This is a genomic window from Streptomyces sp. NPDC031426, assembly GCF_055581585.1.
Window position 1 is genome coordinate 1 of record NZ_JBVIJE010000038.1, and the last position, 57,029, is coordinate 57,029.

Consider the following 57,029-nt stretch of genomic DNA (forward strand, 5'->3'; position numbering starts at 1 on the left):
CCCGTGAGTCCCCTATTTCTCTACATCGGCATATCCTATGAATAAAAAGAAGTCAACGTGTCGCACTGGACTCTGCAGCCCCGGGCATGATGCCGTGACGGCTCAGAATGTTTCCGCAATTATCCGGTTTCCGGGACTCTTTCGCATTCCTCGTTCCGGTCCGTACGGAAGGACGGGGTGTGTTCCCTATCCGCCCAAGGCATCCGCGGCACCGCTCGAAACCGACCGTCCTCGCGTTGAGGCACAGCGCGGGACTCGGCGGCATGGGCAGGGCCGGCGAGTTCTTCACCCCTATTCTCAGGTGCCTCTGCCACGTCCCGGCCGTCGTCACCCTTTCTGCGGTTCGGACGTCCGACGGCTTCGAGGCGTCCTGGCCCGCGAAGATCCGTACCACGGTCTCGGTCCTGTGGCAGTGCACCCGGGTGCTGCTCAGGGATTCCCCCGACGCCGTCTATCTGCCGATCTCCCAGTGGGGTCTCCCGCTCCTGAGGGACGTCCTCGTCGTCGCGCTCGCCAGGGCCACCGGATCCGCTCCGGTACTGCACCTCCACGGCGCCCAGTTGCCGGCCAAGCTCTCCGGCGCCCCGCTCCTGCGGAAGGCACTGGGCGGAGCCCACTGGATCGTCCTGAGCGAGGACGTGGCCGCGGACCTGCGTGCCAGTGGCTGCCGTACGCGATCGGTGACGGTGATCCGGAACCCGGCGCCGGGGACTCACCCCGAAGCTCGCGCCCGTCCTCCGCTCACCGGCACGCCGTCATGGGCGCCGAGTGCCGCGCGCCCCCTGCGCGTCGGTTGGCTCGGTACGATGTGCACGGCCAAGGGCTTCGACATCCTGTGCGATGCGGTGGACCGGATGAAGCGTTCGGGCGCCGCCATGGAGTTCTCCACCGCCGGGATGCGTAGGGACGTGCCGCGCTCCCGGATGCACTGCGTGGACCGCGACCTCGGTGTGCTCCAGCCGGCGGACGTCCCGGCTTTCTGGTCCGCCGTCGACGTGTTCGTCCTTCCGGCCCGCTGGGCGGAAGGACTCCCCTTCGTGCTACTCGAGGCCCTGCAGGCGGGCTGCGCCGTGGCGGGGACCCGTTCCCCCGGCTGTGCCGAACTCTTCCGCCACGGGTGTGTGGACGACGTGGAACCCACGGTCGGCTCGGTCACCGGTTTCCTCGAAGCCTGCCGGACCGACCTCGACGGCGTCCGGCAGCGCCAGCAGAAGGCATGGCACCAACTGCGCGCACTCTACGCACACGACCTCGTCGAGAAGTCGTTCGCGCGGTTCTGGGAGACCGCGCCGTTCGGACAAGGTTGACGATCCGTTGGAGGCACAGGTGCACACACCGCATACGGCGGGGCAGCCCGACGAGGCCACGGCGACCGGAAAAGCGGGTCCGTGCCCGCACGTGACGGTCTGCGGACTGCCCGTCCACCCGCTCACCCTGGGGGAGTCGGTGGCGGCGGCCGAGGCACTGATCGCGGACGGCGGCCCCCACCAGCACGTCGTGCTGAACGCCGCCAAGATCGTCCAGGCGCATGACGACCCGGAACTGGCGCGGATCATCCGCTCGTGCTCGCTCGTCAACGCCGACGGGCAGTCGGTCGTGTGGGCGGGCCGTCTCCTCGGAAGTCCGCTGCCCGAACGGGTCGCGGGCATCGACTTCATGACGGCGCTGTGGCGCAGCGCCGCACGCAACGGATATCGCGTCTATCTGCTGGGCGCCGAACCCAGGGTGGTCGAGGAGACCGCCCGCATCGCCGCCGCCCAGGGTGTCCAGGTCGTCGGGCACCGGGACGGCTACTGGGACGAGACCCAGGAGCCGCAGGTGGTGGCGGCCGTCCGAGAAGCCCGTCCGGACATCCTGTTCCTCGCCGTACCGAGTCCGCGCAAGGAGTACTTTCTCGCGCGCAGGCAGCAGGAGTTGGGCTGCGCCCTGGTGGTCGGCGTCGGCGGATCCTTCGACGTGGTGGCGGGAGTGCGCAGCAGGGCACCACGGTGGATGCGGCGGGCCGGTCTCGAATGGTTCCATCGGCTGGTCCAGGAGCCGCGCCGCATGTTCCTGCGCTACGCGGTGGGCAACTGCCGGTTCCTCGCCCTCACCGCCGCCTACTGGATGCGGCGGTCGGCTCACCGCGAGGGCGGAGCGTAGGGCCGTCGGGCGAGCGCGGCGCCGGTGCCGTATGCGCGTGTGCTCTTTCCGGCAGCGCCTTCGGCAGCCTGGGCGCTTTCGCCATGCTCATCGTCACCCGCGAGGGTGACCGCCGTTGCGAGCTCGCCCCACCAGCGGCAACCGCTCGGTGTCAGGACGCGCCGACCGGCCCCTACTGTGGACCCATGGGTGCCTACGACGCCGAGACCGGCCGGCTGGCCGCCGCCGCGCGGGACGCGCTGGTGCGGGAGATCGACGCCGAGGAGGCCTGGGCCGGGGCCCCGGTGTGGCGGGAGGCGTTCGCGACGGTGCCCCGGCACCTGTTCGTGCCGTACTACTACGTCGCCGGGCCGCGCGGCTACGAGCGCCGCTGGGGCGAGAGCCCGGACCCTCAGGCGCGCGAGCGCTGGGTGCGCGGCGCCTACGAGGACGTTCCGCTGGCCACCCGGCTGCGCGACGGCGAGCTGGTCTCCTCCAGCAGCCAGCCCTCCCTGATGGCGCGGATGCTGGCCGCGCTGGAGGTCGAGGACGGCGACCGGGTCCTTGAGGTGGGGGCCGGCACCGGCTACAACGCGGCGCTGCTCGCCCACCGGCTCGGCGACGACGACCTCGTCACCACCGTCGATCTGGAACCGGAGATCACCGAGTCGGCCCGCCGGCACCTGGAGGCGGCCGGATTCCACCCGGCCGTCGTCACCGGCGACGGCGCGCGCGGCGTGCCTGAACGCGCCCCGTTCGACCGGATCATCGCCACCTGCGAGCTGTTCACGGTCCCACGCGCCTGGCTCGCCCAGTGCCGACCCGGTGCCCGGATCCTGACCCCGCTGGCCACCGGCCTGCTCGCGCTGACGGTGCGGGACGCGACCCGTGGCGAGGGCCGTTTCCTGGGCACGCCCGCCTACTTCGTGCCGCTGCGCGGCGCGGGCCGGGGAGGGCCGGAGAGCGTGTCGCTCGCCGGGCTGCCGGGCCGGGCCCGCGAACAGGAGACGTTCCGCTTCCTGCTCGCGCTCACCCGGGACACCCTCGATCCGCAGGAGGCCTACGCGCTGTGGCAGCGCGAGGACGAGCCGGAGCGCGAGCGGTACGGCGTCACGGTCGGCGGCGAGCACACCTGGGCGTGGCTGGACGACCCGGAGGGGCCGTACGCCTGGCCCCTCCCGTGACCCCCGGTCTGCTCAGGCCCGGCGGATGGTGATCGTCGTCCAGGCGCCCACGTGCACCCGGTCGCCGTCCTGCAGCGGGACCGGCACGAAAGGCTGGATCGGTTCCTCGGACATGTTGACCGTGGTGCCGTTGGTCGAGTTCTGGTCGACGACCGCCCAGCTGCCGTCCGGCTGCTGCACCAGCACCGCGTGCTGGTGCGAGACGCCCGGGTCCTCCGGCGGCACCGACAGGTCGATGTCGGGGGTGTCGCCGGTGGAGTGCCGGCGGCGGCCGATGGTGACCTGGTTGCCGCCGAGCGTGCGCTGCTGCTCGGGCGAGTACGCGGGCAGGTTCAGGCCCGCGGCCTCGGGGCCCGAGCGCTGCATCATCGCCATGAAGTAGTCGCGGTCCGGGCCGATGGTCGCCGTCCAGGTGGTCCGCTGCTGCGGGAAACCCGCGCCGGGCGGGGCCTGCGTGGCGCCGGGCTGCGGGTAGCCGTACCCGCCGCCCTGACCGCCACCGGGGCCGCCGGCCGGGCCGGAGGCCGACGGCGGAGATATCACCCAGTCGTCGTCACCGCCGAAGGCGGGGCCGGGGGCCGCAGGGCCGCCCGGCTGCCCACCGCCAGGCCCCGGCGGCGGACCGCCGGCGCCGGGCCGGCCGGTCTCGCGCGGGAACGCGGGCGGAGCGGGCGGCCCGGACTGCTGGAACGCCTGTGAGGCACCGCCCGGACCGGCGGACGGGCTCGGGCCGGGCGGCGGCAGCGGACGCGAGGGGTCGCCGCCGAAGCCGGAGGGACCGGGCGCGCCGGGACCGCCCTGGGGCGGGCCGGGGGGAGTGGGGCCACCGGGGCCGGAGGGCTCACGGCCGAAAGGGCCACCGGGGCCGGACGGCTCACGACCGAAGGGCGGCGGACCGGCCGGACCGCCGGGCGTGCCGGGCCCCTGAGGCTGACCCGGGCCGCCGCCGAAACCGGAGGGACCACCGGGCCCCTGCCCCTGCCCGCCGCCGAAACCGGAGGGACCACCGGGCCCCTGCCCCTGCCCGCCGCCGAAACCGGAGGCACCACCGGGCCCCTGCCCCTGCCCCTGCCCGCCGCCGAAACCGGAGGGACCACCGGGCCCCTGCCCCTGCCCGCCGCCGAAACCGGAGGCACCACCGGGCCCCTGCCCCTGCCCCTGCCCCTGCCCGCCGCCGAAACCGGAGGGACCACCGGCACCCGGGGCGCCCTGACCCGGGCCGCCGAAACCGGAAGGGCCACCGGCACCCGGGCCGCCCTGACCCGGGCCACCGAAGCCACCCGGACCGCCCGGGCCGGACGGACCCGGTGAGGTCGGCGGGCCCGACGGGCCGCGCTCGGCGGCGAACGGCGTCGGGCCCGAGGGCTCGCTGCCGAAGGACGGGATCGGCTCGGCGGGCCGGTTCATCTGCGAGGGGCGCGAGCCCTGGTACTCGTACCCGTCATTGCCGCCGTACGTCGCGCTCGGCGGCTGGAACCGCGGCTGCGGCGGGCGCGGCGCGGCCGGGGTGTACGAGGTGGCCGTGTTGGTCAGGAAGTTCCACCGGCACTCCTCGCAGAAGGGCGCGCCGCCCTCGCGGGGCGTGCGGCACTGCGGGCACAGCTCCGGCTCCGGGGCCGAGGCGGCCGGCGGGCGTCCGCCGGCCTGGGTGCCCTGCGGCGGCGGGAAGCCGTAACCGCCCGCGGGCGGGGGCGGCGGGGGCGGAGGTACGGCACCGGCCATGCGGTGACCGCAGACCTCGCACCAGTCGTCGGAACCCGACTGGTGTCCGTTCGGGCAGGTCGGCATGTCGGTGCTTCCCCTTCTCCGGATATCCTACTGGGTCACTTCTTTACACGAACAGTCTTTGTGGACCGGGTCTCCAGAGTCATCTCGTCCGCCTCTGCGACCTTCGTCTTCAACCGCACAGTACCTGTCGCGGCATCGACCACGTCCACCACCTTCGCAAGCAGTTTCGCAGTATCCGCGTTCCCGGAGGCATTGGCGAGCTGAACCGCACGCCCCAGTTTGGCCGTTGCGCCATCGAAATCGCCCGCCTTGCGAAGATCGAGCCCTTGCTTGATGGCTTGTGCCAGTTCGGCCTGCCCGGTGTAGTGGGCGACTTGGGGGTTGATCGAGGTGGAGGCCGCCATGTCGTCGGTCCACACGGCCCGTACGAGGCCCTGCGCGCCCAGGTTCTGTACCGATCCGTCCGCCTGCGGCACCACCAGCGAGACCCGCGCGGCGAGCATCTCCTGGCCGAGGCCGGCCGCCGGAACCTGAACGCACAGGTGGTAGTCGCGGGACTCGTCGCCCCAGGACCCGGTCGGGTAGTCCCCGGCGCGCGGCCCGGCCTCGGTGCGGCGGGCGGTCAAGTCCTCGACGGTGGGCGCGACTTGCTTGACGAACCGGATGGTCGTGCCGACCGGCGTCCACACTCTGAGCGAGACGTCGGCGACCTCCTTGCCCATCGCCGCCTCCATCATCCGCGTGAAGTCGGCGGCGAGACCGGCCGGGTCGGCGACGATGTCGGCGGAGCCGAGCAGCGCCGAGGCGATCCCTGTGACTTCTTTCACTTCCCAGTCGGTGCCCACGCCCCGCGCGTCACAGGTGAACCGTCCGGCGCAGGCCTGAAGCGACGCCCTCAGATCCTCCGGCGACTCGTGCTCGTTGCGGCCGTCGGTGAGCAGGATGCCGTGCCGGATGGTGACGTCCGCCGAGTTCAGCAGCCGGTCGGCCAGCCGCAGCCAGGTGCCGATGGCCGTACCGCCGCCCGCGCTGAGCTTGCGCAGCGCCTGCTTGGCCTGCTCACGGGTGCCGGCGTCGGCGACGGCGAGCCGTCCGCCGCCCGGATAGACCTCCTTGGCCACATGTGTGCCGCCGATCACCGCGAAGTGCGTGCCGTCGCGCAGGGTGTCGATGGCGGCGGCCGTGGCGTCCCGGGCGTTGCGCATCTTGGTCGGCGGGTAGTCCATCGAACCCGAGCAGTCGACCATCAGCGCCACGGCGGCCGAGGGGCCCTGGCCCCGCGGGTACAGCGGTGCCGCGGCGCTGCCGACCGTGCCGCCACCGGTGGCCGTCACGGTGACGATGGCGTTGACCTCGCGCCCGCCCTCCGGCAGGTACTCGTTCTGATAGACGTCCATCGAGAACTGCGGCACATGCGACTTCGCGAAATTGGCCATGCGTACTCAAATCCCCCTTGACCGCCCTGCCGATGCAGGGCGACGGCTGTGAACGGGCCGGTCCCCTCCGGCTCGCGGCCCCAGACCCCGGGCCCTCAGGCCGATCCTGCCCCCTGCGGCGGCGCAGGGAACGGCACGACGGCCACTGTTACGTTGTCGTGGCCCCCGCCGTCCAGGGCGTGGCCGACCAGGACCCGGGCGCTGTGCAGCGGACGCTCGGCCGCGTCCGGCGGTACGACCTCGGACATCTCCTCGGCCGTCTCGGCGTAGTTCCACAGGCCGTCGGTGCACACCACCACGACTCCGGGCCGGTCCGGCTTGAAGGACGCGGTGTGCGGCTCCAGTTCGTAGGCGTCCGCGCCGAGCCAGCCGGTGATCGCGTGGGCGCGCTCGTCGGCGTACGCCTCGGCCTCGCTCATCAGGCCGGCGGCGACCATCTGCGCGGCCCAGGAGTCGTCCTCGGTGAGCCGGGCCGCCGGCGCACTGCGGTCGTCCGGTACCCAGTAGACGCGGCTGTCGCCGACCCAGCCGACGACCAGCAGTCCGGAGGCGACCACCGCGCCGACGATCGTGCAGGCCGGGGAGTTCTGGTGCGGGGCGTGCTCGCGGGCCGTGGCGGGTTCCTCGGCGAGCGCGTTCACGGCCTGTGCGGCGGCGACGATCGCCTCGTGCATGGCGGTCTGCGGGTGCGTGCCGCGCGGCAGGGCGGCCAGCAGCGTGTCGCCGGCGGCCTGGGACGCGGCGGACGACGCGTCGTCGGGGCGGGTCGCGGAGGACACGCCGTCGCAGACGATCGCGAGGGCGGCGGGGGTGCCGTCGGGCAGCGCGGTGTGGCCGACGGCGAAGGCGTCCTCGTTGCGGTGGTGGCGCAGGCCCCGGTCACTGACGGCGGCCACCGGGCCGGACTCCCGCTCCACGTGGTCGCGTTCGCGGGGCTGGGCGTGCCCGCAGTTCTCGCAGTAGCCGTCGCTGTCCACCCGGCCGGCCCGGCAGGCCACGCACAGCTGCGCGGGCTCCTCCGGCACGGCCGTGGTCCCGGGGTTCTCGGCCACCCGCGGGTCGGGCGCCTGCAGCGGGTACTCCTCGGGCTCCGCGGGCCGGTCGAAGCGCACCCCGGAACCGGCCGGCTGCGGTGCGTCCGATGCGCTGGCCCGGTGGCCGTGCGGGTCCGTGCCGGACTCGTGCTCGGGCAGGGGTGCGCCGCCGGAGTCGGTGCCGGGCAGGTCGGCCGGCAGGTGCGGCGCCTGCGGGGCGCCGGAGCCGTCCGGCTCGGGGGCGGGCCAGTCCACGCCGTCCCCCGGGGTGCCGGTCATGGTGAGCGTCGGATGGTCCTGCGCAGGTGCGGGTACGACGGAGAGGTCGTACCCGCACGCTCCGCAGAAGAGGTCACCCGGCTCGACGGGCTCCGCGCAGCTCGGGCACTTCGGCAGTGCGGCCTGCTGGGGCATCTGCGACATCAACTACACCCACGTCCGGGGGCGGTAACGGTTGGCCCGTTCCACCAGTTCGATCCTCTCCTCGCCGCCGGTCGCCAGCCGGGCCAGCGTGCGGTAGGCGCGCTCCAGGCCGAAGCGGAGGCCCCGCTCGTCCAGACCGCTGCCCAGCAGCACCCGTCCGCCGGCGGCGGGCGGGGAGCCCTGGCCTCCGGAGAGTATCCAGTCCAGCGCCGAGCCGAGGACTTCCGCCGACAACTGCTCGCGCCGCGCCGGGTCCAGACCGTACGCGTCCAGCGCCTCGACCTGCCCGGCGGCGGCCGTCAGGTCGTCCAGGAACGGTACGTCACCGGCGGTCGCGGTGCGCTGTCTGAGCCGCGCCCGGACGGCGGCGACCCGGGCGGCCGTGTAGTGGATGGAGGATTCCGGCACCGACTCCAGGGTGCGCACGGCACCGTGCCGGTTCCCGGCCGCGAGCTGCACCCGGGCCAGCCCGAAGGCGGCGCTCACATAACTCGGGTCGGTCGCCCACACCAGGTGGTAGTACTCGGCCGCGTTGTCCAGCTGGCCCAGCACCTCCGCGCACAGGCCGAGCGCCAGCTTGGGTGCGGCCTCGCCGGGGAAGGCGTCGTAGATCGCGTCGAAGGAGAGCGCGGCGCCCTCGAAGTCGCCGGTGACCAGGGCGGCCACGCCCCGGTACCACACCACCCGCCAGTCGTCGGGGCGCTCCTCCTCCAGCTTGGCCAGGCTCATCAGCGCCGCCTGGTGGTCGCCGCTCTCCAGCCGGGCGCGGATCTGCCGGAGCCGGGTCTCCACGGTCTGCGTGGGCGCCGCGTCCAGCGCGCTGATCAGTTCGGCCGGGGCGGAGGTCAGCAGACCCGCCAGGAAACCGGCGTTGGGGTCGCCCGGGTCGACCAGCGGGACCGGCAGGGCGAGCGCGGTGGCCGGGGTGTCGACGGGCTTGACGAGCGCGGGCGGGAGCGCGGCCGGGCCGGGGTGCGTGGCCCTGGCCAGGGGCCGCGCCCCCAGCCGGGACACATCACCGTCCAGCCGGGGGAACAACTCCCGGTCGATGACCTTCACTTCGGGGCCGAACAACGTCGACAGCGCGGGCCGCGCCTGCCCGGTCTGCAACGAGACCACCTCGCGCAGCACACCGGTCAGCTGCTCGGCCATCTCCTGCGCGGAGGCGAACCGGCGGGCCGGGTCGGGGTCGGTGGCGCGCACGAGCAGCCGGTAGAAGGACTCGTAGCGGCGGAAGACGTCGATGGTGTCCGGATCGGGCAGCGAGTCCGCGTAGACGTTCGTGTAGCCCTGGAAGTCGAAGGTGAGCACGGCGAGCGTACGGCCCACCGTGTACAGGTCGCTCGCCACCGACGGGCCGACGTCGGCGACCTCGGGCGCCTGGTAGCCGACCGTGCCGTAGATCGCCGACTCGTCGTCGTCCATGCGGCGCACGGCACCCATGTCGATCAGCTTGAGCTGGTCCTCGGTCTGGATGGCGTTGTCGACCTTGAAGTCGCAGTAGAGGAGGTTACGGCTGTGCAGGTGGCCGAGTGCCTCCAGCGCCTCGATGCCGTACGCGCAGGCCTGCTCCACCGGCAGCGGGTCACGCCGGCCGTCCGGCGTACGGCGGGCGTTGGCGATCTCCTTCAGCGACTTGCCGCCGACGTACTCCATGACGATGTAGCCGTCGAGGGAGCCGGTGCGCTGGTCCAGGTGCTCCACGAAGTTGTAGATCCGCACGATGTTGGCGTGCTCGATCTCCGCGAGGAAGCGCCGCTCGGAGATCGCGGCGGCCATCGCGTCCTGGTCCCCGGTGTCCAGCAGACCCTTGAGGACCACCCACCGGTCGGAGACGGCCCGGTCCACGGCGAGGTAGATCCAGCCGAGTCCGCCGTGCGCGAGGCAGCCCACGACCTCGTACTGGCCGTGCACGATGTCCCCGGCCTTCAGCTTCGGCACGAAGGAGTACGGGTGCCCGCACTTGGTGCAGAAACCTTCCGTACGGCCAGGGCGGTCACCCCGCGCGCGCCCCACCGGCGCCCCGCAGTCCGAGCGCGAGCAGAACCGCTTGCGCTCCGGCACCTCCGGGTTCTCCAGCACCATCGCGCGGGGGTCGGGCCGCGGCACCTGCGGTACGTGCACCAGGCCGGCGCCGAGCCGCCCGCGGGTGGAGGTGCCGGAGGAGGAGCCGGAGCTGCGCACCGACACCGAACGCCCGCTGGAGCGGCCCGACAGGGACCGCGACAGCCGCCCCGACACCGAGCGGCGCGACTTCGACGACTGCGAGGACGTGCGCGAGCTGCTGCGCGAACTCCCGCTGTCCGCCGCGCCCCTGGTGATCCCGGTCGCCGGCGAGCCGACCATCCCGGTCGCCGACACCACCGGCGCGAGTCCGCAGGTGTCGCAGTACAGCTCGCCGCCGCCGACGTCCTCGTACGACCCCTCGCAGCCCGGCCGCTGACAGGTCTGCCCCGGCTGGCTCATGACTGGTCCCCCTTACGGTCCTCCGGCGCGCCCGCGCCGCCGAGCAGCTCGGTCGCCAGCTGCTGGTAGCGCAGCACGGCCTGTTCGGCCACCCGCAGGTCGCAGGGCGCGCTCCACAGCATCCGGCGGGCCGCGTCGTACCGCTCGACCAGGAACGGGTCCTCCGCGAGCCCGTGCCGGGCCACCTTCGCCTTGTACGCGTCGAGCCGCCCGCGCAGCTCGGCGCGGACGGCGAGCGGCGCGGTGACCGCGGTCAGCGACTCGCGGGCGCGCAGCAGTTCGTCCTCGGCCTTCCGCTCCAGGGACTCCAGGAGCGGGGAGAGCCGGTGCCACTGCGCCTGCCTGCGGTACTCGGCCGCCGTCGCCAGCTGCTCCTGGAGCACGGTCGGCGGGCCGCTGACCACCGGCACCTCGGTCGCCGCGATCTTCGCCAGCACCTCGCCGCGCGCGGTGCGCGCCTCGGCGAGGGTGCGGTCGGCGCGCGAGAGCACGTCCCGCAGCCGGATCAGCCGCGCCTCCGCGTCCTGCCGGACCGTCAGCACGGCGTCGATCTCCCGGCGCACGTCCTCCAGGGCGCGCGCCTCACGGTCGTACACCGTGGTGTCCGGCCGGCCGCCACCGGGCGCCGAACTGCCCTCCGCCGGCACCCAGAAGGCCAGCGGATCCGACACCACGTCTTCCCTGAGCCTGGTCAGCGTGCGCGTGATCCGCTCCAGGTCGTCCCCGGAGGGGTGCTCGCCGGGGCGTACGCCGACGGAGTGCGCGAGCTTGCGGGTGCGCTGCAGTTCCGCGGCGAGTAAATCGATCCGCGCGGGCAGCGCCGACCACACCGCGTCGCAGGCCACGACCAGGTCCAGGCTCGTCGCGTACAGCTCGTTCATTCGGTCCACCAGGCCGGACAGCGAGAAGGACTCGCTCAGCGTGCCGTTCCCGGCCACGGTGATGGACTCGCCGCGCAGCAGATCGGTCAGCTCCACCAGGTCCTCGCGGCTGGACCAGCGGCGCCGGGAGCGGATCTCACGGGCGGAGCGCAGCGCGGCCGCGTAGGCGTCGAAGTACCCCCACAGCAGGGTGATCCGCGCCTCCGTGGCCTGCCAGCGTTCCTTGGTGACGCCGGTCAGTTCGGCGCCTTCGAGGAGTCTGCGGCCCGCGTGGTCCTGCAGCGCCAGCAGCGAGGTCTCGATCGCCTCGTGCTCCTGGCCGAGCCGCGCCAGCGCACGGTCCACCTCGTCCCGGTCCATCACCGGCCCGGCGGGGTCCGTGACGCCCATCGATCACCTCTCGCTGCTTTCAAGGATTCCGGTCGGATGTGGCTCAGCTCGTGCGCAGATACTGCGGTGCGGGCGGCTTGGAGGCGCTGGAGTCCTTCCCCAGTGTCGCCGACAGCCACTTGTCGTACGACGCCTGCCAGCCGCCGGTGCGGTAGTCCACCAGAATGCGATTGACCCGGCGTACCAGATCGGAGGCGTCCTTCTTCATCGCCACGCCGTAGTACTCGGTGGTGAACGCCCCGCCCTTCAGTTCGACGGTCGGGTCCTGGGCGGCCTGGCTGGCGGCGAGCGCGCCGTCCGTCACCACCGCGTCCACCTCGCCGAGTTGCAGCCTGACCAGGCAGTCCAGCTGGTTCGGGACGGTGGTGGAGATGTCCGTGGAGGAGGGCAGGGTGCCGCCCTTCCTGTCGGCGTCGAGCTTGGTGTACGCCGTCGAACCGGCCGCCGTGCAGATCCTCTTGTGCGCCAGGGTGCTGTTGTAGCCCGTGACCGACGACGACTTGGGGGCGAGGACCTGCTGCCCGGTCTTGAAGTAGGGCGCGGAGAACGCCACCTGGGACAGCCGGTCGCAGGTGATGGTCATGGTCCGCACGACCATGTCCACCCGCCCGTCCTGTATCGCGGAGATCCGCTGGCTGGTCGGGATCGCCTTGAACTGCACCGCGTCCGGGTCGCCGAGGATGTCCTGCGCGATCCGGTGCACCAGGTCGATGTCGAAGCCCTCCAGCTCCGCGCCCTGGGTGTTGGGGTTGCGGTAGCCCCAGTGGTAGCTGTTCTGGTCCACGCCGACGATCAGCTTGCGCTTGGCGCCCGTACGGGCCTTGATCGCGTCGATCGTCGGGCCGTCGGCGCCGGACGGCGACAGGGTCTGGTTCTGCGCCCCGTCGGGCTTGCAGTCCTCGGCGCGGGCCTGCACCCCGCTCGCGACGGCCTGACCGGTCCGCACCGGGCGGTCCGGCGGAGGCTGCTGGGTGCACGGCAGCAGCAGGACGAACGCCAGCGCCAGCGCGCACAGCACCGCCATCGCGCCGACCCCGCCCCAGCCCCGCAGGGAGGCCCGTACACGCGCCGCGTACATCGTCATGCCCCCTGTCACCGGTACTCCGAAAGCCTGCGGCCGATGCCGAACAGGGCCCCGGCCGCGCCGAGCACCGCGAGCACGGCCGCGCCCACCGGCAGCCCGGCCACGGCGTCCCGGCCGTCGCCGGCGGCCCGCTGGAACTCGCTCTGCTCGTGGTCGATGGCGCGGGCGAGATTGGCGTCGACGCTGTCGAAGCACTCGCCGGTGGCGCCCTTGGCGCCGATCACCTTGTCCAGCGCCTGCTCGTAGTTGCCGTCCTCGTCCTCGGTGCGGGCCGCGGTGTGGCGCTGCTTCCACACCGCCATGTTGGCCTCCGCCGCCTTCACCGGTGCGCTGCCGCCCTGGTCGTCGGCGAGCTTCGCCGCCCGGGTCAGGCCCGTGCCGAGGGTGGTCATGTCCTTGTCGAAGTCGTAGTAGTACGCGTCGTACGTCTGCCCGTCGACCGTGATGGTCTCGGCGCCGCGCGCCACCAGACTCAGGTTCTCGTTCCCGCGCGCCTTCAGGGAGGCGATGCGGGCGTCGTGCAGCACCGTCAGCGAGCGGATGCCGTGGTCGTAGGAGCCGTTCAGCTCCGAGCGGGCCACCGTGTGCCCCACGACCAGCCACAGCAGCGCGACCGTGGTGGCGGCGGAGGCGGCGACCAGGCCGTGGTTGAGGACGCGGTTGGTGCGCCGGTAGGTGCGGTGCTGGGCCCAGCCGAGCGCGGCCAGCGCGAGCACGCCGAGGCCGATGGCGATCCACGGATACGGGGTGGCGTCGCCGTAGTCGGCGTCCAGCCGCTGGTTCTCCTTGGTGTAGAGATCCTCCGCCGCCGGGAGCATCTCCTTCTGCATCTTCTCGTTGGCGTACCGGAGATACGCGCCGCCGACCGGGTAACCCTGCCGGTTGTACGTCCGCGCCCGCTCGATGAGCCCCTTGTACTCGGGCAGCAGCTTGTTCAGCCGGGCGATGGTCGCCTCCGAGGCGGAGCCCGGCTCGGCGTTCGCGGCGGCCGTCACCAGCCCCGAGGCGGCGGTCCGGATGTCCTTCTCGTACCGGTCGCGGGAGGCGGCCGTCTCCTGACCGCCGGCCAGGAACCCGCTGGAGGCCGCCGTGTTGGCGTCCGCCAGCGATCGGTAGATGTCCGCCGCACCGGAACTGAGCGGCTGGCTCCTGTGCAGCACGTCGTCGGCGGCGGCCGCGCGCTCACTGGCCTGCCAGGCGGTGACCGCGCCGAACGCCACGACCAGCAGCGCGAGTACGGCCCCGATGATCCGCAGCCGTCCCGGCTCGGTGGTCGTCGCCTCCCGCAGCCGGTCGACGCCCTCGGCGAACGCGGTCCGCCGGGCCGACGGCGCGGGGGAGGTGGCGGCCAGGCGGACGGGCTGTGCGGGGATACCGGGGGCGGCGGGCATGCCGGGGCTCGCCACCGGTGGCTCTGCCGTGCTCTTCGGCGGGTGTGTCACTCGACCTCCCCCATGGTCATCCGTTCGCCGCCAAGTATCGCCGCCCGGACCGACATCCGCACCGGCCTTCACTGGATCTTGATCGGATCGCAGCGTGCGCTGCTCATGAATACGCCGGGAGCATCTGTTCGGTTCCCCCCGGGGAAGGTACCGGAGCGGTGGGCGGCGGCTAGCCCTCCCAGTGCCCCCGCGCCCGCTCCTGGGCCTCCGCGCCCGCCCCCAGCCGGTCCAGGCCCAGCAGGGCCGCGCCCAGGACCGGGCTCGCCGTGACCACGCGGACGTCGGCCTTGGGGGCGCGGGCGGCGAGCAGGTCGCGGATGCCGTCGTCGAGCAGCGCGTGGCCGGCGGTGAGGACGCTGCCGCCCAGCAGCACCGGCGTCTCCTCGTCGAGCAGGTCCAGGCGGGTCAGCGCCACTGTGGCCATCACCGCCACCTCCGCCGCGAGCCGGGCGACGATCGAGCGGGCCACCGCATCTCCCTCGGCGGCCGTCGCGAAGAGCACCGGGGTCAGCTCGTGCCGGCGGTCGTGGCCGACGTGCTCCAGATGCAGCGCCTCGATCAGCGCGTACATCGTCGGCAGCCCGAAGTGGCCGGGCAGCGTGCGGGCCAGGGCCGTCGGCTCGCCCCGGCCGTCCTCCGCGCGGGCCGCGAACCACAGCGCCTCCTCCGCCAGGCCCCAGCCCCCGCCCCAGTCACCGGAGATCCGGCCGATCGCCGGAAAGCGCGCGGTACGGCCGTCGGGGCGCATGCCGACGCAGTTGATGCCCGCCCCGCACACCACGGCCACCCCGCGCGGCTGGGCGACGCCCGCGCGCAGGATCGCGAAGGTGTCGTTGTGGACCTCCACCGACGCGCCCCAGCCGCGCGCCTGGAGCGCGGTCGCCAACTGCTCCTCCTCGACGGGGAGATCGGCGTTGGCGAGGCATGCCGAGACGTGCGAGACGGACGTGACGCCGGTGTCCGCGAAGGCGCGCCCCACCGGTTCGGCCAGCGCGTCCACCGCCGCGCTCACCCCCACCGCGGGCGGGCGGAAACCGCCGCCGCGGGCCGTGGCCAGCACCTCCCCGGCGGCGGTGACCACGGCCACGTCGGTCTTGCTGTTGCCCGCGTCGATGGCAAGCACGGTCGAGGTCAGGCCCACGCGAGGTGCTCCCGGTTGTGTGCGATCAGCTGGTCGGTGAGGGTGTCGGCGTACGCGTGCTGGCCGATCAGCGGATGGGCCAGCAGGGCGCGGAAGACCCGGTCCCGGCCGCCGCGCAGCGCCGCCTCCAGGGCCAGGTCCTCGTACGCCGTCACGTTCGCGATCAGCCCGGCGAACAGGGGGTCCAGCTCCGGCACCGGCAGCGGGGACGGTCCGGCCGGGCCGACCGCGGCCTGGACCTCGATCACCGCGTCGTCTGGCAGGAAGGGCAGCGTGCCCTTGTTGAGGGCGTTCACCACCTGGTAGGGGCTGCCTCCCCCGCCCAGCAGCGCCGCCGCCAGGTCGACGGCCGCCTCCGAGTAGTAGGCGCCGCCGCGCCTGGCGAGCAGCGTCGGCTTCTCGTCCAGGGCCGGGTCGCCGTACATCCTCAGCAACTCGCGCTCCATGGCGGCCACTTCCGCCGCCCGGGACGGCTTGGTGCGCAGTTCGCGCACGACCTCGTCGTGGGCGTAGTAGTAGCGCAGGTAGTAGGAGGGGACCACGCCCAGGCGGTCCAGGAGGGGGCGCGGGAGGTGCAGGTCGTCGGCGATCGCCTCGCCGTGCTCGGCCAGCAGCTTGGGCAGGACGTTCTCGCCCTCCGGGCCGCCGAGGCGCACCCCCGTCTCCCAGGTGAGGTGGTTGAGGCCCACGTGCGCCAGATGCACGTCGGCCGGCGCCACGCCCAGCAGGTTCGCGAACTTCCGCTGGAAGCCGATCGCCACGTTGCACAGCCCGACCGCGCGGTGCCCGGCCTGGAGCAGGGCGCGGGTGACGATGCCGACCGGGTTGGTGAAGTCGATGATCCACGCGCGCGGGTTGGCACGGCGGACCCGTTCGGCGATGCCGAGGACGACCGGGACCGTGCGCAGCGCCTTGGCCAGGCCGCCCGCCCCGGTGGTCTCCTGGCCGACGCAGCCGCACTCCAGCGGCCAGGTCTCGTCCTGCTCGCGGGCCGCCTGGCCGCCGACGCGCAGTTGCAGCAGCACGGCGTCGGCACCGTCGACGCCCGCGTCCAGGTCGGCGGTGGTGACGATCCGGCCGGGGTGGCCCTGCCGGGCGAAGATACGGCGGGCCAGGCCGCCGACCAGCTCCAGGCGTTCGGCGGCCGGGTCCACGAGGACGAGTTCCTCGATGGGCAGGGTGTCCCTCAGGCGTGCGAAGCCGTCGATGAGTTCGGGGGTGTAGGTCGAGCCTCCGCCGACCACGGTGAGTTTCATGGATGGATCAACCCTTTACTCCGGTGAGGGTGACGCCTTCGACGAACGCCTTCTGGGCGAAGAAGAACACGAGGATCACGGGGGCCATGACGAGCACGGTCGCGGCCATCGTGAGGTTCCAGTCGGTGTGGTGGGCGCCCTTGAAGGACTCCAGGCCGTAGGAGAGGGTCCAGGCGCCGGGGTTCTCGGACGCGTAGATCTGCGGGCCGAAGTAGTCGTTCCAGGCGTAGAAGAACTGGAAGAGGGCGACGGCGGCGATGCCCGGCCTGGCCATGGGCAGGACGACCTTCAGCAGGGTCCCGAGGTCGCCGCAGCCGTCCACCCGCGCCGCGTCCAGGTACTCGTTCGGGATCGTCATCAGGAACTGCCGCAGCAGGAAGATGGAGAACGCGTCGCCGAACGCCATCGGGATGATCAGCGGCCACAGCGTGCCGGACAGGTCCAGCTGCTTCGCCCAGAACAGGTACATCGGGATGATGACCACCTGCGGGGGCAGCATCATCATCGAGATCACCAGCATCAGGGACAGATCGCGGCCCCGGAAGCGGAACTTGGCGAGCGCGTACGCCACCGGGATGGACGACACCACGGTCAGCACGGTGCCGAGGCCGGCGTAGATCAGCGTGTTCTTCCACCAGGTCAGGAAGCCGGGCGTGTCGAAGACCTTCTTGTAGTTGCCCCACTCCCAGGTGTGCGGGATCAGGTCGCGGCTGAGCGCCTGGGTGTCGCTCATCAGCGAGGTCAGGAACACGAAGACGAACGGCAGGGTGAAGAACAGCGCGGCGGCGATGCCGAGGGAGTGGACCGCGATCCATTCGAGCAGTGCCCTGCGCCGGGCGGTGCGCTCGGCGGCCGCGGAGGGCGTCCTCAACTCCACCGGCTTGTCCAGTACTTGGGTCATGGTCAGTCACCTGCCTGGATGAGACCGCCCCGGCGCCGCATCAGGAACCCGGTGAACACCATCGACAGGGCGAACAGCACCAGGGCCACCACACAGGCCGAGCCGTAGTCGAAGCGCTGGAAGCCGAGGTTGTAGACGAGCTGGGGGAGGGTGAGCGTGGACTTGTCCGGGTAGCCGGGTTCGAACTGGGTGCCCGCGCCCTGGATCACCCCGGAAGCGACCTTCCCGGCGATCAGCGGCTGGGTGTAGTACTGCATGGTCTGGATCACGCCGGTGACGACCGCGAACATCACGATCGGGGAGATGTTCGGCAGGGTGACGTACCTGAACCGCTGCCAGGCCGAGGCGCCGTCCAGCTCGGCCGCCTCGTACTGCTCGGCCGGCACGTCCAGCAGCGCGGCCATGAAGATGACCATCAGGTCGCCGATGCCCCACAGCGCCAGCAGGGTCAGGGCCGGCTTGGACCAGGTGGGGTCGTTGAACCAGCCCGGCGCGGGGATGCCCACCTTCTCCAGGATCGAGTTGACCGGGCCCGTACCGGGGTTGAGCAGGAAGGCGAAGGCCATGGTCGCGGCGACCGGCGGGGCCAGGTACGGCAGATAGAAGAGGGTGCGGAAGACCCCCGTGCCCGTCTTTATCTTCGTGATGAGCAGGCCGATGCCGAGCCCGAAGACGACCCGCAACGACACCATCACCAGCACCAGCCACAGCGTGTTGCGCAGGGCCGGCCAGAAGAGCGGATAGTGCTCGAAGACGTAACGCCAGTTCTTCCCGCCGCTCCACGCCGGCGGCCGGAAGCCGTCGTAGTGCATGAAGGAGAAATAGACCGTCGAGATCAGCGGGTACGCGAAGAACACCGCGAAGCCGATCAGCCAGGGCGACATGAAGGCGAGGGTTCGAAGCGCCGACCGGCGGCGCTTCGACGCCAGAGTGACCGTACTCATCGGCTACTTCGCCTGCGCGATGTCCGTGTCGATCTGCGCGGCCGAGTTCTTCAGACCCGCCTTCAGATCGGTGACCTTGCCGCTTTCGTAGTCGTACCCGAGCTGCTGGATCGTGACCAGGTACTGGCCGCCGTTGATGGAGGCGGGAGTGGTTGCGGATTCCGGATTGGCGGCGATGTCGAGGAAGGTCTTGAAGCGCGGGTCGTACTTCAGCTTCGGGGACTTCAGCGCGGCCAGCGTGGAGGGCACGTTGTGGATGTCGTTGGCGAATCCGACCACCGCGTCGGTGTTCGTGGTGATGTACTTGACGAATTCCCAGGCCGCGTTCTGCTTGTGGCTTCCGGCGGCGATGCCCGCGATGGTGCCGGTGATGTAGCCCTTGCCGTACTGTGCCGCCTGGTCGTCGGGCACGGGCAGCGGGGCGACCCCGATCTCGAACTTGGGCCTGGCCTGCTCGGCCATGCCGAGCCGCCACTCGCCGTCGAGCTGCATGGCGACCTGACCGGTGTGGAAGGGGTGCTTGGGACCCCATTCGTCACCCAGCGTCACCCGGAACTTCTCCAGCTTCTGGAATCCGCCGAGTTCGTCCACGAGCCGCTTCTGGAGCGCGAAGCCCTTTTCGAACGCCGGGTCCTTGGCGAGGTTCGACTTTCCGTCCTTGCCGAAGTACGTCGGCGAGAACTGGGCGAAGTAGTGCTCGGTGGTGGTCTCCCAGCCGTGGTAGTCCGGCATGAAGCCCAGCTGCTTGTAGGAGTCGCCGTCGGTGATGGTCAGCTTCTTGGCGTCGGCCTCGAACTCGGACCAGGTCTTCGGCGGATTCGCGAGGCTGGCCTTCTGGAACGCCGTCTTGTTGTAGTAGAGCCCGTACGCGTCACCGAGCAGCGGCACCGTGCAGCGGTTTCCGCCGAACTGGGTGTATTCGTTCATGGTCTTCGGGAACGTCTTCTCGGGGTCGATCCCGGACTTCCTGAAGAAGGGGTTGAGGTCGACCAGGGCACCCGAGGAACAGAACTTGCCCACATTGTTGGTGGTGAACGAGGAGATCACGTCCGGCGCCTTGTCACCGCCCGACCGCAGCGCCTGGTTGATCTTGTCGTCGGTCATGTTGCCGACGATGTTCACGTGGATGTTGGGGTGCGCCTTCTCGAAGCCGGCGACCAGGGACTTGACGGCCGCCACCTCGTTCGGCGCGCTCCAGGCGTGCCAGAAGTTGATCGTGGTGTCCTTCGAGGCGTCGTCCGTCGCGCCGGAGCCGGACTGCCCGGTGCAGGCGGTGGCGGCGAGCAGCAGGGCGGAGGCAGTCAGGGTGAAAGCCGCTTTTCGGGCGACTTCGGGTATGGCTGTGGGCATGGCGAGGTCTCCCAGGGACGGGTGAACGGGAAGAGGAGTGCTGCCGGGGGTCAGCGCGAGGTGTCGAAGACCTCGTCGCGGGTGGTCACGAGCGCGGACTCCAACGCGCCGCGCAGGACGGGGTGTTCGTGGACGTCGCCGACGACCAGCCGGGGGCGGGCCGCGGCCAGCTCCTCCAGCTCGGCCTGGACGAGGGCGCGCAGCACCTCGCCGCCTGCCGTCAGCGCGGAGCCGCTGAGGACGACGAGTTCGGGGTCGAGGACGGAGACGAGCGAGGCGAGTCCGGTGGCGAGCCGGGTCGCGTAGGTCCGGAGCAGTTCCCGGTAGGGGCCGGAGGCGTGATCGGCGCCCCGGGCCACGAGTTCGGCGGCGACCTCGGTGTACGGCCCCGACGGCACATCCGGGATGCCGAGTTCGCGGGCCAGCTTCGGTACCGCCTGGGAGCCGGCCAGCTCCTGGTAGCCACCGCTGTTGGCCTTGGTCACCTGCCGCACCAGGGGAGTGCCCGGCACCGGCAGGAAGCCGACCTCGCCGGCGCCGCCGGTCCAGCCGCGGTGCAGCCGGCCGCCGAGGACCAGAGCGGCGCCGAGCCCCTCCTGGTTCCACAGGAGGACGAAGTCCCCGTGGCCCTTGGCCGCCCCGAGCCGCTGTTCGGCGAGGGCGACGAGGTTGACGTCGTTCTCGTACTCCACCGGCATCGGCAGGGCGGCGGCGAGCTCGTCGAGCAGGGTGGGGGAGTGCCAGCCGGGGAGGTGGGAGGCGTAGCGCAGCCGACCGGTGTTGGGGTCGAAGGCGCCCGGAGTGCCGATGACCAGACGGTGCACATCGGACCGGGCGAGCCCGGCGGCCTTGACGGCGCCGTCGAGCGCGTCGGTGACCTGCCGGACGACGGGTTGGGCGGGCCGCCGCCCCGGAGTGGGCAGCTCGTACTCGCCCACCGTCCGGCCGGTGATGTCGGCGACGGCGGCGCGGATCCGCTCCGGGGTCACATCGAGGCCCGCGGCGTGCGCGGCGGTGGGGTTGACGGCGTACAGCTGGGCGTTGGGGCCCGGCCGGCCCTCGCTGGTGCCGGTGACCCGGACCAGTCCGGCCGCCTCCAGGCGGGCCAGCAGTTGCGAGGCGGTGGGCTTGGACAGGCCGGTGAGCTTCCCGATCCGGGTGCGCGACAGCGGCCCGTGCTCCAGCAGGAGGTCCAGGGCGGCGCGGTCGTTCATGGCGCGCAGCACGCGCGGGGTGCCCGGCGTACCGGCGGTTCCTGCCATGGGGTCGACACCTGCCCTTCCAGCCGCCCAGCTTCTCAGTGACCTGCCCGGAGGTCCAGTCTTGATCACCGACCGCCCAGGAGATCACTGTTAGGAAACTTTCCTATTGGGGTGGGAGGAACGTAAGCCCAGGACGAAGGGGGCGTCAATAGACAACGCTTCCGAGGCAACAGAGTCGTTATCTCGCCGGGAGCGGCTGTATACCTGATGCACCGCTTGCCGATCTTCGATCCCGGCAGCAAGGGCCGGTGGACGACGAGCGGATGGTGAAGGATGCCCGACCGAAGACTCCTGGGGAGGCTGTGGCGTGCCACGATGTCCGGCGTCCTGCCACTGATGATCTTGCTGACCGTGCTCGGCGCGGTGGACGACGGACTGTCCTGGTCGACAGTCGCCGACCTCACTCTGCCGCCCGCCCTCTGGGCGTTCGTCGGCTTCCTCTTCGCCCTCTACCTGTACGGCACCCTGCTCCGCCGGGCCCGCGGCACCGGCATACCGGTCTCGGTGGAGGCGCTGGCGGCCTGCCAAGAGTACGTTCTCGGAGCCGGCCGGGCCGCGCGGCTGGAGGCGGACCTGCCCGCGTCCGATCGGGCGTGGGACGTGCTGAGCGGCGAGGAACTCCACTTCCGCTGGCGCCCGTTCCGCGGGCGGCGCTCCGTCACGGGCACGGTGACCATCGACGACGCGTCGGGAGAGGCCCGGATGAGGATCCACGCCGACGAGAGCCTGATGACCGGCCCGGGGCTGCGCATGGCGAGCGCGTTCGTCGCGCTGTGCCAGATCGTGCGGCTGGTCAGCCGGTGACGAAGGGGGCGGTGTCGAGGGTGGGGTACGGCGCCGGGATGGGGAGGGGATCGCCGAGGGTGACCTTGGTGTCGGTGGCGTAGTACGCCTCGGTGGGGTCTTGGCCGGGGAGGACGGGGTCGGTGTAGCAGTGGGCTGTTTTGGAGTGGCGGTTGATCAGGACGTAGATCGGGACTCCGGCGGCGGCGTAGGTGCGGAGTTTGGGGCCGGTGTCTGTTTCGTGCTTGGTGGAGGTGACTTCGCCTACCAGGGCGAGCATGTCGGCGGGGTACCAGCCCGGATGGCTCGCGAAGTGCGTCTCGTCGGCGCTGGTCGCCCTTCGGCGCCGCACGCACAGGTCGGGACCGATCAGCGCTGTCGTGGCCCCGGTCCTGTCGGTGAACCGGTATCCGTTGCCGGTGCCGACGAGCGGGACCTCCGCGGACCAGAACTGGAAGAACAGGCTCATAACAGCCTCGTTGTGCCCGTCATCGGGCGGCGCCTGCGGTACACAAGCCCGGCCTTCGATGAACTCGGGCCGCACGGGCATGGGCGAGGCCGCCTCGTACGCCGCCAGGAGCCGGACGGGCTCCATCCGCTCCATGAGATCCGGTTCCTCGAGGTGGTCGGTGCTCATGGGCAGAACGATGGGGCACCCCCTGCGCTCCCCGCGCCGGAATGCCCCACCTGTTCACTCGAACGAGTGTGCTGAAACCGTTCCGCTCGCTACTTGCCCGGAGGCGTCGGCCGCTGCACGGCGATCGGTGCCGTCGCCGCCGCCTGCGGCGAGTCCGCGTTGGCGTACACCGAAGGCGCCGCCACCGCCGCCGCCGGGTCGGCGGCCTCCTCCGCGTCCTCGACCGACGTCGCGCCGCCCACGATGCGGATCCTCGCCGCGTCGAAGGCGCGCTTGATGCGCCAGCGCAGTTCGCGTTCGACCGTCAGCGCCTTGCCCGGCATGGTCTTGGCCGAGACCCGCACCACCATGGAGTCGATCAGGACCGAGTCCAGGCCGAGCACCTCGATCGGGCCCCACAGCAGCTCGTTCCAGGGCTCTTCCTTGCTCATGTGCTCGGCGACCTCGTCCAGGGTCGCCTTGACCCGGTCCAGGTCCTCGCCCGCCCGCACCGTCACGTCCACCCCGGCCGTCGCCCAGCCCTGGGAGAGGTTGCCGATCCGCTTGACCTCGCCGTTGCGGACGTACCAGATCTCACCCTCGGCACCGCGCAGCTTGGTCACGCGCAGCCCGACCTCGATGACCTCACCGGTGGCCACGCCCGCGTCGATCACGTCACCGACGCCGTACTGGTCCTCCAGGATCATGAACACGCCGGAGAGGAAGTCGGTGACCAGGTTCCGGGCGCCGAAACCGATCGCCACACCGGCCACACCGGCCGACGCCAGCAGCGGCGCCAGGTCGATCTTGAAGGTGGACAGGACCATCAGCGCGGCCGTACCGAGGATCAGGAAGCTCGCCACCGACCGCAGCACCGAGCCGATCGCCGCCGACCGCTGCCGGCGCCGCTCGGCGTTGACCAGCAGCCCGCTCAGCGCCGTGCCGTCCACGGCCTCGACGGTGCGGCCCATCCGGTCGATCAGCTTGGTGATCGCCTTCCGCACCGCCGCGCGCAGCGCCACCGCCACGACCACGATCAGCAGGATCTGCAGCCCCATCGCGAGCCAGGTCGACCAGTTCTGCTCGACCCAGCTCGCCGCGTTCGTCGCGCTCTGCTGGGCGTCCTGGAGCGACGGCACGACCGGTGCCGTCTCGGACGGGGAAGGGGACGGGGTCGGCGACGCACCGGCGGCCAAGAGGGCGGCGGGCAAGGACGACACGGCAGGTACCTCCAGGTGCTGCACGGTCCGTGCCGGCGGGCGGTCAAGGTCTTGAAGGTCACGAGAAGGTCACCGGACGGACAGGGCCACCACACTAACGGGGCATTGTGTGCGCATCGCGCGGATCCGCCAAGGAGGGGCGCAGGAGAGACGGGACTCACCCTGGCTTGAACCGGCCATGATCCGGGGGATGAATCAGGTGTGGTCGAAAACACTCCCAGCCCGTTACCGGGACATGGTGGCGCTTCCACCAGGCATGAGGGGAGACTGGCTGCAGATCGTCCCGGCGCGAGCCACGCGCCGCCGACGCCCAAGGAGGCACCCGTGCCGCACGTCCTGGTCCTCAACGCGTCGTACGAGCCGCTCGGCGTCGTACCGCTCCGCCGCGCGCTCGTCCTCGTCCTGGAGAACAAGGCCGTCTCCCTCGAGGAATCCGGCGCCTATATGCACAGCGCAACCGTCACAGTCCCCGCACCCAGCGTGGTCCGGCTCAAGCGATTCGTCCGGGTTCCCTATCGGGGGCCCGTTCCACTCACCCGGCGCGCACTCTTCGCGCGCGACGGGGGCCGGTGCATGTACTGCGGTGGCGTCGCAACCAGCGTCGACCACGTCATCCCGCGCAGTCGCGGGGGCAAGCACGTCTGGGACAACGTGGTGGCCTCCTGCCGCCGCTGCAACCACGTGAAGGCCGACCGTCACCTCGTCGAGCTGGGGTGGCGACTGCGGCACAAACCCGCCCCGCCGACCGGGCTGGCCTGGCGCATCATCGGCACCGGGCACAGGGATCCGCGCTGGTTGCCCTACTTGCAGCCATACGGCGCGGACGATGCCCTGGCCCGGATCGACGGCATTTCCGCCTGACGATCCGGGCCTTCGCGTACCCGCCGGCTCCGGGGGTCCCCTGTGCCCCGGAGCCTTCGGGCTCACGAGTACCGCAGCGCCCCGGGGGTGTGCCGAACGGCGCAGCGGGGGCAGCGAGACGGCTGCCGCCAGCAGGCAGCAGGCGTACACGCCCACCGGCACCAGCAGCGCGGTGCACGGCACCGCCTGGGTGAGCCGGCCCTGGGTCAGCGAGGCGTACCAGACGCCGATCGCCATGCCGCCGGCACCCGCCAGCACGACCTCCGGGGCCAGCGGCAGCGCCGTCTCCAGCAGCAGCGCCCGGCCGAGCACCGCCCGGGGCACCCCGGAGGCGACCTGTGCGGCCAGGCCGCGGCGGCGGTTCGCCACCGACTCGGCGGTGCCGACGGCGAGGCCGGAGAGCGGCGGCGAACAGCAGCCCCGGCCCGCACCCCGCTGCTCGGCCGTACCCGGCTACATGCACTGAGTGAACAGTGATCTGCGGCGCGGGCCGCGCGCCGCCCGTCGTCGTGTGTTCGAGCAGCTCTCGGGAGTGCCCGCGCCGTCACGGGGTAGGCCTGCCGTAATCCGTTCAAAACCGCAACATCCGACCGCCACCCGAAGGAGGCCCCTCGTGGCCGCACCGGCTCGACTCCCGATCCCGGCCCAGTGGAAACCCGAGGCGGACCCGTCCGCCCCGACCGACGGCGCGCTGTGCGTGTTCAGCGCGGAGAGCGCCTGCGCCCAGGCCCCGCTGACCAGCGAGCCGCCCCTGCCCGACGCCGAGCCCCTGACCAGCGAGCCGCCGCTCGCCGAGGCCACCCCGCTGACCAGCGAGTCGGACGCCTTCGGCGCGGGGTCGCACGAATCCGACACCTACGGCGGGGGGTCGTACGAGTCCGGCGCCTTCGGCGCGAGGCCGTAGATGAGCGCGGAGTTCGAGGACTTCGCGGACGCGGACCTGGCCCGGCTCGCCGGTCTGCACGGGGTCGCCACCTCCTACAGCCCCGCCCCCGGCCGCGAGGTCCCGGTCCCCGCCTCCGCCGTGGTCGCCGCCCTGGCCGCCCTCGGCGTCGACGCGGCCGGACCCGCCGCCGTACGCGCCGCCCTCGACGCGCGGGAACGCGAACTGCGCGAGCGCCTGCTGCCGCCGACGCTCGTGCACTGGGCCGGCGACCCGCAGGGCCCCGCCGCCCTCGCCGCGCTGCCGCCCGGCACCCGCCTGCGTGTCGAGACCGAGGCGGGCCAGGACCGGGACACCGCCGCGGACCTGCCGCTCGGCGTGCACCGGGTGACCGCCGTCGCCCCCGACGGCCGCACCGGCCACGCCCACCTCGTCGTCGCCCCCGACCGGCTGCCCGCCCCGCCCGGCCGCGCCCACGGCCTCCTCGTCCAGCTGTACTCCCTGCTCTCCCGCCGCTCCTGGGGCATGGGCGACCTCGGTGACCTCGCCGAACTGGCCGGCTGGGCCGGACGCACCGCCGGCGCCGGATTCGTCCAGGTCAACCCGCTGCACGCGGCCGTACCCGGCGCCCCCACCGACCCCTCGCCCTACCGCCCCTCCTCGCGCCGCTTCCCCGACCCCGTCCACCTGCGGATCGAGGACATCCCCGAGTACGCCTACGCCGCCGACCGCGAGCGGCTGAACGCCCTGCTGGAGCGCGCCGAACGGCTGCGTGCCGCCGTCCTCGACAAGGGCGCCCTCATCGACCGCGACGCCGTGTGGGAACTCAAGCGCGAGGCACTGGACCTGGTCCTGACCGTCCCCCTCGGCCCCGGCCGCCGGGCCGCCTACGACGACTTCCGCGCCGCCCACGGCCAGGCCCTCGACGACCACGCCACCTGGTACGCACTCGCCGAGATCCACGGCTGCGACTGGCACCGGTGGCCATCCGCCCTGCGGGACCCCCGTTCGGCCGAGACCGCCCGCGCCCGCGCCGACCTGGCCGACCGGGTCGAGTTCCACGCCCGCCTCGCCTGGCTCACCGACGGCCAGCTCCGCGCCGCCCAGCGCGCCGCCCGCGAGGCCGGCATGTCCGTCGGGATCGTGCACGACCTCGCCGTCGGCGTGCACCCCGCCGGCGCCGACGCCTGGGCCCAGCAGGACGTGTTCGCCGCCGGCATGTCCATCGGCGCCCCGCCCGACGCCTTCAACGCCCGCGGCCAGGACTGGGGCCTGCCGCCCTGGCGCCCCGACCGGCTCGCCGCCACCGGATACGCGCCCTACCGCGAGCTGCTGCGCGCCCTCTTCCGCTGTGCCGGCGCCCTGCGCATCGATCACGTGATGGGCCTGTTCCGGCTGTGGTGGGTCCCCCAGGGCAGCGCGCCCACCGGGGGCACCTACGTCCGCTACGACGCGGACGCCATGCTCGCGATCCTCGCCCTGGAGGCCGGCCGCGCCGGAGCCGTCGTCATCGGCGAGGACCTCGGCACCGTCGAGCCCGGCGTGCGCGAGACGCTGCAGCGGCGCGGAGTGCTCGGCACCTCGGTGCTGTGGTTCGAACGCGACTGGGAGGGCGACGGACGCCCGCTGCCGCCCGAGCGCTGGCGCGCCGACTGCCTGGCCACCGCCACCACCCACGACCTGCCGCCCACCGCCGCCCGGCTCACCGGCGACCACGTCGACCTGCGCGACCGCCTGGGCCTGCTCACCCGCCCGGCGACCGAGGAACGCGCCGAGGCCGTCGCCGACGCCGCCGAGTGGCTCGCCCTGCTGGGCAGCCTCGGCCTGCTGGACCTGACGGCCGCCGGGCCGCCCGGCTCGGACGAGGAGGAGGAGATCCGCGCCGTCCACCGCTTCCTGCTGCGCACCCCGGCCCGGCTGATCGGCGTCTGGCTCCCGGACGGCGTCGGCGACCGCCGCCCGCAGAATCTGCCGGGGACCTGGGACCAGTACCCCAACTGGCGACTGCCGATCGCGGACCCCGCGGGCCGGCCCGTGCCCCTGGAGGAACTGACGGCCTCCCCGCGGCTGCGGGCACTACTCCATGTGTTCGGGCAGGCCAGGGGCGTGTGAATCCCCCGTACGGGACCCCGGCCGCGCGGCCTTCCGGGTGGTTCGCTAACTTGAGATCGTGGACAAGAAGAACGCCCTGCGCGCCGGTGCCCTGGCCGCCGGTACGACGCTGATGATGCTGCTCATGTCGTCCCCCGCGCTCGCGCTGACCCGCGACGACGGCGACGACCCCGGCCCCGGCCTGAGCGTCATCCAGACGCTGGGCCTCTACGTGCTGATCCCGCTCGCGCTGTTCGTGGTCATCGCCGGTCTGGTGATGGCGCTGGACAAGTCCAAGATCCGGACGATCAAGCCCTCGTCCAACGTGAAGCCCAAGGCCGACGCCAAGGCCTGACCGGACACCGGTTCTCTCGCCGGGGGCGCCTGTCCTCCCGCCGGTACGCGCGTGCTGCCGTACCCGGGTGAGGTCGGCGCCCTCGGCGTTTTCCGCCCGGCTCGGGCACGTCAGCCGAACCAGCTCACCTGCACGACGACCTCCTGGAGCGCCGGGCCGTCGAGGCGGGAGCCGACTTCCGGTACGAGGCGGAGCTGACCGGGCTCACCCAGGGCGCCGACGGGGTGACCGTCGAGGTGCGCGGGCCCGAGGGGCGTACCGAGACGCTGCGGGCGGCGTACGTCGTCGGCGCCGACGGCATGCGCAGCGCCGTACGGGACGCGATCGGGCTGCCCTTCCCGGGCAGGTCGGTGATCCGGTCCGTGGTCCTCGCCGACGTCCGGCTCGCCGAGGAACCGCCGACCCTGCTCACCGTCAACGCCGTCGGTGACGCCTTCGCCTTCCTCGCGCCGTTCGGCGACGGCTACCACCGGGTGATCGGCTGGCATCGCGGCCGCAACGTCCCCGACACCGAGCCGCTGGGCGGCGGTCGCCGCGCACGTCGGCGGCTGAGCCCCGCCCTAGTGCGGCGCCTCCAGCGTCCCCGCGAGCAACTCCCTCAGCAGGTCGGCCAGTTGGCCGACCTGCTCGTCGTCGAGGAGCGACAGGGCCTCCGTCTGTACCGCGAGGCCCGCGCCGACCGCCCGGTCGATGACGTCCAGTCCCTTCTCGGTCAGCGTCACCTGAAGGCCCCGCCGGTCGTGCGGATCGGGGGAGCGGCGCAGCAGGCCCGCCTTCTCCAGCTTGTCGAGGCGCCCGGTCATCCCGCCGGTGGTGAGCATGAGCGTGGCCGACAGCTGCCGCGGCGAGAGCGTGTACGGCTCGCCGGTCCGGCGCAGGGTCGCGAGCACGTCGAACTCGCCGCGTGAGATGCCGTAGGGCCGGTAGGCCTTCTCCACATCGGCGCCTTCTTCCCCCTGCTGTTCGTGTCGGCGTACCGGCTGCCCGGCGGTATGGCCGCCGTCGTCGGCTCGGTCCAGCCGCTGTTCGTCGTCGGCCTCTCGGCGCTGCTGCTCGGGCAGCGGCCTGCCCGGCGCACGCTCGGCACCGGTGCCGCGGCCGCGCTCGGCGTCAGCCTCGTCGTCCTCCAGGGCACCGGCACGCTCGATGTCGTCGGAGTGCTCGCGGCCGTGGCCGGCACCGCCTCGATGGCCGCCGGTACGGTGCTGACCAAACGGTGGGGCCGCCCGGACGGCGTGGGCCCGCTGGCCCTCACCGGCTGGCAGCTCACCGCGGGCGGCCTGCTCATCGCGCCGCTCGCCCTCCTGGCCGAGGGCGCCCCGCCCGCCCTGGACGCCCGTGCCGCAGGCGGCTACCTCTATCTCGCCCTGGCCAACACGGCGGTGGCGTACTGGCTCTGGTTCCGTGGCATCGGCCGGCTCACCGCCACCCAGGTCGCCTTCCTCGGCCCGCTCTCCCCGCTCACCGCGGCCGTGGTCGGCTGGGCGGCCCTCGGCCAGGCGCTCACACCGGTGCAGGTGGCGGGGATGGCGCTGGCGTTCGGCGCGACGCTCGCGGGACAGCTCGGGGGCGGCAGGAACCAACCGTTCAGTTCAACTGAAAAGAATGCTCGAAAAGATTCGATGGACCTTATGGATCTGCGGCTGCGACGGTAGGGACACGGACCCACCACCCACCGAAAGGAGCCCCGTGGCAGCCGTCCTGCCCAGGACCACCACCACCTCCACCGCACCCGCCCGCAAGGCCGCCGCCCCCGCGGTCGGACTCGCCCTCGCCGCCCTCGCCACCCTCGTCTGGTCCGGCAGCTTCGTCGCCTCCCGCGGTCTGCACGACAGCGTCCCGCCCGTCCAGCACGCCTTCTGGCGCTGGGCCGTCGCGCTCCTCGCCGTAGCCCCTTTCGGCGCCCGGCAGGCCTGGCGGCAGCGGACGCTGATCCGCCATCACGCCCGCTACGTCCTCCTCGCCTCCCTCCTCGGCGTGGCCACCTACAACACCCTCGTCAACCAGGCCGGACTGACCACGCCCGCCGCCACCATGGGCATGATCATGGCCGCCTCCCCGGTGCTCATGGCGGTGTTCGAACGGCTGGGCGGTTTACGGCTCGGCGGGCGCCGCACCACCGGGCTGCTCGTCGCCTGCGCGGGCGTGACACTGCTCGTGGGCGGCGGCACGCACTTCTCGTCCGGCACTCTGTGGATGATCGCGGCGGCCTGCTGCTTCGCCCGCTACAGCGCGCTGCTGCGCCGCAGGCCGGCCGAACTGAAGGGCACCGGCTTCCTGTTCACCACGTTCCTGACCGGCACGGTCCTCCTCCTGCCCGCGCAGGCGGTGAGCGTGACCGTACAGGGCTCCTTCCACCCCACCCCCGCCACCGTCCTGCCCCTCCTCTACGTCGGCGTCGCCTCCTCCGCCGTGGCCTTCTTCGCCTGGAACAGGGCCGTCGCCCTGATCGGCGCGACCCGCGCGGGCATCGTCTACTACCTCCAGCCGGTCTGCGTGGCCCTGCTGTCCTGGGCCGTGCTCGGCGAGACGACGGGCCTGCCGCAACTGCTGTCGATGGCCCTGATCCTCGGCGGAGTGGTCCTGGGCGCGGGTTCACGCCGCTGACATGTAGCTTTCCCGGCATGGCCGAGTGGGACATCCGAAAGCTGCAGATCCTGCGCACCCTGCGCGAGCGCGGCACCGTGACCGCGACGGCCGAGGCCCTGCACATGACCCCGTCCGCGGTGTCCCAGCAGCTCACCAACCTCGCCCGGCAGCTCGGCGTGCCCCTGCTGGAGGCGCGGGGCCGCCGGGTACGGCTCACCGACGCGGCCCGCCTGGTGCTGGCCCACACCGAGCCGGTCTTCGAGCAACTGGAGCGCACGGAGGCGGCGTTGGCGGCGTACGTCCAGGGGGAGGCGGGGGAGGTCCGGGTCGGCGCGTTCCCGACGTCCGTACCCGCCCTGGTCGTACCGGCCGTACGGGCCCTGCGGGACACGCACCCCGAAGTGACCGTCCGGGTGACGGAGGCGGAGGCCGCCGAGGCCTACGACCTCCTGACCGCCGGCGAGGTCGACCTCGCCCTGTCCCTCGCGGCCTCGGCCCCCAGCGCGGCGGACCCCCGCTTCACCCAGGTCCCCCTGCTGGCCGACCCCTTGGACGTGGCACTGCCCCCCGACCACCCGCTCGCCCGCGCGGACTCCCTGAACCTGACCGACCTCGCCGCCGACCCCTGGATCTTCGGCGGCAGCGGCCCCTGGTCCGACATCACCCGCCGCGCCTGCGAGGCGGCCGGCTTCAGCCCCCACCAGGGCCACTCCGCCTCCGGCTGGACCGCGATCCTCGCCATGGTGGAGGCGGGCATGGGAGTGGCCCTCGTCCCACGCATGGCCGCGGCCCGCCGCGACGGGGTGGTCATGCGCGACCTGGGGCCGGCCGGGCCTGTCCGGCACGTCACGGCGGCGGTGCGCAGGGGCGGGGAGACGGGGCGGGCGGTGGCCCGGGTGCTGGAGGCGCTGCGGGCGGTGGCCGCCGGCTGAAGGCCGGCCGGCGGGAAAAGGGCGCCCGGCACGGATGCCGGGCGCCCTCGTCAAAGGGTGGCTACTCGGCCGCCGCGTCCGCCGCCTGGGCCTTCAGCGCCCGCTCGACGCCCGAGCGGGACTCCGAGACGAGGCGGCGCAGGGCCGCGTTCGGCTCGGCCGCCGCCAGCCAGGCGTCGGTCTTGGCGAGGGTCGCCTCGGACACCTGGACCGCCGGGTACAGGCCGACGGCGATCTGCTGGGCGATCTCGTGCGAACGCGCGTCCCAGACGTCCTTGACGACCTCGAAGTACCGGTCCGCGTACGGCGCCAGCAGCTCGCGCTGGTCGGTCTGCACGAAGCCGCTGATCACGGCCTCCTGCACGGCGTTCGGCAGCTTGTCGGAGTCGACCACCGAGGCCCAGGCCTCGGCCTTGGCCTCCACCGTCGGGCGGGCGGCGCGAGCCGTCGCCGCGTGCCGCTCACCGGCGGCCGTCCTGTCCCGCTCGTACTCGGCCGCGATCTCCGCCTCGTCGAAGCGGCCGACCGCCGCAAGACGCTCCACGAACGCCCAGCGCAGCTCGGTGTCCACGGCCAGGCCCTCGACGGTCTGGGTGCCCTCCAGCAGGGCCTCCAAAAGGTCCAGCTGCTCGGGCGTGCGGGCCGTCGCCGCGAAGGCACGGGCCCAGGCCAGCTGGTGGTCGCCGCCCGGCTCCGCCGCCCGCAGGTGGGCCAGCGTGGCGTCGGTCCAGCGGGCCAGCAGGGCCTCGCGGGCGGCCGGGTCGGCGTACAGGTCGATCGCGAGCTTGACCTGGCGGTGCAGCGACTGCACGACACCGATGTCCGACTCCTTGGCGATGCCGGACAGGACCAGGGAGAGGTAGTCCCGGGTGGCCAGCTCCGCGTCCCGCGTCATGTCCCAGGCCGAGGCCCAGCACAGGGCGCGCGGCAGGGACTCCTGGAAGTCGCCGAGGTGCTCGGTGACCGTCCTCAGCGATTCCTCGTCGAGGCGGACCTTGGCGTACGACAGGTCGTCGTCGTTGAGCAGCACGACCGCCGGGCGGCGCCTGCCGGTCAGCTGCGGTACGGCCGTCAGCTCGCCGTCGACGTCCAGCTCGACGCGCTCGGTGCGCACCAGCTTGCCGGAGTCGGAGTCGAGGTCGTACAGGCCGATCGCGATGCGATGCGGGCGCAGCACCGGCTCGCCCTTGGCGCCGGCGGGCAGGGCCGGGGCCTCCTGGCGGACGGCGAAGGAGGTGATGACCCCGTCGGCGTCGGTGGCGATCTCCGGGCGGAGGATGTTGATGCCGGCCGTCTCCAGCCATTTCCGCGACCAGGTCTTCAGGTCGCGGCCGGAGGTCTCCTCCAGGGCGCCGAGCAGGTCGGACAGGCGGGTGTTGCCGAACGCGTGCCGCTTGAAGTAGGCCTGCACGCCCTTGAAGAACTCGTCCTGGCCGACGTACGCGACGAGCTGCTTGAGGACCGAGGCTCCCTTGGCGTACGTGATGCCGTCGAAGTTGACGAGCACGTCGTCCAGGTCGCGGATGTCCGCCATGATCGGGTGCGTGGACGGCAGCTGGTCCTGCCGGTACGCCCAGGTCTTCATCGAGTTGGCGAACGTGGTCCACGAGTGCGGCCAGCGCGAGCCGGGGGCGGCGGACTGGCAGGCGATGGAGGTGTAGGTGGCGAACGACTCGTTCAGCCACAGGTCGTTCCACCACTCCATGGTGACGAGGTCGCCGAACCACATGTGGGCCAGCTCGTGCAGGATCGTCTCCGCGCGGACCTCGTACGCCGCGTCGGTCACCTTGGACCGGAAGACGTACTGGTCACGGATGGTGACGGCGCCCGCGTTCTCCATCGCGCCCGCGTTGAACTCGGGCACGAACAGCTGGTCGTACTTCTCGAAGGGGTACGCGTAGTCGAACTTCTCCTGGAACCAGTCGAAGCCCTGTCGCGTGACCTCGAAGATCGCGTCCGAGTCGAGGAACTCGGCGAGCGAGGGCCGGCAGTAGATGCCGAGCGGCACGCTCTGCCCGTCCTTCTCGTACACGCTGTGGACGCTGTGGTACGGGCCGACGATGAGCGCGGTGATGTACGTGGAGATGCGCGGGGTCGGCTCGAAGACCCAGACGTTGTCCTGCGGCTCGGGCGTCGGCGAGTTGGAAATGACGGTCCAGCCCTCGGGCGCGCGCACGGTGAACTGGAAGGTGGCCTTCAGATCGGGCTGCTCGAAGGAGGCGAACACCCGGCGGGCGTCCGGCACCTCGAACTGGGTGTAGAGGTAGGCCTGCTCGTCGACCGGGTCGACGAAGCGGTGGAGGCCCTCGCCGGTGTTGGTGTAGGCGCAGTCCGCGACGACACGCAGGACGTTGCGCCCCTCCAGCAGCCCCGGCAGGGCGATCCGCGAGTCCTTGAAGACCTCGGCGGGGTCGAGCGCGTCGCCGTTCAGCATGACCTCGTGGACGGTCGGTGCCACCAGGTCGATGAAGGACTCGACGCCGCCGCGAGCGACGTCGAAGCGCACCGTGGTCACGGACCTGTAGGTACCGCCCTCCTGCGCGCCGGAGAGGTCGAGATCGATCTCGTACGAGTCAACGGTGAGCAGCTCGGCCCGCTGCTGCGCCTCTTCGCGAGTCAGGTTTGTGCCAGGCACGCGGTCATCTCCTCGTTATGTGTGGGTTGCGCCATCCTTCCATGCCGCCCACCGGGAAAGCGATGTCCGGTTCCCGCCGGTGGGCGGGGCGTCGCGGCGGGACGCTGGAGGCATGACGACGACGGACACGACGACACACACCGCACGTCCCATTCAGCCCCGGGTTCTCAAGGAGCTGCGGACCGCCGACGACGCCGGCCGCCCCCCGGCCCCCGTCACCGACGAGGAGGGCGGCGCCCCGCTGCGCTGCTGCCTGCGCCGCAGCGAGCCCGGCGAGCGGATCGCCCTGGTGTCGTACGCGCCGCTGCGCCGCTGGGCGGCCGAGACGGGCGCCGATCCCGGGGCGTACGACGAGCAGGGCCCGGTCTTCATCCACGCCGCCGACTGCCCGGGTCCGGCCGACCCGGCGGCCCTGCCCTTCACGAACGCCCACCGGGTGCTGCGCCGCTACTCGGCCGACGGCCGGATCCTGGGCGGCCGCCTGACGGACGCCGACTTCCCGTCCGCCCTCACCGAGGCCTTCGCCGACCCGGAGGTGGCGGTGGTGCACGTGCGGGCGGTGGAGTACGGGTGCTTTCTGTACGAGGTGCGACGGGGCTGAGGCTCCGGCTGCTACCGCCCGGTTCGACATCGACCGAGGGTGTCCCCGACCGTGCTCAGCGAGCGACCATCCCCCCGGTGACGTTGACGAAGGTGCCGGTGATGCCGGCCGCCTGGTCGGAGGCGAGGAAGACGGCGGTGGCGGCGACCTCGGCGAGGGTGGGGTTGCGGCGGGTCATGCGCATCGTCGCGAGGTTGTCGACGATGCCCTGGACGGCGGCCTCGTCGATCGCCGGGTTGACGGCGGACAGCTTCTCGACGGTGAACGTCTCGGGCACCCCGGCCGCCCACAGCCCCACGGCCCGTACCCCGCGCGGACCCAGCTCGATCGCCAGATTCCGGACGAGCGTGTCGATCGCGGCATCGGCCGGTCCCGTGCCGCCCATCATCGGACTGCCGTGCGCGGAACCGCTGTTGAGGGTGAGGATCACACCGGAGCCCTGCTCGGCCATGCGGCGGGCTGCGGCGCGGGCGGTGAGGAAGTTGACGCGGGTGCCGTTGATCACCGGCCGCAGGAAGTCGTCCACGGGCATCTCGGTGAGCGGGGCGCCCTGCACATCGCCGCGGCTGACGAGGTTGAAGGAGATGTCGATCCTGCCGACCCGGGCCGCGTGCTCCTCCACCGCCGCCTCGTCGAGGGCGTCCACGACGGCGACCTCGGCGTCCTTGAGGTCGGCGGCCGCCGCCTCCAGCGTCTCCCGGGTGCGGCCCACGAGGTGCACCCGGGCACCCTCGCGGGCGAAGGCGCGGGCCACCGCGGAACCGATCGAGCCGCCGGCGCCGTAGACGATCGCGGTCCTGTCGGTGAGCATCATGGTGAACTCCTTGGGAAGTGGTGTCCGTTTCACCGATGCAGACGTACGGCACCCCCGGCGCTCATCGCTCACAGCCGGAGCGGCAGTCCGAACGCCTCGAACAGATGCGGTTCGAAGGAGGTGATCTCCGCGACGCGGCCCGCGGCGTCGAAGCGGAGCACGTCCAGGACCTGGGCGCGGTAGACGTTCGTACCGGGGCGGCGGACGTAACCCCCGGCCGCGAGTTGCCCGTTGGCGTGGGCGGGCAGGTGGCGCCAGTGGCCGAGGAACATCGGCGACGCCGGGTCGAGGCTCGGGCGGAGGAAGGCGAGCAGCGCCTCGCGGCCGGTGAACCAGAACGGGTTGGGCGGCATCGTCAGCGTGACGTCCGCCGCCAGCAGCTCGGCCATCGCGTCGAAGTCGAGCCGCTCGGCGGCCGCCATGTACCGCTGGAGCGCGGCTCGCTGGTCGTCCGTCGGCGGGTCGGCCGTCCAGTCCGTACGACTCGCGGGCAGACATTCGCGCAGGGCCGGACGGGCGCGTTGCAGCGCGCTGTTGACCGAGGCCACGGAGGTGTCGAGGGCCTGCGCGGTCTCGGCGGCGGTGAGCCCGAGCAGGTCACGCAGGACGAGCGCGGCCCGCTGTCGGGCCGGCAGGTGCTGCAGCGCGGCCAGCAGGACCAGCTCGACGGTCTCGCGCGACTCCGCGGCGCTCTCCGGCAGCTCGTCGTCCGGGTACGGCTGGAGCCAGGTGATACGGGCCGGTGGCTCGCCGGGGCCGTGGTCCATGCCGGGCAGCGGCTCGTAAGCCTGCGGGCGGCGGGCGGTACGGCGCTGGAAGTCCAGGCAGGCGTTGGTCGCGATGCGGTACAGCCAGGTACGGGCGCTCGCCCGGCCCTGATAGCCGTCCCGGGCCCGCCAGGCCCGCAGGAACGTCTCCTGGACCAGGTCCTCGGCGTCGTCGTAGGAGCCGGTCATGCGGTAGCAGTGGGCGCGGATCTCCCGGCGGTGCGATTCGGTGAGCGCGGCGAAGGCGGTCTCGTCCAGGAGACCCGCGGCCTCCGTAACGGCGACCGGCGTGACGCGATCCCCTTCGGTTTCCGTAACGGCGACCGGGGTGACGGAAACCGTAGCGGCCTCGTGCGCGATCCGCGCGATGCGCCGCAGCCGGGCGACGGACGCGGAGAGTTCGGTGACCCCGGTGTAGAGCGCCGAGGCGGGCCTCGGCACCAGGTCCCGCGCTTGCCGCCCGACGGTGTCGAGCAGTTCCTCCAGACCGCCGTCCCCGCCACGCCGCTCCCGGTACGCCTTCTGCCGGCACGCCGCCGAGCAGTACACCGAGCTACGGCCCCGGCGCCCGGCCCGCGCCGGAAGGGAGCCGCCACAGGCCGCGCACGTGTCCACGCCCACCTCCCGCTCAGGACTCCGGGGCAGCGATCCTCGCGCACCGGCGCCGTCTCCACCAGCACCGCGACAACGGAAAGGGGCGGCCACACCACGGTGACCGCCCCGGTACGGCTGACCTACTTCGCGGACAGCTCCGCCGCCACCAGCTCGGCGATCTGGACCGCGTTCAGCGCGGCGCCCTTGCGGAGGTTGTCGTTGGAGATGAACAGGGCGAGGCCGTTGTCCACCGTCTCGTCACGGCGGATGCGGCCGACGTACGACGGGTCCTGGCCGGCCGCCTGCAGCGGGGTCGGGATGTCGGAGAGGGCGACGCCCGGGGCCCCGGCGAGCAGCTCGGTCGCGCGCTCCGGGGAGACCGGGCGGGCGAAGCGGGCGTTGACCTGGAGGGAGTGGCCGGAGAAGACGGGCACGCGGACGCAGGTGCCGGAGACCAGCAGGTCGGGGATCTCCAGGATCTTGCGGGACTCGTGGCGCAGCTTCTGCTCCTCGTCCGTCTCGTTCAGACCGTCGTCGACGATGTTGCCCGCCAGCGGCACCACGTTGAAGGCGATCGGCCGCTTGTAGACCTGCGGCTCGGGGAAGTCGACCGCCGCGCCGTCGTGGGTCAGCTTGTCGGCGTCCGCGACCACCTTCTGCGCCTGGCCGTGCAGCTCGGCGACGCCCGCGAGACCCGAGCCGGACACCGCCTGGTAGGTGGCGACGACCAGCGCCTGAAGGCCCGCCTCCTCGTGCAGCACCTTCAGCGCGGGCATCGCGGCCATCGTGGTGCAGTTCGGGTTGGCGATGATGCCCTTGGGGCGGTCGGCGACCGCGTGCGGGTTCACCTCGGAGACGACCAGGGGTACGTCCGGGTCCCGGCGCCAGGCGGACGAGTTGTCGATCACCACGGCGCCCTGGGAGGCGACCTTCTCGGCCAGCGCCTTGGAGGTCGCGCCGCCCGCGGAGAACAGCACGATGTCAAGGCCGGCGTAGTCGGCGGTCGCCGCGTCCTCCACCGTCACCCCGTCCAGCACGGTGCCGGCCGAGCGCGCCGAGGCGAACAGGCGCAGCTGGGTCACCGGGAAGTCGCGTTCCGTGAGGATCCTGCGCATGACCGTGCCGACCTGACCGGTGGCTCCGACGATTCCGACCCTCACAGTGACTCCCTCTTTGTGTCTCGTGCATGACCGGGGCTTTTCCATCATGCGGCCGACCCCGGTCCACCTGTCCAATTCTTTGCGCGGCGTGCCCGAGGAGTGGGACACGATCACCCGGCGGACGGTTCCGTACCTCCGTCGAACACCTCGCTGACCTGGAGAAATTCCCTCCGCCGGGCGCCCGGGCCGCAAGCTGTGCTGTCCCGTGCCTGCCCGTACGGTTTCCGGCCATACGGCGATGTGACGTACGCCTCTGCGGACCGCCGGAAACCGGTCCGAACGTTTGGGCCCGCTGCCGCGTCGTAGGGGCAAACGCGTGAGGGGGTGGCCTGTGCTGCGCGGAGGGGCGCGCCGCGATCCGGGGGCGTACGCCGCCGGTACGGACCGTACGGGCCGTGCCGGTGACGATCCGCTGGACGCGGCCCAGGAACGCCGGGTGCGGGCGGTGCTCGCGCTCGGCGGGGTGCCGCAGTCGGACCTGCCGGACGGGGTGCAGCAGGTCCGGCTGCGGCTGCTGGAGCGGACCGCGAGCGGGCGGGAGGCGCCGCGGGACGTGTCGGCGTGGGCGGCGGTGGTCGCCTCCAACCTCGCCATGGACTGGCACCGGGCCAAGCGGCGTCGGGACCGGCTGGGGGAGCGGCTGGCCGCGCTCCGCGAGCCCGCGCACCCCTCCGGCGAGGAGACCAGCCTGCTCTCCCTCGCCGTCGCCCAGGGCCTGGACGAACTGCCCGCCGCCCAGCGGCAGGTGGTCGTGCTGCGCTTCTTCGCCGACCTGCCCGTCCGGGCCATCGCCGAGGAGCTGGGCATCCCCGAGGGCACGGTCAAGAGCAGGCTGCACACGGCGGTCCGCGCCCTGCGCGCCCGTCTGCACGAGGACGAGGTGGTGTGACGTGACCGCCGGACACGAAAGCGCGGGGGAGTACGGCGGCATGGACGCGTTGATGGCCGCCGTCACCGGGGAACCGCTGACCGAGGAGGCCCTCCGGGACCCCGGCTTCCTCGCCGAACACCGGGCGGCCGAGGCTGATGTGGCGGTGCTGAAGGAGCAGCTGACCTGGCTGGCGGAGGCGCTGACCGGGGAGCGGGCGACGGAGATCGAGGCAGCGCCCGAAGGGAGTCCCCGGCCGGAGCCGCGGCCTCGCGGAGTCGTGCGACCGATGCGTGCCGGGCGCCGCCCCCCGCGGCCCGCGCGCCCCGGCCGGCCCTCCGGACCGCGCCGGGCCCTGCGGATCGCGTTCGGCTCGCTCGCCGGGGCGACCGCCTTCGCGGTGGTCGCCGGCTTGGGCTGGTTGGTGACGCACTCGGGTGCCTCGGACGGCAACAGCGCCACCTCCACGGCCAAGACCGCGGGCGATTCCGCGGCGAAGCACTCCGGGGACGGCGGGCGGCCCTCCGACCCCGAACTCGACCTGGCCTGCTCCAGGCTGGTCGTGGAGGGCACCGTGACCGCGGTGGAACCGCAGAAGCTGTCCCCGTGGAGCCGGATCACACTGACCGTGATCCGCTCCTACAAGCCCGCGTACCAGCCCCCGCACGGGCCGGCCCGGGTCGGCTTTCTGCTCGACGGCGGCGCGAAGCCGGCCCCGCGCACGGGCCAGCACGTCCTCGTCCAGGTCGGCACGGGACAGCAGAACGCGAGCCTGTGGGCCGTCGGCGACACCCGTGTCTCCGTCAACCGCGCCTGGATCACCGAGGCGCTGCCCAAGTCCCGGCACCTGACCTGCCCCGCCGAAGAGGCACCCACCGACAGGCCGTGAGGGGCGGGTGCCCGACCGGACACCCGCCCCTCAATCCAGCCGCTCCGTTACGGCGTGACCTTCTCGATCTTCACGCTGCCGGTGCCCGCGACCGTGCCGCGCGCGTTCACCAGCTGGACCCGGCCGAAGAACTCACGGCCGGCCGGGGCCTCGGCGGCGGCCGTGACCTGTCCGCCGACCGTGGCCGAGTCGTCCGTGCCGAGCTTGACCGGAGTCGAGCCGTCGACGCCGACGCTGCCGAGCGTGGGGGAGAAGAACACGTCCCGGTAGTCGTAGTCGGTCGCCTCCGACGGGACGGAGTAGCCGACGACCTTGATGGTGTACGTGCCGGCGGCCGGGGACGGGATGGACACCGCCTCCTCCGAGTCGCCGTCGGCGGACTGGGCGACCTGCTTGCCGCTCGCGTCGTACACCGTCAGGTCGAGGTCGGCCGCATGGTCCGAGACGCCCCCGATGGCGACGTCGAGCGAGGTGGCGCCGGCCGGGACGTCGACCGTGGTGGTCTGGGTCTCGCCCTGCTTGATGGCCGGGCGGGCCGTCTTGGCCGAGCCGAGCGGGCCGCCGACCAGCTTGCCGTCCAGGGCCGCGTACCGGTTGGTCACCTTCCAGGTGACGGCGGCCGGGCTGCCCGCCTTCGCCTCGGGCACGGTCACGGTCTCCGGGTCGAAGGCCGCGCCGAGGACGGAGACGTTCAGCGTGTACGGGTTGTCCAGCAACGGGGACGTACGGCGGGACTCCACCTCCACCTCCCAGACGCCCGGCTGTGGGTCGGCGTAGGAGCGCACGTCGGGCTTGCAGCCGTTGCCGTCCAGGTAGTTCGGGTAGCAGTACGGGGTGCCGGTGTTGTCGACCGGGACGCCGTACGGGTGGATGGCGATGAAACGGGTCTGGCTCTTGTCCTTCAGTCCGTTGATCGCCACCTCCAGCGACTTCGCGCCCTCGGGCACGGTCAGGAAGTACGACCGGGTGCTGTTGCGCTGCACCGAGTCCGTCGCGGTGTAGGTGTGGTGCACCGGGGTGGAGACCACGACGGTGGTGAGGATCTGCTTGTCGATCCCCTCCGTGAACGGGTCGTCGACGTCCAGTACGGCGCTCTTGATGCCCGCCGACCCCGGGGCCGCCTGCACCTTCACGGTCACCGGCTGGTTCAGCGGCAGCCGCACGAGGTCGCCGCCGAGGAGCCGGAACGTACCGCCGGCGTTGTTCTCGAAGCTCAGCTCGTGCCACACGGCCCGGTCCGGGCCGGAGGTGCGGGTGATGGTGACGTCGTACGTCTTCTTGTCGCCGGCCTTCAGACCGCCCTCGCGGTCGTACAGGCCGGTGCCGTAGCCCGGGTTCTCCAACGCCTGGTCGAGCGCGGTGTCGACGGGCGCCTTGACGGTGTAGTCGTGCGCGGAGGCGCCGTCCTTGACCGACTCCCAGGCGTCCACGATGTCGATCAGACCCGCGCCTTCCTCATAGGCCTGAACGCCCTTGATGTGATGGGCCGTTGACGTGAGCGCCGTACGCAGCCCGGCCGGCGTCAGGCCGATGCCCTTCTGCCTGGCGGCCGACAGCAGCAGCGCCGAAGCTCCCGTCGCCTGCGGGGAGGCCATCGAGGTGCCCTGGAGCATGGAGTAGCCGGCCGGCAGCGAGTAGCCAGCCTCGGCGACCGGCGAGCCGGGCAGCCAGGTCTGGGTCGAGTTGATCGCGGCGCCGGGCGCGACCAGCGTCGGGGTGAAGCCGCCGTCCTCACGCGGGCCGCGCGAGGAGAACGGCATCATCTGGTACTTCTTCTCCACGGCCGAGCCGTAGTTCGCGGCCCAGGTCTCCTTGGAGATGGCCGCGCCGACCGAGATCACCTTGTCGGCCAGACCCGGGTCACCGATCGTGTTGGCGCCGGGCCCGGAGTTGCCCGCGGAGATCACGAGCTGGACGCCGTAGGTGTCGATGAGCCGGGTGTAGAGCTCGGCGCGCGCGTTGTTGCCGTCGTTCAGCGCAGGCAGGCCGCCGATCGACATGTTGACGATGTCGACACCGCGGTTCGCGACGAGGTCGATCATGCCCTCGGTGAGGGCCACGTTGGTGCAGCCGCCGGTCCAGGTGCAGGCGCGGGAGGAGACGATCTTCGCGCCGGGGGCCGCGCCGTTCATCGCGCCGCCGAACAGGCCGTTCGCGGCGGTGATGCCGGCGACGTGCGTGCCGTGCTCGGACTCGATGACCCCGACGTTGACGAAGTCCGCCTTCTTGCCGACCCAGGACCCGCCGTACGGGTCCATCGGCACGTCCTTGCGGATCTGCACGACGAACGGCACCCGCTCGGCGACGTCGGTCTTCGGGTCGTCGGTGCCGAAGTACCCGATCTGGTAGCCGTCCTTGTACGGCTTCATCGGGGTGTCGTCGGTGAAGTCGTGGTCGTTGTCGAGGTCGACGGTGACCGTGCCGGCCGCCGGGTCGTACAGCACGCCCCAGCTGTCGGTGGTGTCGCCGTCCCGGTTCAGGTCGCCCTTCTCGTCGCCGCCGGTGGTGGCGGACTCCTTGAAGGTGCTGATCTCGTAGGAGCCCGAGGGCGCCGTCCAGCTCGCACCGCCGTAGGAGAAGCCCGGCCCGGAGACGGCGGTGATCATCGGCCGCCAGGTGGCGTCGCCGTCCACGATCGGGTCGGTCGAGGTCACCCAGTCGACGATCTTCCGCTCGCCGGTGGTGGTCTTCTGCAGTGCCGGGTGGCCCAGGTCGACGCCGGAGTCGAGGATGCCGATGGTGATGCCCCGGCCGTCCCACTTCGGGTGGTCCTGGACGAAGTCGACGGCGCCGGTCTCGAAGGAGGGGTTGTACGGGTTCTTCGCCGGGGTGTTCTTGCCGGGACCGGGATAAGTGCCGGTGACCGAAGCGGTGTTGGTGCCGTTCGGCGCCGGGTCGTCGAGCGGGATCTCCTGCTTGAGGTCGATGGCGTGCACCGAGGAGAGCTTGGCGGCGGCCCTGATCGCGGCGTCCGCCCGGTCCGTCGGCACGGTGGCGCGGACGTAACCGAGCTTGTCGTAGGTACGGCCCACCGAGCCGCCCTTGACCGCGTCCAGCTCCTCGGCGACCTGCTCGGTCTGTCCCGGGGCGGTCGCGATCATCATCGTGACGTTCTTGGCACCGTCGGCCTTGGCGTCGGCGAGCAGCTCGGCGTCGTCCGAACCGAGCTTGTCGTGGGCGGACTTGACGCCGGAGTCGACGGCCGGGATGGGCGGAGCGTCCGCGGCGAGGGCCAGGGGTATCGGCCCGGCCGCGGACAGGGCGGCCACCACGCCCACGGCCACGGCCATGCGGGCCAGGCGTCTCGGACCGGGTATGGGATCACGCTCGGGCGTGTGGGTCATCGGCATCCCTCAGGTAAAGGAATTGAGCGGACGAGAGCGCTCAGCTTTACCCAAGGGGCAGTCCTTTGGGGATCATTGACCGAATCGATATCGACGTATGGGGAAAACCCGCGATGTCTATGCGGCTGTTCGCCCCGTATGGCCGGTGATGCCGTCAGTTTTCCTTCAAGCGCGCGTAATGCCGGGACGCCTTCGCGCGGTTGCCGCACGCGGCCATCGAGCACCAGCGGCGGGTGCCGTTCCGGGACGTGTCGAGGAAGTGCAGGATGCAACTGCCGCCGGCGCAGGTCCGGATGCGCTCCGGGGCCCGGGTGATCAGGTCCAGATAGCTGCGGGCGGCGAGCCAGGCCGGCCCCCATGACGGATCGGCGAACTCCGCTTCCTCGGCGGGGCCGTCGACGGTCAGCCGGGCCCGGATCCGTCCGTGCGCCAGTACGGCGTCCACGAGCGGCGCGGCCTGCGCCGGTGTCCCGTCGACCGCGGCCTTGAGCGCCTCGCGCGCCTCGCGCAGATGCTCCAGCACTTCCGGGTCGGCCGCGTGGTCCCCGGCCAGCCCGTTGCTCGCCAGCCACACCGCCAGGCCGTCGGTGCCGTCGAGCAGGTCCTGGGTCACGCCTTCCCGGTTCCACCGGGTGTTGAGCAGGTCGAGCGCGAGGGGCTCGCCGGTGAGCGGGCGGGGGTCGCGGGCGATGGACATCGGGCACTCCTTCTCATCTAACCACTCAAGGGTACGTGAACGGTTGACCGATCCATCTCTAACTGTCTAATCTCAATAACAACGGTTAGACATCTCGAAGGGAAGAGCCATGGCCCCGCGCATCGCGCACACCGGTCTGAACGTCACCGACCTCGACCGCTCGCTGGCCTTCTACCGCGACCTCCTCGGCTTCGCCCTGCTCGCCGAGGGCAAGGAGGACGACCAGCGCTGGGCGATGCTGGGGGAGGCCGGCGGCGCCCCGCTCGTCACCCTCTGGCAGCAGGCGCAGGGGTCGTACGACGGCGCCCGCCCCGGGCTGCACCACCTCGCCTTCACGGCCGACTCCATCGACCGCGTCCGGGAGTACGAGACCGCGCTGCGGGCCGCCGGAGCGGACTTCGCCTACGACGGCGTGGTCGCCCACCGCGAGGGCGGCACCTCCGGCGGGATCTTCTTCCACGACCCGGACGGCATCCGCCTGGAGATCGCCGCCCCCCTCGGCCCCGACGGCGCCCCGGCGCCCCACTCGGACGCCCCGACCTGCGGTTTCTTCTAGCCATGGGCACCTATCACGCGGGCTCGCTCGCCGTGCAGGAACTGCTGGGCGTCCGCGACCGCGCCGACCACGTGGGCCGCTCCCTCGGCCAGGACATCAAGCCGATCGCGGCGGCCTTCCTGGAACTCCAGCCCCTGCTGGTGGTGGGAGCGGCGGACCCGGGGACGGGACGGGTGTGGGCGTCGGCGCTCACGGGGACACCGGGTTTCGTCCGGGCGACGGGCCCGAGGCAGATGTCGGTTGTGACTGGAACCGGGCAAGGATCTGACGGGGGGACGGGCAGCCGGCCTGAAGGGGCGCGGGGAACTGCGCGAGCAACCAACGACGACCCGCACCCGCACAACGACATCAGCGACCCACTCACCGCGGCGCTGAAAAGCCAGGGCACCCATATCGGAACCATCGCCCTGGACCCCCGCACCCGCCGCCGCATGCGCCTCAACGGCCGGCTGCGACCGACCGTCCGCGGGTTCGCCGTCCAGGCCGACCAGGTGTTCTCCAACTGCCCCAAGTACATCCAGCGCAGGAACTCCTACGAGACACTCGCCGACCGCACCCCGGGCAGCCCTCACAGGCTGACCGAACTCGACCCGCGAGCAACGGAGTTCATCGGCTCGGCCGACACCTTCTTCATGGCCACCGCACACCCCGGCGGAGCCGACGTCAGCCACCGCGGCGGCAATCCCGGTTTCGTCCAGGTCACCTCGCCGCACCGGCTGACCTGGCCGGACTACCCCGGCAACGCCATGTTCCTCACCCTCGGCAATCTGCGCGGCAACCCCCGCGCCGGACTGCTCTTCCTCGACTGGACCACCGGCACCACCCTCCAGCTCACCGGCGAGGCGCACACCGAGTTCACGGCGGCCGGCGAGCGCAAGGTCCGCTTCACCCTCACCGAGGCCCTGTGGACCCCGGCCGCCCTGCCGCTGCGCTGGTCCGCCCCCGAATATTCACCGGCGAACCCGGACGTTCCGGGCTAACGTCCAAGGAATGCGACGGAACTTGAGGGTGGCGGCCTACGCCGTGTGCGTCCGTGACGGACAGATCCTCCTGGCCCGCTCACCCGGGCCCGGCGGAGTCCCCGAGTGGGTGCTGCCAGGTGGCGGCATGGAGCACGGCGAGGACCCGTACGACACCGTCCGCCGCGAGGTCATGGAGGAGACCGGTTACCGCATCCAGGTGACCGGTCTCCTCGGCGTGGACTCGTTCCGGCCGGCCCTGGCCCGGCGCCGCCACCGTCGTCGTACCGACCACCACGCCCTGCGTCTCGTGTACGAAGGAGAGGTCGTCGGCGGTGAACTCCGCTACGAGATCGGCGGCTCCACCGATTTCGCCGCGTGGCGGGACCTCTCGGTCGTACCGGACCTGAACCGGGTGCCCCTGGTCGACCGCGCGCTGCGGCTCTGGCGGGAACGCCCCGCGAACGGTCGTCTCACCGCCGAGACCCCTCCCGTACCCCAGGAGATGAACGAGGAGTGACCGCACCCCGGCGACCCGCAATCCACCCCATGGCCGCGACCGGTACCCCGTGATCCACGTCCGGTGATCGGCGCTGCGCGTTGCCGCCGCGTTCACGCGCAGGTCACCGCCGGTGCCAACGATCCAGAGCGAGCGCGCTGTTCGCGCGAGCGACGACCCGCGACCACTGCCGACGCGTTCGCACTCGGGGAGATCGCGCCAATGTCGCGCATACGCTCTGTCGCCGCCTCCGCCCTGGAGGTCAACCGCCGTACCGTCCTCGCCGCCGCCGGAGCGGTCTCGCTCTCCGCGGGCGTCGGCTACGTCCTCCGCCCCGCCGACAGCCAGGCCGCCACCACCGAGGCACCGGTCGCGCAGTCCCGGCAGGCCGCCGCGGCGGCCGCGCTCGCCCCCTACACCAAGGGCACGACCCTCGCTTCCGTGGCCGCACCCCGGAACAGCTCCGGCTACCGGCGGCTCGGCGACGGCCCGGGCTGGGGCCGGGTGGTGCGCGGCGAGCTGGCCGCGCCCAAGTCGGGCCGGGCGGGCCGCCGTACCGCTCTCGCCGCGTTCGTGCAGTTCACCGACCTGCATCTGCAGGACGTCCAGCACCCGCTGCGCCTCGAGTACATGCGCTCCCGCGACGTGCACTCCTGGCGTCCGCACGAGGCGCTCACCGTGCCCGGCGCCGTCTCGCTCGTCGAGCGGGTCAACGCCCTCAGGGGCGCCCCCGTCACCGGCGCCCCGCTCCACTTCGTCATGACCACCGGCGACAACACCGACAACAACGCCCACTCCGAACTGGAGTGGTTCATGAAGGTGATGAGCGGAGGCCGGATCACCCCCAACTCCGGTGACCCCAAGCACTACGAGGGTGTGCAGAGCAGCGGTCTGAAGCTGTACTGGCAGCCCGACTCGGCCCTCCGCGACGGCGACAAGGCGCTCGGCTTCCCGCAGCTCAAGGGCTTCCTGGCCGCCGCGATCCGCGAGGTGCGCAGCCCCGGCCTGAAGCTGCCCTGGTACTCCACCGTCGGCAACCACGACGCCCTCCCGCTCGGCTGCTACGGCTCCCACGGCGACCCCTACCTCGCCGAGGCGGCCATCGCCGGCAAGAAGCTGTTCAGCGTCTCCGCCGCCGACGCCCACAAGCTCCAGGACGCCATCAAGTACGCCAAGGACCCCAAGGGCACCGGCTACCGGGACTTCCTCAAGGCGCACGCCCGCTCGATGCGTTCGGTCACGCCGGACGAGAAGCGCGCCCCCTACACCCAGGCCGACTACCTCAAGGCCCACCTCGACCCCGCCCACCAGGGCCTCGGCCCGGTCGGGCACGGCTACTCCTCGGCGAACCTCGACGCGGGCACGCAGTACTACGCCTTCCGCATCTCCGACGACGTCATCGGCATCAGCCTCGACACCACCGACGCCGGCGGCCACTACGAGGGCTCCATCGGCACCGCCCAGCTGAACTGGCTGGACAGGACGCTGAAGGACAACAGGGACTCCTACGCCGTCCTCTTCAGCCACCACACCAGCAAGACCATGGACAACACCCGCCCCGACCCGGCCCGCCCCGGCGAGAGGCGGCACAGCGGCGCCGAGGTGATCTCGGTCCTGTCCGCCCACGCCAACGTGCTGGCCTGGGTGAACGGCCACATCCACAAGAACGTCATCACCCCGCACCAGGCCTCCGGCGGCCGCTCCTTCTGGGAGATCTCCACCGCCTCCCACGTCGACTACCCCCACCTGGCCCGCATCATCGAGCTGGTGGACAACAAGGACGGCACGATCTCCGTGTTCACCACCCTGATCGAGTCCGCCGCCCCGCACCGCACCGACTTCGCCGACCTCTCCCAGACCGGCCTCGCCGCCCTCTACCGCGAGCTGGCCTTCAACGCCCCCGGCGCCAACAAGGCCCTCGCGGGCAGCGCGGCCGACCGGAACGCCGAGCTGGTGCTGAAAAAGGGCTGAAAGACAGTCAACTGGCCGAGCGGCAGGCAACCTTCGGGCATCCGGCACCGGTTTCTTCCCCCGACCGCACTGACATCACAGGTTGGGGGAAGACATGCGTGTACGCACGACCCTGGTGGGCGCCACCGCCCTGCTGCTCGCCGGAGCCCTGGCGGCGCCTGCCGTCGCGGCCACCGGCGGCCGGCCCGAGGGCGGGCACACCGTCACGCGCAAGGCCGTCGAGGCGCTGGTCGCGGCCGGTGTGCCCGGGGTGACCGCCACCGCGGAGGACAGCCACGGCACCTGGTCCACCACCGCCGGCGTGGGCGACCTCGGCACCGGCAGGCCGCGCTCCACCGCCGACCGCTACCGCGTCGGCAGCATCACCAAGACCTTCGTCGCCACCGTCCTGCTCCAGCTGGAGGCGGAGGGCCGGCTGTCGCTGGACGACACGGTGGAGAAGTGGCTGCCGGGCGTCGTCCGCGGGCACGGTCACGACGGCCGGCACATCACCGTACGGCAGCTGCTCAACCACACCAGCGGCATCTACAACTACACCGAGGACGCGGGCTTCGACCGCGCCTACTTCACCGAGGACGGCTTCCGCCGGCACCGCTACGACACCCTCGCCCCGCGCGAGCTGGTGGCCGTCGCCATGCGCCACAGGCCGGACTTCGCGCCGGGCACCTCCTGGCACTACTCCAACACCAACTACGTCGTGGCCGGCATGGTGATCGAGAAGGTGACGGGACACGCGTACGCCACCGAGATCACCCGGCGCATCATCGGCCCGCTGCACCTGAGGGCCACCTCGCTGCCGGGTACGACGGTCACCGTCCCGCACCCGAGCAGCCGCTCTTACTCGAAATTCACCGACCCGAAGGGTCCGGTGTACGACGTGACGGCCCTCAATCCGTCCCTGGCCTCCGCGGCCGGTGAAATGATCTCGAATTCCGCCGATCTCGACCGCTTCTACGGCGCCCTGCTCGGCGGGAAGATCCTTCCGCCGCACCAGCTGAAGGAAATGAAGACCACGGTCGAGATCAAGGACTCCGCTTACCCGGGACGCTATGGCCTCGGCCTCATGGAAACCCCGCTGAGCTGCGGTGTTCAGGTGTGGGGCCATGACGGCGGCATCCACGGCTCGGTATCGATGGCGATCACGACCGAGGACGGCCGGCATTCCCTCGCCCTCAATTCCAACGGGGACTGGGCCGGCGACGGGCGCGCGGTCGCCGAAGGGGAATTCTGTTAGTCACCGTTTCATCGACGTCATTCCGTGTTAACGCGGACGCAATGTCCGTACCGCCTCATATCGGCTAACCCGCTTTGGACGGGGATGGCTCGATCTTCTCGATCATTTATGCAAGGCGGGTGGTCGCGTGCGCGCGAGGCACGGACTGCGTGTGCTCTCGGTCTACGAGGGCTTCTTCTCCGGAGGAGCCCGGATCGTGCACAGCGACGTCGTACTGGGACTGGCCGAGGGCGGCCAGTCCCACCAGGTGCTCAGCATCCATGGTGAGGTCCATCGCGAGGCCACCCGGCAGCGCATGGAGGACGACCACTGCTACCGGGGGCTCACCGGCGGCGGGGTCGGCGTCACCTCGCTCGGCCGCAGCGCAGGCCTCGTGGACGGCTCGCTCGCGGCGAACGTTTTCAGCGGGCCCGAGCTGGCCGAAACGGCCCGGTCGATGGCCGGAGCGGATGTGATCCTCTCCCTGAAGGAGCAGCCGCTGGCCCTGCTCAACCAGGCCGGCCTGCCCCGCCGCCCGGTCGTGGTCTGTCTGCACCGCTCCGACCCGGAGAACCAGGGACCCGCGCTCGACGAGCTGAAGGCCGCCATCGCCGACGGCACGGTGGCCGCGTGCGTGTGCTGCGCCGAGTCCACCCGGGCCGCCTACGAGGCCGCCGGCATCCCGAGCCGGCTGCTGCACGTCATCCCCAACGGCGTCGACCTGCTCCGCTTCCGCCCGGACCCGGCCGCACGGCTCGCCCTGCGCGCCTCCCTCGGGATCGCGGACCGGGCGCCGGTGGTCGTCTTCGCGGCCCGCTACGCCGCGATGAAGAACGTCCCCCTGCTGCTCCGGGCGGCCCGCGCCTGGCTGGCCCGGGAGGGCGGCGGGCACGTGCTGATGTGCGGTGCCGGGATGACCCCCGGCAACTCCGGGCTGCGCGCGGACCTCGCCGAGGCCTTCGCGGACGCGCCCTCCCTCGCCGACCGGGTGCACCTGCTCGGCGTACGGCACGACATGCCGGCCGTCTACGCCACCGCCGACGTCGTCGCCCTGACCTCCGTCTCCGGCGAGGCGGCGCCGCTGTGCCTGATCGAGGGCATGATGTGCGGCGCGGTCCCGGTGACGACCGACGTCGGCGACAGCGCGTCGATCGTCGAGGGCCTCGGCTTCGTCACCCCGCCGGACCCGGGCGCGATCGCGCTGGCCTGGTCCGCGGCGGCCGCCGGCCGTACGGAACTGGCCCCGGCCCTGGAGGCCGCCCGGGAGCGGTTCAGCCGCACCCGCATGATCGCGGCCTACGCCACCCTGCTCGACGAGGTGTACGCCTCACACGTCGGTGGGCAGCGGGTCGTGGCGCAGCACGCTGTAGGCGACGCCGTCGCGCCACCGGCCGCCCCGGAAGACGATGCCCCGCAGTACGCCCTCGCGGGTGAACCCGGCCTTCTCCAGGGCCCGCTGCTCGGCGATGTTCTCGGCCTCGGTGTCGGCCTCGATGCGCATCACGGGGGTGTGGGCGAAGAGGTAGCGGACGAGCTGTAGCTGGGCCCCGGTGCCGATGCCCCGGCCACGGGCCTCGGGCAGCAGTTGGGCGCCCATGTTCCAGCAGTAGGTGGAGGCCGAGACGACGACCTTGCGCCAGGCGACGAACCCCAGCGGCCCGGCTCCGGCCGCGACGATCAACTGGCCGCCGTCCTCACCGAGCAGCCGGTTCTCGGCCCAGCGCTGCCGGAACCGCCGTGGGTCGGCGTACCCGTACCACTGGAAGGGCCCTGCCGTCTCGGGCTCGCTGAGGAAGCGTTCCAGCAGGGGCAGATCGTCCTCGTTCACCGGGCGCAGGGTCACGGATTCGGCAGACATGAACCAGAGCGTAGGGCTGGGGCTGTCAGGACCCCGTCAGGAGACGCGGTCGAGGGCCGGGAGGTAGCCGAGCAACTGGCCCGGTGCCGTGGGGTGGTACGACTCGGTGGGGGCCAGCAGGTCGACGCTGTGCAGCCAGGGGGTCCTGGAGCAGATCTCATGGCCGGCGAAGGCCGCCCTGACGTCGGCGAAGGCGAACCCGTGCGCGGCGGCGCGGCGGGCGATCACCGCGTCGAGGTGATCCACACCGTCGTTGATGGCGGCGCGCGCGGTGTCCTGGAGGCCGATCTCACAGGTGCCTCTGAGGTGGTACATGTGCGGATAGCCGAGCACCACGACACGGGCGGCGGGAGCCCGGTCCCGGATGGCCGAGTAGAGCCGGTCGAGGCTGTCCCCGAGGGACCTGTCCACCGTGGCGCGGGCGGCGGCGACGGCCGACAGACAGCGGGAGGTGCCACCCAGTGCGCAGGTCGTCATGACGCCGACGAAGCCCGCGTCGGTGCCGCCGACGGTGAGGGTCACCAGCCTGGTGCCCGGGCCGAGCCTGCCGAGCTGGCCGGACAGGACGTCGCTCGTCCGGGCGTGGTTGCACGCGGCGAAGGCGAAGGCCGCCACCTTGTGCGCCGAGGCCCACAGCACCGGGTACGCCCGGCCGCTGCGCTTGCAGTTGGTGCCGGTGGGGAGATAGGCGCCGGCACCGAGCCCGGCGGAGTAGGAGTCACCGAGGGCCACAAAGCCCACGGCCGCCGTACGGGGCGCCGCCTGTGCCGTCTCGGGGGCGGCGACGAGGCAGGCCGTGGCGAGCAGGAGGGACGCCGCCGACGCGGCTGTCCGGGTGTGTCGCATACCTCTCATCATTCGTGGCCAGGCTCGTGCCGCCCGCGCGGCTCGTCCGTTCGGGTGAAGCGGCGGGACGCACGAGGAGGGGCCCCCGGAATCGCCCGGTGGCCCCTCCTCTCCCCTCCTGAGGGCTCCCCCCGGCCCTCTCGATGCATCCCGCTCCGTCACTACCGGGGAAGCACCACGACATACGCGGCCGGGTCGCGGTCGGCCGAGGCCATCAGGGCCGTGCGGACCACCGCCGCCTGCTGTTCCATCACGTCCCTGAGCTTCCTGGGCGTGATGTACACGACCGTGATCCCGAGGCGTTCCAGGTGCTCGCGCTTGCGGGCGTATTCGGACCAGAGGGCGTCGTCGTCCTGCCGATGGCCTTGGCGGGGCGCCCGGGTGTCCAGCTCCACCGCCACCGCCTGGTCGGGCCAGTACGCGTCCAGGCCGCCCAGGTGCGGGCCGCCGGGCAGCCGCAGGTCGACGTTCCAGACCGGGTCGGGCAGGCCGTACTCGCCGACCATCCGGTACAGGCGGTGCTCGGCGATCGAGCGGCCCTCCGCCACGATCGAGTCCACCGCGTCCACCACGTGCGGGCGCTTCAGGAGCTTCGCCTGAGTCAACTCCCGTACGACGGCGGCAGGTTCGCAGTGGCGGCCGCGCACCGCCTCGGTCAGCAGCCGCCGTACCGCCTCCGCGTCCGTCAGCTCCGCCACCGCGTCCGCCAGCGCCCGCGGCACCGGTGCCACCGGCAGGCCCGTCACGGCGTTGGGCGCGGGCAGGTCGGGGGTGCGCAGGATGCGGACATAGCCCGTGGAGCGCACTCGACGCAGGCGGGGGACCAGGACGTCGACGTGGTCCAGGGAGAGCAGCGGCGGGGTGGCGGAGAAGCCGTAGAGGGTGAGGGCCGCGAGGCCCGTGATCACCGCGTCGGCGTAGACCGGGCGGTGCGGTTCCTCGGCCGTCGGCTGGGCCGGGACGCCAGGCGCGGACTCGCGGGCCGCGTACAGCAGCGCCCCGTGCAGACGCTCCTCGCTCGTCGGAGGGCCGGGGTGGAGGAGGACCACGTTCGGCAGCAGTTGCCGCCAGGGTCCGCCGGGGCGGCACTGCTCGGTCAGCTCGGCCGCCGTCACTCCGCGGGAGCGGAGCTGAGCCTCCGTCAGGACCCGGCGGTGGACCTGGGAGAGGTGGCTGAGGGGGCGGGGGGAGAGCGGGGTGTTGTGCGTCATGGCGTCGGGATTCCCGCGCCCCATCCCATCTTTAACCGCTGTTACACGGTCGTCGAAAAATGCGGACAAGCACGGAATAAAGGTCAGGTGTTCGGGTGCCGAGTAGGGACGGGAAACCCCTGGTCCGATCGGGTGCGGACCAGGGGTTACGGGTCACATTGACCGAATTCCGTAACGGTCACCGGCGACCCAAGCTCAGGCCAAAGGTCAGTCGCCGAGGGCCGTCGCGTCGCACTCCTGTGCGCGCAGCGCCCGCGCCAGGTCGTCCCGCGCCTCCAGCACCAGCCGGCGCAGCGCCGGCGCCGCGTCCCGGTGCGCCTGAAGCCACGCGTCCGTCGCCTCGAGCGTCTCCGGGCGGTCCTGCAGCGCCGGGAACAGGCCCCGTACGACGTCCATGCCGATCTGGATCGACCGCTCCCGCCACACCCGCTCGATCGCCGCGAAGTACTTCTCCGCGTAGGGCGCCGTCAGCTCCCGCTGCGAGGGCCGGCCGAAGCCCGCGATGGTCGCCTCCACCAGCGCGTTCGACAGCGCGTCGGACTCCACCACCTGCGCCCAGGCCTGCGCCTTGACCGCCGCCGACGGGCGTGCCGCCAGGCAGCGGACCTGGTGGCGCTTGCCGGACGCCGTGTCGTCGCGGGCCAGTTCGGCCGCGAGGACCGTCTCGTCGGCCACGCCGTGCGCCGCCAGCGGTTCCAGGAACGCCCAGCGCAGCTCCTGGTCCACCTCCAGGCCGTCGATGCTCTCCACGCCGTCCAGCAGGCGCTTCAGCAGGGCGAGGTCCGTCTCGCCGGACGCCACCGTCGCGAAGAAACGCGCCCACGCCAGCTGGTGCTCACTGCCCGGCTCGGCCGCCTCCAGCTCCCGCAGCGCGCCCTGCGCCAGCAGCTCACCACCGGTCTGCCGCCACTCCGGCGCCGCATAGTGCACCAGCGCCGAGTTCGCCCACGCGTGCAGCATCTGCAGCACCCCGATGTCGGACTCGCGGCCCGTGAACCGCAGCACGAGACCGATGAAGTCCCGCGCCGGCAGCAGCGCGTCCCGGGTCATGTTCCACAGCGCAGACCAGCACAGCGCCCGGGCCAGCGGGTCGGTCAGCGCGCCCAGGTGCTCCTTGAGCGTCGCCAGCGAGGTGGCGTCGAAGCGGATCTTGCAGTACGTCAGGTCGTCGTCGTTGACCAGGACCAGCTCCGGGGCCTCGGCGCCCGCCAGGTCCGCGACGACCGTGCGCGGCTCGTGCACATCCGTCTCCACGCGCGCGTACCGCTCCAGCGCGCCCTCCGGCGTACGCCGGTACAGCCCCACCGCGATCCGGTGCGGGCGCTCCTCGGGATGCGACTCCGGCGCCTCCTGCACCACCGCCAGCTCGGCCACCCGGCCCTCCGTGTCCAGCAGCACCTGCGGCGTCAGCGAGTTCACCCCGGCCGTCTGCAGCCACGAACGCGCCCACGCCGACATGTCCCGGCCGCTGGTCTCGCCCAGCGCCGACAGCAGGTCGCCGAGCCGGGTGTTGCCGTAGGCGTGCCGCTTGAAGTAGCGCCGCGCGCCCTCCAGGAACGCGTCCTGGCCGACGTACGCCACCAGCTGCTTGAGCACCGAGGCGCCCTTGGCGTAGGTGATGCCGTCGAAGTTCAGCTTGGCGTCCTCCAGGTCACGGATGTCCGCCGTGACCGGATGCGTGGACGGCAGCTGGTCCGCGCGGTACGCCCAGGCCTTGCGGCGGTTGGCGAAGGTGATCCAGGCGTCCTTGAAGCGGGTCGCGCCCACGTTCGCGAACGTGCCCATGAAGTCCGCGAAGGACTCCTTCAGCCACAGGTCGTCCCACCACTCCATGGTGACCAGGTCGCCGAACCACATGTGCGCCATCTCGTGCAGGACGACGTTCGCCCGCGCCTCGTACGACGCCTGTGTCACCTTGCCGCGGAAGATGTACTCCTCGCGGAAGGTCACCAGACCCGGGTTCTCCATCGCGCCCAGGTTGTACTCGGGCACGAACGCCTGGTCGTACTTCCCGAAGGGGTACGGGTAGTCGAAGTGGTCGTGGAAGAAGTCCAGACCCTGCTTGGTGACCAGGAAGACGTCGTCGGCGTCGAAGTGCGGGGCGAGCCCCTTGCGGCACATCGCGCCGAGCGGGATCTCCAGCTTGGTGCCGTCCTCGAACACCCGCTCGTAGGAATCCGTCACATAGTGGTACGGCCCCGCCACCACACAGGTGATGTACGTCGAGATCGGCTTGGTCTCCGCGAACCGCCAGACCCCGTCGGCGAGTTCACCCGCGCCGTTGCTCCACACCGTCCAGCCCTCGGGCGCCCGCACCTCGAAGCGGTACGGCGCCTTCAGGTCCGGCTGCTCGAAGTCGGCGAAGACCCGGCGGGCGTCGGCCGGCTCGTACTGGGTGTAGAGGTAGACCTCGCCGTCCTCGGGGTCCACGAAGCGGTGCAGGCCCTCACCGGTGCGGGAGTAGGCGCACTGCGCGTCCACCACCAGCTCGTTCTCCGCGGCCAGGTCCTCCAGCGCGATCCGCGCGCCGTCGAACACCTCGCCCGGGTCCAGGTCCCGTCCGTTGAGCGACACCGAGGTCACGCTCGGCGCGATCAGATCGGCGAAGCTCGCCGCGCCCGGCTCGTTGCAGCGGAAGCGGATCGTGGTCACCGAGCGGAACGTGCGCGGCTCGCCGTCCCCGCCCCCGTCGCCGACGGCGGACCTGAGGTCCAGGGACACGTCGTACCCGTCGACGGACAGCAGGGCGGCCCGCTCCCGGGCCTCGTCACGGGACAGATTCTCACCGGGCACGGACGGCACTCCCTTGTGATCGCGTGGATGAGGCTGAACAGGACCGATCCTGCCATGTGCCCCTGACAGGGGTCAGCAGGGAATGCGGGTCGCGAGGAGGTCGTTGAGGGTTGAAAAGAGTCTTTCGCTGAGGAGAGCCATGTCCGAGTCCGGCAAGACCCCCGTCGACTTCTGGTTCGACCCGCTGTGCCCCTGGGCCTGGATGACCTCCCGCTGGGTGCTGGAGGTGGAGAAGGTCCGGGACATCGAGGTCCGCTGGCACATCATGAGCCTCGCCGTCCTCAACGAGAACAGGCTGGACGAGCTGCCCGAGGAGTACCGGGAGATGCTCGCGACCAAGGCCTGGCAGCCGGTCCGCGTGGTCACCGCCGCCTGGCAGAAGCACGGCGACGACATCCTCGGCCCGCTGTACACCGCGCTCGGCACCCGCATCCACAACAACGGCGAGGGCCCCACCCTGGAGGCCATCGCCGGCGCCCTCGCGGACGTCGGCCTGCCCGCCGACCTCATCGACTACGCCGAGCAGCAGGACTTCGCGTACGACGCCGAGCTGCGCGCCTCCCACAAGGAGGGCATCGAGAAGGTCGGCCAGGACGTCGGCACCCCCGTCATCGCGGTGCCCGGCCCCGACGGCGAGCAGATCGCCTTCTTCGGCCCGGTCGTCACCCCCGCCCCGAAGGGCGAGGAGGCGGCCCGCCTGTGGGACGGCACGATCGCCGTGGCCTCGGTACCGGGCTTCTACGAGATCAAGCGCACCAGGACGCAGGGGCCGGACTTCAGCAACCTGTGAGGCGCGGTGAGCGGGCCCGGTCGGCTCCGGGCCCGCTCACCCCTTCCGCGCACCTCTCCAGGTGCTCCTCGTCCGGGTCGTGCACGACCGCCTGTCGCGCCGCTGATCCCTGCACCTGCTGGGCAGTCGATGGCCCGCGTGGCCACGACGGTCGAGCCGCGGCCCGGCCGTACGGCGCGGTTCGCCGAGCCGTACGCACGGCTGGTGGGGGAGCTGGAGCGGCGCGGGTGGCTGCCGGGGGCGGTGGCGGCGCATGCGCCGGCGCGGCTGAAGCGGTGATCAAGCGGGCATCGACTTCGGGATCGGCACGCCCGGCCTGAGGAAGAACAGGCCGACGATGGCACCGGACCTGTCGAAGGTCACGCGGAACTCGCCGGCGCTCTTCGCCATGCGCAGAGGCACGCTCACCACGGTGAACCGGCCGGACTTGACGTCCTTGGGCTTCTGGTGCGACTTGTAGTGCCCGAACTCGTCCTGGTAGTGCTTCCACGAATCCTCGAGCCCCTCCGGCGGCAGGTGCTTGCGCAGGTCAGCGCCGAAGTGGGCGGTGGCGGCCTTGTAGTCGCCCTTGACGATGTCGTCGAGCGTCTG

At 72.1% G+C, this 57,029-nt stretch carries 50 protein-coding genes and 2 pseudogenes (1 of these 52 running past the window's edge); 25 read left to right on the forward strand and 27 right to left on the reverse strand.

The window, feature by feature from the left end; translation table 11 throughout:
• The first annotated feature begins 236 nt into the window (after nt 1–236).
• The 3 genes from ACZ5NH_RS40855 (at nt 237) to ACZ5NH_RS40865 (ending at nt 3,305) form a co-directional block, all read left to right on the forward strand.
• Entirely contained in the window at nt 237–1,307 is a 1,071-nt protein-coding gene (locus tag ACZ5NH_RS40855; RefSeq protein ID WP_468782889.1) for a glycosyltransferase family 4 protein, read from the forward strand.
• 19 nt (nt 1,308–1,326) lie between these two features.
• Complete coding sequence (locus ACZ5NH_RS40860; protein WP_468782891.1) at nt 1,327–2,142, forward strand: WecB/TagA/CpsF family glycosyltransferase; 816 nt, start codon at nt 1,327–1,329, stop codon at nt 2,140–2,142.
• Nucleotides 2,143–2,327: 185 nt separating this feature from the next.
• The gene (locus ACZ5NH_RS40865) at nt 2,328–3,305 is read left to right on the forward strand and encodes a methyltransferase domain-containing protein (RefSeq protein WP_468782893.1); all 978 of its coding nucleotides are present in this window, start codon (nt 2,328–2,330) and stop codon (nt 3,303–3,305) included.
• Between the two features lie 12 nt (nt 3,306–3,317).
• Here the strand turns inward: ACZ5NH_RS40865 and ACZ5NH_RS40870 are convergent, their stop codons facing one another.
• The 4 genes from ACZ5NH_RS40870 to ACZ5NH_RS40885 all read right to left on the reverse strand — a co-directional run bounded on the left by ACZ5NH_RS40870 (nt 3,318) and on the right by ACZ5NH_RS40885 (nt 10,116).
• Nucleotides 3,318–5,093, reverse strand: a complete 1,776-nt coding sequence (locus ACZ5NH_RS40870; protein ID WP_468782895.1) for an FHA domain-containing protein — start codon at nt 5,091–5,093, stop codon at nt 3,318–3,320.
• Between the two features lie 35 nt (nt 5,094–5,128).
• Complete coding sequence (locus ACZ5NH_RS40875) at nt 5,129–6,469, reverse strand: vWA domain-containing protein (RefSeq protein ID WP_468782897.1); 1,341 nt, start codon at nt 6,467–6,469, stop codon at nt 5,129–5,131.
• A 95-nt stretch (nt 6,470–6,564) separates the two neighbouring features.
• A complete protein-coding gene (locus tag ACZ5NH_RS40880) occupies nt 6,565–7,926 on the reverse strand; it encodes a PP2C family serine/threonine-protein phosphatase (protein WP_468782899.1) in 1,362 nt (453 codons plus the stop codon).
• Nucleotides 7,927–7,929: 3 nt separating this feature from the next.
• Nucleotides 7,930–10,116, reverse strand: coding sequence for a serine/threonine-protein kinase (locus tag ACZ5NH_RS40885; RefSeq protein ID WP_468782901.1), 2,187 nt, complete (start codon nt 10,114–10,116; stop codon nt 7,930–7,932).
• On the opposite strand from ACZ5NH_RS40885, the gene ACZ5NH_RS40890 reads away from it, so the two are divergent.
• Nucleotides 10,082–10,369, forward strand: coding sequence for a hypothetical protein (locus tag ACZ5NH_RS40890; RefSeq protein WP_450985277.1), 288 nt, complete (start codon nt 10,082–10,084; stop codon nt 10,367–10,369). The genes ACZ5NH_RS40885 and ACZ5NH_RS40890 overlap by 35 nt on opposite strands.
• Nucleotides 10,370–10,388: 19 nt before the next feature.
• Here the strand turns inward: ACZ5NH_RS40890 and ACZ5NH_RS40895 are convergent, their stop codons facing one another.
• The 9 genes from ACZ5NH_RS40895 to ACZ5NH_RS40935 all read right to left on the reverse strand — a co-directional run bounded on the left by ACZ5NH_RS40895 (nt 10,389) and on the right by ACZ5NH_RS40935 (nt 21,043).
• A complete protein-coding gene (locus tag ACZ5NH_RS40895) occupies nt 10,389–11,663 on the reverse strand; it encodes a hypothetical protein (RefSeq protein WP_468782903.1) in 1,275 nt (424 codons plus the stop codon).
• A 43-nt stretch (nt 11,664–11,706) separates the two neighbouring features.
• Nucleotides 11,707–12,741: a glutamate ABC transporter substrate-binding protein gene (locus tag ACZ5NH_RS40900; RefSeq protein WP_468782968.1), complete on the reverse strand. Its 1,035-nt coding sequence runs from the start codon at nt 12,739–12,741 to the stop codon at nt 11,707–11,709.
• A 14-nt stretch (nt 12,742–12,755) separates the two neighbouring features.
• Nucleotides 12,756–14,138, reverse strand: coding sequence for a hypothetical protein (locus tag ACZ5NH_RS40905; RefSeq protein WP_468782970.1), 1,383 nt, complete (start codon nt 14,136–14,138; stop codon nt 12,756–12,758).
• Between the two features lie 220 nt (nt 14,139–14,358).
• Complete coding sequence (locus ACZ5NH_RS40910; protein WP_468782905.1) at nt 14,359–15,330, reverse strand: N-acetylglucosamine kinase; 972 nt, start codon at nt 15,328–15,330, stop codon at nt 14,359–14,361.
• Nucleotides 15,321–16,586 (reverse strand): 6-phospho-beta-glucosidase, encoded by a 1,266-nt coding sequence (locus ACZ5NH_RS40915; protein WP_468782907.1) that lies wholly within the window; start codon nt 16,584–16,586, stop codon nt 15,321–15,323. Before ACZ5NH_RS40915 ends, ACZ5NH_RS40910 begins: the two co-directional genes overlap by 10 nt.
• Nucleotides 16,587–16,593: 7 nt before the next feature.
• Nucleotides 16,594–17,487, reverse strand: a complete 894-nt coding sequence (locus ACZ5NH_RS40920; protein WP_468782909.1) for a carbohydrate ABC transporter permease — start codon at nt 17,485–17,487, stop codon at nt 16,594–16,596.
• Nucleotides 17,488–17,489: 2 nt separating this feature from the next.
• Nucleotides 17,490–18,431, reverse strand: coding sequence for a carbohydrate ABC transporter permease (locus tag ACZ5NH_RS40925; protein ID WP_468782911.1), 942 nt, complete (start codon nt 18,429–18,431; stop codon nt 17,490–17,492).
• A 3-nt stretch (nt 18,432–18,434) separates the two neighbouring features.
• Nucleotides 18,435–19,781 (reverse strand): ABC transporter substrate-binding protein, encoded by a 1,347-nt coding sequence (locus tag ACZ5NH_RS40930; RefSeq protein WP_468782913.1) that lies wholly within the window; start codon nt 19,779–19,781, stop codon nt 18,435–18,437.
• A gap of 50 nt (nt 19,782–19,831) precedes the next feature.
• Entirely contained in the window at nt 19,832–21,043 is a 1,212-nt protein-coding gene (locus ACZ5NH_RS40935; RefSeq protein WP_468782915.1) for an ROK family transcriptional regulator, read from the reverse strand.
• A 336-nt stretch (nt 21,044–21,379) separates the two neighbouring features.
• Here ACZ5NH_RS40935 and ACZ5NH_RS40940 point away from each other — a divergent pair, with 336 nt between their 5' ends.
• Nucleotides 21,380–21,847 carry a hypothetical protein gene (locus tag ACZ5NH_RS40940; RefSeq protein ID WP_468782917.1) on the forward strand — a complete coding sequence of 156 codons (468 nt, stop codon included), beginning with the start codon at nt 21,380–21,382 and terminating at the stop codon, nt 21,845–21,847.
• Here ACZ5NH_RS40940 and ACZ5NH_RS40945 read toward each other — a convergent pair.
• Both ACZ5NH_RS40945 and ACZ5NH_RS40950 read right to left on the reverse strand, forming a co-directional pair.
• Nucleotides 21,837–22,463: a Uma2 family endonuclease gene (locus ACZ5NH_RS40945; protein WP_468782919.1), complete on the reverse strand. Its 627-nt coding sequence runs from the start codon at nt 22,461–22,463 to the stop codon at nt 21,837–21,839. The genes ACZ5NH_RS40940 and ACZ5NH_RS40945 overlap by 11 nt on opposite strands.
• 89 nt (nt 22,464–22,552) lie before the next feature.
• Complete coding sequence (locus tag ACZ5NH_RS40950) at nt 22,553–23,662, reverse strand: mechanosensitive ion channel family protein (RefSeq protein ID WP_468782921.1); 1,110 nt, start codon at nt 23,660–23,662, stop codon at nt 22,553–22,555.
• Nucleotides 23,663–23,986: 324 nt separating this feature from the next.
• Between ACZ5NH_RS40950 and ACZ5NH_RS40955 the strand changes: the two genes are divergently transcribed.
• From ACZ5NH_RS40955 to ACZ5NH_RS40980, 6 genes and pseudogenes are all read left to right on the forward strand, one after another.
• Nucleotides 23,987–24,523, forward strand: a complete 537-nt coding sequence (locus ACZ5NH_RS40955; protein ID WP_039649619.1) for an HNH endonuclease — start codon at nt 23,987–23,989, stop codon at nt 24,521–24,523.
• 172 nt (nt 24,524–24,695) lie between these two features.
• Nucleotides 24,696–24,989: a hypothetical protein gene (locus tag ACZ5NH_RS40960; protein ID WP_468782923.1), complete on the forward strand. Its 294-nt coding sequence runs from the start codon at nt 24,696–24,698 to the stop codon at nt 24,987–24,989.
• Between the two features lie 147 nt (nt 24,990–25,136).
• Nucleotides 25,137–25,427 carry a hypothetical protein gene (locus ACZ5NH_RS40965; RefSeq protein ID WP_451555485.1) on the forward strand — a complete coding sequence of 97 codons (291 nt, stop codon included), beginning with the start codon at nt 25,137–25,139 and terminating at the stop codon, nt 25,425–25,427.
• Nucleotides 25,428–27,518, forward strand: coding sequence for a 4-alpha-glucanotransferase (malQ, locus tag ACZ5NH_RS40970; protein ID WP_468782925.1), 2,091 nt, complete (start codon nt 25,428–25,430; stop codon nt 27,516–27,518).
• 58 nt (nt 27,519–27,576) lie between these two features.
• Nucleotides 27,577–27,852 (forward strand): hypothetical protein, encoded by a 276-nt coding sequence (locus ACZ5NH_RS40975; protein WP_388634640.1) that lies wholly within the window; start codon nt 27,577–27,579, stop codon nt 27,850–27,852.
• 140 nt (nt 27,853–27,992) lie between these two features.
• Nucleotides 27,993–28,373: pseudogene (locus ACZ5NH_RS40980) on the forward strand (FAD-dependent monooxygenase); the annotation flags it as partial.
• Nucleotides 28,374–28,412: 39 nt separating this feature from the next.
• On the opposite strand, the gene ACZ5NH_RS40985 reads toward ACZ5NH_RS40980, so the two are convergent.
• Nucleotides 28,413–28,913, reverse strand: a complete 501-nt coding sequence (locus tag ACZ5NH_RS40985; protein WP_468782972.1) for a MarR family winged helix-turn-helix transcriptional regulator — start codon at nt 28,911–28,913, stop codon at nt 28,413–28,415.
• Here ACZ5NH_RS40985 and ACZ5NH_RS40990 point away from each other — a divergent pair.
• The 3 genes from ACZ5NH_RS40990 to ACZ5NH_RS41000 are packed head-to-tail and all read left to right on the forward strand — an operon-like array spanning nt 28,818 to nt 31,373.
• Nucleotides 28,818–29,507 (forward strand): EamA family transporter, encoded by a 690-nt coding sequence (locus ACZ5NH_RS40990; protein ID WP_468782927.1) that lies wholly within the window; start codon nt 28,818–28,820, stop codon nt 29,505–29,507. The two genes, ACZ5NH_RS40985 and ACZ5NH_RS40990, sit on opposite strands and share 96 nt — an antisense overlap.
• Before the next feature lie 34 nt (nt 29,508–29,541).
• Nucleotides 29,542–30,459: a DMT family transporter gene (locus ACZ5NH_RS40995; protein WP_468782929.1), complete on the forward strand. Its 918-nt coding sequence runs from the start codon at nt 29,542–29,544 to the stop codon at nt 30,457–30,459.
• 17 nt (nt 30,460–30,476) lie between these two features.
• On the forward strand, nt 30,477–31,373 hold the full coding sequence (locus ACZ5NH_RS41000) for a LysR family transcriptional regulator (protein ID WP_468782931.1): 897 nt from the start codon (nt 30,477–30,479) through the stop codon (nt 31,371–31,373).
• Nucleotides 31,374–31,434: 61 nt separating this feature from the next.
• Here ACZ5NH_RS41000 and pepN (ACZ5NH_RS41005) read toward each other — a convergent pair whose 3' ends face one another.
• Nucleotides 31,435–34,008, reverse strand: coding sequence for an aminopeptidase N (gene pepN, locus ACZ5NH_RS41005; protein ID WP_388634622.1), 2,574 nt, complete (start codon nt 34,006–34,008; stop codon nt 31,435–31,437).
• Nucleotides 34,009–34,120: 112 nt separating this feature from the next.
• On the opposite strand from pepN (ACZ5NH_RS41005), the gene ACZ5NH_RS41010 reads away from it, so the two are divergent.
• Nucleotides 34,121–34,609: a DUF1203 domain-containing protein gene (locus ACZ5NH_RS41010; protein WP_468782933.1), complete on the forward strand. Its 489-nt coding sequence runs from the start codon at nt 34,121–34,123 to the stop codon at nt 34,607–34,609.
• 55 nt (nt 34,610–34,664) lie between these two features.
• On the opposite strand, the gene ACZ5NH_RS41015 is transcribed toward ACZ5NH_RS41010, so the two are convergent.
• The 3 genes from ACZ5NH_RS41015 to ACZ5NH_RS41025 all read right to left on the reverse strand — a co-directional run bounded on the left by ACZ5NH_RS41015 (nt 34,665) and on the right by ACZ5NH_RS41025 (nt 37,944).
• Complete coding sequence (locus tag ACZ5NH_RS41015; RefSeq protein WP_468782935.1) at nt 34,665–35,423, reverse strand: SDR family NAD(P)-dependent oxidoreductase; 759 nt, start codon at nt 35,421–35,423, stop codon at nt 34,665–34,667.
• Between the two features lie 68 nt (nt 35,424–35,491).
• Nucleotides 35,492–36,811: an RNA polymerase subunit sigma-70 gene (locus ACZ5NH_RS41020; RefSeq protein WP_468782937.1), complete on the reverse strand. Its 1,320-nt coding sequence runs from the start codon at nt 36,809–36,811 to the stop codon at nt 35,492–35,494.
• 113 nt (nt 36,812–36,924) lie between these two features.
• The gene (locus ACZ5NH_RS41025; RefSeq protein WP_468782939.1) at nt 36,925–37,944 is read right to left on the reverse strand and encodes an aspartate-semialdehyde dehydrogenase; all 1,020 of its coding nucleotides are present in this window, start codon (nt 37,942–37,944) and stop codon (nt 36,925–36,927) included.
• Nucleotides 37,945–38,275: 331 nt separating this feature from the next.
• Between ACZ5NH_RS41025 and ACZ5NH_RS41030 the strand changes: the two genes are divergently transcribed.
• Together ACZ5NH_RS41030 and ACZ5NH_RS41035 are read left to right on the forward strand one after the other, a co-directional pair.
• A complete protein-coding gene (locus ACZ5NH_RS41030; protein WP_388634762.1) occupies nt 38,276–38,833 on the forward strand; it encodes a sigma-70 family RNA polymerase sigma factor in 558 nt (185 codons plus the stop codon).
• Between the two features lies 1 nt (nt 38,834).
• On the forward strand, nt 38,835–39,701 hold the full coding sequence (locus ACZ5NH_RS41035; protein ID WP_468782941.1) for a hypothetical protein: 867 nt from the start codon (nt 38,835–38,837) through the stop codon (nt 39,699–39,701).
• Between the two features lie 47 nt (nt 39,702–39,748).
• Here ACZ5NH_RS41035 and ACZ5NH_RS41040 read toward each other — a convergent pair whose 3' ends face one another.
• Nucleotides 39,749–43,045: a S8 family serine peptidase gene (locus ACZ5NH_RS41040; RefSeq protein ID WP_468782943.1), complete on the reverse strand. Its 3,297-nt coding sequence runs from the start codon at nt 43,043–43,045 to the stop codon at nt 39,749–39,751.
• A 154-nt stretch (nt 43,046–43,199) separates the two neighbouring features.
• Complete coding sequence (locus tag ACZ5NH_RS41045; protein WP_468782945.1) at nt 43,200–43,742, reverse strand: CGNR zinc finger domain-containing protein; 543 nt, start codon at nt 43,740–43,742, stop codon at nt 43,200–43,202.
• Nucleotides 43,743–43,851: 109 nt separating this feature from the next.
• Between ACZ5NH_RS41045 and ACZ5NH_RS41050 the strand changes: the two genes are divergently transcribed.
• The 6 genes from ACZ5NH_RS41050 (at nt 43,852) to ACZ5NH_RS41075 (ending at nt 50,480) form a co-directional block, all read left to right on the forward strand.
• Nucleotides 43,852–44,298, forward strand: coding sequence for a VOC family protein (locus ACZ5NH_RS41050; RefSeq protein WP_468782947.1), 447 nt, complete (start codon nt 43,852–43,854; stop codon nt 44,296–44,298).
• 2 nt (nt 44,299–44,300) lie between these two features.
• Nucleotides 44,301–45,278, forward strand: a complete 978-nt coding sequence (locus tag ACZ5NH_RS41055; protein WP_468782949.1) for a pyridoxamine 5'-phosphate oxidase family protein — start codon at nt 44,301–44,303, stop codon at nt 45,276–45,278.
• Nucleotides 45,279–45,288: 10 nt separating this feature from the next.
• A complete protein-coding gene (locus tag ACZ5NH_RS41060; protein ID WP_388634602.1) occupies nt 45,289–45,777 on the forward strand; it encodes an NUDIX hydrolase in 489 nt (162 codons plus the stop codon).
• A gap of 201 nt (nt 45,778–45,978) precedes the next feature.
• Nucleotides 45,979–47,727, forward strand: a complete 1,749-nt coding sequence (locus ACZ5NH_RS41065; RefSeq protein WP_468782952.1) for a TIGR03767 family metallophosphoesterase — start codon at nt 45,979–45,981, stop codon at nt 47,725–47,727.
• Nucleotides 47,728–47,821: 94 nt separating this feature from the next.
• Nucleotides 47,822–48,961: a serine hydrolase domain-containing protein gene (locus tag ACZ5NH_RS41070; protein ID WP_468782954.1), complete on the forward strand. Its 1,140-nt coding sequence runs from the start codon at nt 47,822–47,824 to the stop codon at nt 48,959–48,961.
• A 151-nt stretch (nt 48,962–49,112) separates the two neighbouring features.
• Nucleotides 49,113–50,480 carry a glycosyltransferase gene (locus tag ACZ5NH_RS41075; RefSeq protein ID WP_468782975.1) on the forward strand — a complete coding sequence of 456 codons (1,368 nt, stop codon included), beginning with the start codon at nt 49,113–49,115 and terminating at the stop codon, nt 50,478–50,480.
• Here ACZ5NH_RS41075 and ACZ5NH_RS41080 read toward each other — a convergent pair.
• From ACZ5NH_RS41080 to pepN (ACZ5NH_RS41095), 4 genes and pseudogenes are all read right to left on the reverse strand, one after another.
• Nucleotides 50,430–50,798 (reverse strand): annotated as a pseudogene (locus ACZ5NH_RS41080) (GNAT family N-acetyltransferase); the annotation flags it as partial. The gene ACZ5NH_RS41075 and the pseudogene ACZ5NH_RS41080 overlap by 51 nt on opposite strands.
• 36 nt (nt 50,799–50,834) lie before the next feature.
• Nucleotides 50,835–51,644, reverse strand: coding sequence for an SGNH/GDSL hydrolase family protein (locus ACZ5NH_RS41085; RefSeq protein WP_451556594.1), 810 nt, complete (start codon nt 51,642–51,644; stop codon nt 50,835–50,837).
• Nucleotides 51,645–51,805: 161 nt separating this feature from the next.
• On the reverse strand, nt 51,806–52,855 hold the full coding sequence (locus ACZ5NH_RS41090; RefSeq protein ID WP_468782956.1) for a hypothetical protein: 1,050 nt from the start codon (nt 52,853–52,855) through the stop codon (nt 51,806–51,808).
• Nucleotides 52,856–53,062: 207 nt separating this feature from the next.
• Nucleotides 53,063–55,648, reverse strand: coding sequence for an aminopeptidase N (pepN, locus tag ACZ5NH_RS41095; RefSeq protein ID WP_468782958.1), 2,586 nt, complete (start codon nt 55,646–55,648; stop codon nt 53,063–53,065).
• Nucleotides 55,649–55,787: 139 nt separating this feature from the next.
• Here pepN (ACZ5NH_RS41095) and ACZ5NH_RS41100 point away from each other — a divergent pair, with 139 nt between their 5' ends.
• Complete coding sequence (locus ACZ5NH_RS41100; protein WP_450985887.1) at nt 55,788–56,438, forward strand: mycothiol-dependent nitroreductase Rv2466c family protein; 651 nt, start codon at nt 55,788–55,790, stop codon at nt 56,436–56,438.
• Nucleotides 56,439–56,576: 138 nt separating this feature from the next.
• The gene (locus tag ACZ5NH_RS41105) at nt 56,577–56,717 is read left to right on the forward strand and encodes a hypothetical protein (RefSeq protein ID WP_468782960.1); all 141 of its coding nucleotides are present in this window, start codon (nt 56,577–56,579) and stop codon (nt 56,715–56,717) included.
• Here the strand turns inward: ACZ5NH_RS41105 and ACZ5NH_RS41110 are convergent, their stop codons facing one another.
• Nucleotides 56,718–57,029 carry the 3' portion of a DUF3887 domain-containing protein gene (locus tag ACZ5NH_RS41110; RefSeq protein WP_468782962.1) on the reverse strand. It continues 138 nt past the right edge of the window, so only the last 312 of its 450 coding nucleotides appear in the window; its start codon lies off the right edge, out of view — the gene reads right to left on this strand; the stop codon is at nt 56,718–56,720.

Coding starts and splice junctions, on each gene's coding strand:
- ACZ5NH_RS40865 (WP_468782893.1), top strand. CDS start 2,328: ATGGGTGCCTACGACGCCGAGACCGGCCGGCTGGCCGCCGCCGCGCGG.
- ACZ5NH_RS40870 (WP_468782895.1), bottom strand. CDS start 5,093: ATGCCGACCTGCCCGAACGGACACCAGTCGGGTTCCGACGACTGGTGC.
- ACZ5NH_RS40875 (WP_468782897.1), bottom strand. CDS start 6,469: ATGGCCAATTTCGCGAAGTCGCATGTGCCGCAGTTCTCGATGGACGTC.
- ACZ5NH_RS40880 (WP_468782899.1), bottom strand. CDS start 7,926: ATGTCGCAGATGCCCCAGCAGGCCGCACTGCCGAAGTGCCCGAGCTGC.
- ACZ5NH_RS40895 (WP_468782903.1), bottom strand. CDS start 11,663: ATGGGCGTCACGGACCCCGCCGGGCCGGTGATGGACCGGGACGAGGTG.
- ACZ5NH_RS40900 (WP_468782968.1), bottom strand. CDS start 12,741: ATGTACGCGGCGCGTGTACGGGCCTCCCTGCGGGGCTGGGGCGGGGTC.
- ACZ5NH_RS40905 (WP_468782970.1), bottom strand. CDS start 14,138: ATGCCCGCCGCCCCCGGTATCCCCGCACAGCCCGTCCGCCTGGCCGCC.
- ACZ5NH_RS40915 (WP_468782907.1), bottom strand. CDS start 16,586: ATGAAACTCACCGTGGTCGGCGGAGGCTCGACCTACACCCCCGAACTC.
- ACZ5NH_RS40920 (WP_468782909.1), bottom strand. CDS start 17,487: ATGACCCAAGTACTGGACAAGCCGGTGGAGTTGAGGACGCCCTCCGCG.
- ACZ5NH_RS40925 (WP_468782911.1), bottom strand. CDS start 18,431: ATGAGTACGGTCACTCTGGCGTCGAAGCGCCGCCGGTCGGCGCTTCGA.
- ACZ5NH_RS40930 (WP_468782913.1), bottom strand. CDS start 19,781: ATGCCCACAGCCATACCCGAAGTCGCCCGAAAAGCGGCTTTCACCCTG.
- ACZ5NH_RS40935 (WP_468782915.1), bottom strand. CDS start 21,043: ATGGCAGGAACCGCCGGTACGCCGGGCACCCCGCGCGTGCTGCGCGCC.
- ACZ5NH_RS40940 (WP_468782917.1), top strand. CDS start 21,380: ATGATCTTGCTGACCGTGCTCGGCGCGGTGGACGACGGACTGTCCTGG.
- ACZ5NH_RS40945 (WP_468782919.1), bottom strand. CDS start 22,463: ATGAGCACCGACCACCTCGAGGAACCGGATCTCATGGAGCGGATGGAG.
- malQ (WP_468782925.1), top strand. CDS start 25,428: ATGAGCGCGGAGTTCGAGGACTTCGCGGACGCGGACCTGGCCCGGCTC.
- ACZ5NH_RS41000 (WP_468782931.1), top strand. CDS start 30,477: ATGGCCGAGTGGGACATCCGAAAGCTGCAGATCCTGCGCACCCTGCGC.
- ACZ5NH_RS41010 (WP_468782933.1), top strand. CDS start 34,121: ATGACGACGACGGACACGACGACACACACCGCACGTCCCATTCAGCCC.
- ACZ5NH_RS41015 (WP_468782935.1), bottom strand. CDS start 35,423: ATGATGCTCACCGACAGGACCGCGATCGTCTACGGCGCCGGCGGCTCG.
- ACZ5NH_RS41040 (WP_468782943.1), bottom strand. CDS start 43,045: ATGACCCACACGCCCGAGCGTGATCCCATACCCGGTCCGAGACGCCTG.
- ACZ5NH_RS41045 (WP_468782945.1), bottom strand. CDS start 43,742: ATGTCCATCGCCCGCGACCCCCGCCCGCTCACCGGCGAGCCCCTCGCG.
- ACZ5NH_RS41050 (WP_468782947.1), top strand. CDS start 43,852: ATGGCCCCGCGCATCGCGCACACCGGTCTGAACGTCACCGACCTCGAC.
- ACZ5NH_RS41055 (WP_468782949.1), top strand. CDS start 44,301: ATGGGCACCTATCACGCGGGCTCGCTCGCCGTGCAGGAACTGCTGGGC.
- ACZ5NH_RS41060 (WP_388634602.1), top strand. CDS start 45,289: ATGCGACGGAACTTGAGGGTGGCGGCCTACGCCGTGTGCGTCCGTGAC.
- ACZ5NH_RS41065 (WP_468782952.1), top strand. CDS start 45,979: ATGTCGCGCATACGCTCTGTCGCCGCCTCCGCCCTGGAGGTCAACCGC.
- ACZ5NH_RS41070 (WP_468782954.1), top strand. CDS start 47,822: ATGCGTGTACGCACGACCCTGGTGGGCGCCACCGCCCTGCTGCTCGCC.
- ACZ5NH_RS41085 (WP_451556594.1), bottom strand. CDS start 51,644: ATGCGACACACCCGGACAGCCGCGTCGGCGGCGTCCCTCCTGCTCGCC.
- ACZ5NH_RS41090 (WP_468782956.1), bottom strand. CDS start 52,855: ATGACGCACAACACCCCGCTCTCCCCCCGCCCCCTCAGCCACCTCTCC.
- ACZ5NH_RS41100 (WP_450985887.1), top strand. CDS start 55,788: ATGTCCGAGTCCGGCAAGACCCCCGTCGACTTCTGGTTCGACCCGCTG.